This is a genomic window from Streptomyces noursei (genome assembly GCF_016917755.1).
Classification (GTDB): Bacteria; Actinomycetota; Actinomycetes; order Streptomycetales; family Streptomycetaceae; genus Streptomyces; species Streptomyces yunnanensis.
The window spans coordinates 3,931,515-3,989,185 of the sequence record NZ_CP070326.1 but is presented as its reverse complement, the minus strand read 5'-3'; the positions used below and the strand labels follow the sequence as shown (position 1 = coordinate 3,989,185).

Annotated in this window: 44 protein-coding genes and 2 pseudogenes (2 of these 46 cut by a window edge); 20 read left to right on the top strand and 26 right to left on the bottom strand. The window is 72.4% G+C overall.

The annotated features are described in order from the left end of the window. Positions 1-17 carry the beginning of a hypothetical protein gene (locus JNO44_RS17505; RefSeq protein WP_205365156.1) on the bottom strand. 259 nt of this gene lie to the left of the window's left edge, so 17 of the gene's 276 nt are visible here — the first part of the coding sequence; the start codon lies at positions 15-17; the stop codon falls past the left edge of the window. Between the two features lie 249 nt (positions 18-266). On the opposite strand from JNO44_RS17505, the gene JNO44_RS17500 reads away from it, so the two are divergent. Both JNO44_RS17500 and JNO44_RS17495 read left to right on the top strand, forming a co-directional pair. Beyond that, positions 267-1,511 carry a helix-turn-helix domain-containing protein gene (locus JNO44_RS17500; RefSeq protein WP_235093398.1) on the top strand — a complete coding sequence of 415 codons (1,245 nt, stop codon included), beginning with the start codon at positions 267-269 and terminating at the stop codon, positions 1,509-1,511. An 11-nt stretch (positions 1,512-1,522) separates the two neighbouring features. Then, positions 1,523-1,996: a hypothetical protein gene (locus tag JNO44_RS17495; RefSeq protein WP_205365154.1), complete on the top strand. Its 474-nt coding sequence runs from the start codon at positions 1,523-1,525 to the stop codon at positions 1,994-1,996. A gap of 96 nt (positions 1,997-2,092) precedes the next feature. Here the strand turns inward: JNO44_RS17495 and JNO44_RS17490 are convergent, their stop codons facing one another. The 4 genes from JNO44_RS17490 to JNO44_RS17475 are packed head-to-tail and all read right to left on the bottom strand — an operon-like array spanning position 2,093 to position 7,878. Then, positions 2,093-3,247, bottom strand: a complete 1,155-nt coding sequence (locus JNO44_RS17490) for an acyl-CoA dehydrogenase family protein (protein ID WP_073442353.1) — start codon at positions 3,245-3,247, stop codon at positions 2,093-2,095. 7 nt (positions 3,248-3,254) lie between these two features. Continuing rightward, on the bottom strand, positions 3,255-4,211 hold the full coding sequence (locus JNO44_RS17485; protein WP_205365152.1) for a hydroxymethylglutaryl-CoA lyase: 957 nt from the start codon (positions 4,209-4,211) through the stop codon (positions 3,255-3,257). Continuing rightward, positions 4,208-6,238, bottom strand: coding sequence for an ATP-binding protein (locus tag JNO44_RS17480; RefSeq protein ID WP_205365150.1), 2,031 nt, complete (start codon positions 6,236-6,238; stop codon positions 4,208-4,210). Before JNO44_RS17480 ends, JNO44_RS17485 begins: the two co-directional genes overlap by 4 nt. A gap of 8 nt (positions 6,239-6,246) precedes the next feature. Then, positions 6,247-7,878 carry a carboxyl transferase domain-containing protein gene (locus tag JNO44_RS17475; protein WP_205369980.1) on the bottom strand — a complete coding sequence of 544 codons (1,632 nt, stop codon included), beginning with the start codon at positions 7,876-7,878 and terminating at the stop codon, positions 6,247-6,249. Between the two features lie 144 nt (positions 7,879-8,022). Here JNO44_RS17475 and JNO44_RS17470 point away from each other — a divergent pair, with 144 nt between their 5' ends. From JNO44_RS17470 to JNO44_RS17460, 3 genes are all read left to right on the top strand, one after another. Beyond that, positions 8,023-8,679: an SACE_7040 family transcriptional regulator gene (locus JNO44_RS17470; RefSeq protein ID WP_205365148.1), complete on the top strand. Its 657-nt coding sequence runs from the start codon at positions 8,023-8,025 to the stop codon at positions 8,677-8,679. A 144-nt stretch (positions 8,680-8,823) separates the two neighbouring features. Continuing rightward, the gene (locus JNO44_RS17465) at positions 8,824-9,981 is read left to right on the top strand and encodes an acyl-CoA dehydrogenase family protein (RefSeq protein ID WP_073442350.1); all 1,158 of its coding nucleotides are present in this window, start codon (positions 8,824-8,826) and stop codon (positions 9,979-9,981) included. A 21-nt stretch (positions 9,982-10,002) separates the two neighbouring features. Next, positions 10,003-10,896: an acyl-CoA thioesterase gene (locus JNO44_RS17460; protein ID WP_205365147.1), complete on the top strand. Its 894-nt coding sequence runs from the start codon at positions 10,003-10,005 to the stop codon at positions 10,894-10,896. Between the two features lie 340 nt (positions 10,897-11,236). Here JNO44_RS17460 and JNO44_RS17455 read toward each other — a convergent pair whose 3' ends face one another. Further along, complete coding sequence (locus JNO44_RS17455; protein WP_235093394.1) at positions 11,237-11,410, bottom strand: hypothetical protein; 174 nt, start codon at positions 11,408-11,410, stop codon at positions 11,237-11,239. Between the two features lie 29 nt (positions 11,411-11,439). After that, positions 11,440-11,763, bottom strand: a complete 324-nt coding sequence (locus tag JNO44_RS17450) for a hypothetical protein (RefSeq protein WP_205365145.1) — start codon at positions 11,761-11,763, stop codon at positions 11,440-11,442. Positions 11,764-11,938: 175 nt separating this feature from the next. Here JNO44_RS17450 and JNO44_RS17445 point away from each other — a divergent pair, with 175 nt between their 5' ends. Both JNO44_RS17445 and JNO44_RS17440 read left to right on the top strand, forming a co-directional pair. After that, on the top strand, positions 11,939-13,222 hold the full coding sequence (locus JNO44_RS17445; protein WP_205365144.1) for an NsdA family TPR-like regulatory protein: 1,284 nt from the start codon (positions 11,939-11,941) through the stop codon (positions 13,220-13,222). Beyond that, the gene (locus tag JNO44_RS17440) at positions 13,219-13,752 is read left to right on the top strand and encodes a GNAT family N-acetyltransferase (protein ID WP_205365143.1); all 534 of its coding nucleotides are present in this window, start codon (positions 13,219-13,221) and stop codon (positions 13,750-13,752) included. The genes JNO44_RS17445 and JNO44_RS17440 overlap by 4 nt, the downstream gene beginning before the upstream one ends. Before the next feature lie 54 nt (positions 13,753-13,806). Here the strand turns inward: JNO44_RS17440 and JNO44_RS17435 are convergent, their stop codons facing one another. After that, entirely contained in the window at positions 13,807-14,598 is a 792-nt protein-coding gene (locus tag JNO44_RS17435) for a phosphatase (RefSeq protein ID WP_205365142.1), read from the bottom strand. A 182-nt stretch (positions 14,599-14,780) separates the two neighbouring features. On the opposite strand from JNO44_RS17435, the gene speB reads away from it, so the two are divergent. Then, entirely contained in the window at positions 14,781-15,752 is a 972-nt protein-coding gene (gene speB / locus JNO44_RS17430; protein ID WP_039636241.1) for an agmatinase, read from the top strand. A 72-nt stretch (positions 15,753-15,824) separates the two neighbouring features. On the opposite strand, the gene JNO44_RS17425 is transcribed toward speB, so the two are convergent. The 8 genes and pseudogenes from JNO44_RS17425 to JNO44_RS17395 all read right to left on the bottom strand — a co-directional run bounded on the left by JNO44_RS17425 (position 15,825) and on the right by JNO44_RS17395 (position 28,380). Continuing rightward, entirely contained in the window at positions 15,825-18,071 is a 2,247-nt protein-coding gene (locus JNO44_RS17425) for an SUKH-4 family immunity protein (RefSeq protein WP_205365141.1), read from the bottom strand. Beyond that, a complete protein-coding gene (locus JNO44_RS45170) occupies positions 18,068-18,517 on the bottom strand; it encodes a hypothetical protein (protein WP_420882654.1) in 450 nt (149 codons plus the stop codon). The genes JNO44_RS17425 and JNO44_RS45170 overlap by 4 nt, the downstream gene beginning before the upstream one ends. Positions 18,518-19,997: 1,480 nt before the next feature. After that, a pseudogene (locus JNO44_RS45475) lies at positions 19,998-23,396 on the bottom strand (toxin glutamine deamidase domain-containing protein); the annotation flags it as partial. 168 nt (positions 23,397-23,564) lie between these two features. Then, positions 23,565-23,948 carry a WXG100 family type VII secretion target gene (locus JNO44_RS17415; RefSeq protein ID WP_205365137.1) on the bottom strand — a complete coding sequence of 128 codons (384 nt, stop codon included), beginning with the start codon at positions 23,946-23,948 and terminating at the stop codon, positions 23,565-23,567. A gap of 203 nt (positions 23,949-24,151) precedes the next feature. Next, positions 24,152-24,604: a hypothetical protein gene (locus JNO44_RS43500; protein ID WP_240167573.1), complete on the bottom strand. Its 453-nt coding sequence runs from the start codon at positions 24,602-24,604 to the stop codon at positions 24,152-24,154. A gap of 203 nt (positions 24,605-24,807) precedes the next feature. Beyond that, complete coding sequence (locus tag JNO44_RS17405; RefSeq protein ID WP_205365135.1) at positions 24,808-25,446, bottom strand: TetR/AcrR family transcriptional regulator; 639 nt, start codon at positions 25,444-25,446, stop codon at positions 24,808-24,810. Beyond that, positions 25,443-27,647, bottom strand: coding sequence for a YhgE/Pip domain-containing protein (locus tag JNO44_RS17400; protein ID WP_205365134.1), 2,205 nt, complete (start codon positions 27,645-27,647; stop codon positions 25,443-25,445). The genes JNO44_RS17405 and JNO44_RS17400 overlap by 4 nt, the downstream gene beginning before the upstream one ends. Then, entirely contained in the window at positions 27,619-28,380 is a 762-nt protein-coding gene (locus JNO44_RS17395; protein ID WP_205365133.1) for an ATP-binding cassette domain-containing protein, read from the bottom strand. Before JNO44_RS17395 ends, JNO44_RS17400 begins: the two co-directional genes overlap by 29 nt. A gap of 236 nt (positions 28,381-28,616) precedes the next feature. On the opposite strand from JNO44_RS17395, the gene JNO44_RS17390 reads away from it, so the two are divergent. Both JNO44_RS17390 and JNO44_RS17385 read left to right on the top strand, forming a co-directional pair. Next, positions 28,617-31,463 carry a discoidin domain-containing protein gene (locus JNO44_RS17390; RefSeq protein ID WP_205365132.1) on the top strand — a complete coding sequence of 949 codons (2,847 nt, stop codon included), beginning with the start codon at positions 28,617-28,619 and terminating at the stop codon, positions 31,461-31,463. 84 nt (positions 31,464-31,547) lie between these two features. Continuing rightward, positions 31,548-35,711 (top strand): ABC transporter ATP-binding protein, encoded by a 4,164-nt coding sequence (locus JNO44_RS17385; RefSeq protein WP_205365131.1) that lies wholly within the window; start codon positions 31,548-31,550, stop codon positions 35,709-35,711. A gap of 91 nt (positions 35,712-35,802) precedes the next feature. Here JNO44_RS17385 and JNO44_RS17380 read toward each other — a convergent pair whose 3' ends face one another. The 5 genes and pseudogenes from JNO44_RS17380 to JNO44_RS17360 all read right to left on the bottom strand — a co-directional run bounded on the left by JNO44_RS17380 (position 35,803) and on the right by JNO44_RS17360 (position 40,090). Continuing rightward, positions 35,803-36,360 carry a CGNR zinc finger domain-containing protein gene (locus tag JNO44_RS17380; RefSeq protein ID WP_205365130.1) on the bottom strand — a complete coding sequence of 186 codons (558 nt, stop codon included), beginning with the start codon at positions 36,358-36,360 and terminating at the stop codon, positions 35,803-35,805. 79 nt (positions 36,361-36,439) lie between these two features. Beyond that, positions 36,440-36,634: pseudogene (locus JNO44_RS17375) on the bottom strand (ABC transporter ATP-binding protein); the annotation flags it as partial. Positions 36,635-36,721: 87 nt separating this feature from the next. Next, positions 36,722-38,356, bottom strand: coding sequence for a ribosomal protection-like ABC-F family protein (abc-f, locus tag JNO44_RS17370; RefSeq protein ID WP_205365129.1), 1,635 nt, complete (start codon positions 38,354-38,356; stop codon positions 36,722-36,724). A 365-nt stretch (positions 38,357-38,721) separates the two neighbouring features. Next, entirely contained in the window at positions 38,722-38,913 is a 192-nt protein-coding gene (locus JNO44_RS17365) for a hypothetical protein (protein ID WP_205365128.1), read from the bottom strand. Positions 38,914-39,025: 112 nt separating this feature from the next. Continuing rightward, a complete protein-coding gene (locus JNO44_RS17360; protein ID WP_205365126.1) occupies positions 39,026-40,090 on the bottom strand; it encodes an alpha/beta fold hydrolase in 1,065 nt (354 codons plus the stop codon). 294 nt (positions 40,091-40,384) lie between these two features. Here JNO44_RS17360 and JNO44_RS17355 point away from each other — a divergent pair, with 294 nt between their 5' ends. The 3 genes from JNO44_RS17355 to JNO44_RS17345 all read left to right on the top strand — a co-directional run bounded on the left by JNO44_RS17355 (position 40,385) and on the right by JNO44_RS17345 (position 43,036). Beyond that, positions 40,385-40,915, top strand: a complete 531-nt coding sequence (locus JNO44_RS17355; protein ID WP_275695753.1) for a cupin domain-containing protein — start codon at positions 40,385-40,387, stop codon at positions 40,913-40,915. 39 nt (positions 40,916-40,954) lie between these two features. Continuing rightward, on the top strand, positions 40,955-41,521 hold the full coding sequence (locus tag JNO44_RS17350; protein ID WP_205365124.1) for a TetR/AcrR family transcriptional regulator: 567 nt from the start codon (positions 40,955-40,957) through the stop codon (positions 41,519-41,521). 96 nt (positions 41,522-41,617) lie between these two features. Then, complete coding sequence (locus JNO44_RS17345; protein ID WP_205365122.1) at positions 41,618-43,036, top strand: S28 family serine protease; 1,419 nt, start codon at positions 41,618-41,620, stop codon at positions 43,034-43,036. Positions 43,037-43,152: 116 nt separating this feature from the next. Here the strand turns inward: JNO44_RS17345 and JNO44_RS17340 are convergent, their stop codons facing one another. After that, positions 43,153-44,973 carry a glycoside hydrolase family 3 protein gene (locus JNO44_RS17340; protein ID WP_205365120.1) on the bottom strand — a complete coding sequence of 607 codons (1,821 nt, stop codon included), beginning with the start codon at positions 44,971-44,973 and terminating at the stop codon, positions 43,153-43,155. 189 nt (positions 44,974-45,162) lie between these two features. Further along, positions 45,163-46,023 (bottom strand): sugar phosphate isomerase/epimerase family protein, encoded by an 861-nt coding sequence (locus JNO44_RS17335; protein WP_205369974.1) that lies wholly within the window; start codon positions 46,021-46,023, stop codon positions 45,163-45,165. A 284-nt stretch (positions 46,024-46,307) separates the two neighbouring features. On the opposite strand from JNO44_RS17335, the gene JNO44_RS17330 reads away from it, so the two are divergent. The 5 genes from JNO44_RS17330 (at position 46,308) to JNO44_RS17310 (ending at position 53,223) form a co-directional block, all read left to right on the top strand. After that, positions 46,308-47,456: a Gfo/Idh/MocA family protein gene (locus tag JNO44_RS17330; RefSeq protein ID WP_205365118.1), complete on the top strand. Its 1,149-nt coding sequence runs from the start codon at positions 46,308-46,310 to the stop codon at positions 47,454-47,456. Next, the gene (locus JNO44_RS17325; protein WP_205365116.1) at positions 47,453-48,589 is read left to right on the top strand and encodes a dihydrodipicolinate synthase family protein; all 1,137 of its coding nucleotides are present in this window, start codon (positions 47,453-47,455) and stop codon (positions 48,587-48,589) included. The genes JNO44_RS17330 and JNO44_RS17325 overlap by 4 nt, the downstream gene beginning before the upstream one ends. Next, positions 48,586-49,461, top strand: coding sequence for a sugar phosphate isomerase/epimerase family protein (locus JNO44_RS17320; RefSeq protein WP_205365114.1), 876 nt, complete (start codon positions 48,586-48,588; stop codon positions 49,459-49,461). The genes JNO44_RS17325 and JNO44_RS17320 overlap by 4 nt, the downstream gene beginning before the upstream one ends. Positions 49,462-49,531: 70 nt before the next feature. Further along, on the top strand, positions 49,532-51,757 hold the full coding sequence (gene recD2 / locus JNO44_RS17315) for an SF1B family DNA helicase RecD2 (RefSeq protein ID WP_205365112.1): 2,226 nt from the start codon (positions 49,532-49,534) through the stop codon (positions 51,755-51,757). Positions 51,758-51,933: 176 nt separating this feature from the next. After that, positions 51,934-53,223, top strand: coding sequence for a citrate synthase (locus JNO44_RS17310; protein ID WP_205365109.1), 1,290 nt, complete (start codon positions 51,934-51,936; stop codon positions 53,221-53,223). 703 nt (positions 53,224-53,926) lie between these two features. Here JNO44_RS17310 and JNO44_RS17305 read toward each other — a convergent pair. Then, a complete protein-coding gene (locus tag JNO44_RS17305; protein WP_073442331.1) occupies positions 53,927-54,214 on the bottom strand; it encodes a heavy-metal-associated domain-containing protein in 288 nt (95 codons plus the stop codon). A 254-nt stretch (positions 54,215-54,468) separates the two neighbouring features. Between JNO44_RS17305 and JNO44_RS17300 the strand changes: the two genes are divergently transcribed. Together JNO44_RS17300 and JNO44_RS17295 are read left to right on the top strand one after the other, a co-directional pair. Further along, on the top strand, positions 54,469-55,149 hold the full coding sequence (locus JNO44_RS17300) for a DedA family protein (RefSeq protein ID WP_205365107.1): 681 nt from the start codon (positions 54,469-54,471) through the stop codon (positions 55,147-55,149). Between the two features lie 30 nt (positions 55,150-55,179). After that, complete coding sequence (locus tag JNO44_RS17295) at positions 55,180-55,749, top strand: GNAT family N-acetyltransferase (protein ID WP_205365105.1); 570 nt, start codon at positions 55,180-55,182, stop codon at positions 55,747-55,749. Between the two features lie 107 nt (positions 55,750-55,856). Here the strand turns inward: JNO44_RS17295 and JNO44_RS17290 are convergent, their stop codons facing one another. Next, complete coding sequence (locus tag JNO44_RS17290) at positions 55,857-56,654, bottom strand: sulfite exporter TauE/SafE family protein (RefSeq protein WP_205369973.1); 798 nt, start codon at positions 56,652-56,654, stop codon at positions 55,857-55,859. 68 nt (positions 56,655-56,722) lie between these two features. After that, positions 56,723-57,671: the 3' portion of a Gfo/Idh/MocA family protein gene (locus JNO44_RS17285; RefSeq protein WP_205365103.1), read on the bottom strand. The gene runs 86 nt beyond the window's last position; the window shows 949 of its 1,035 coding nt (coding positions 87-1,035); its start codon lies beyond the right edge, outside the window; it ends in the stop codon at positions 56,723-56,725.

Sequence of the window (57,671 nt, the reverse complement as noted above, 5' to 3'; positions counted from 1 at the left end):
TTGCTGTGGGTGGTCATCGCGGCCTCGGTTTGCTCGCGGTGGGCTGGGAGTGGGTGCCGGCCGACCACTCGCATTCCCTTTGCAGAGGAGGAGGGCGGAGCACCGAGTCCAGAACACGGCTGGTTGCCGGCCGTGTTGCTGCACTGCATGCAGTCAACGGCCGTCGACTGCTCTGGGACCATCGCGCATGCGGCATCCACATACGGTTACCCGCTCAGCGGGTACGGGTAGGGGCCCGGTGTCGTGCGGTCCTTTAGCGTGAGGGTATGCCGGTGAACTGGCAGATGGCGGCGGTCCGGGAGGCGTCCCGGATCGGGGACTACGGCCGGGTTATCGAGCTGGCCCGGCAGAGCCAACGCATGTCACAGTCCCAGTTAGGGGGAGCCCTCGGGCTGTCGCAGTCCGCCGTCTCCCGGTTGGAGAAGCGTGGTACGGGCTCCTACAGCACGGACATCCTGGCAGCGGCCTCGGCACACCTGGGGATCCCGCCCATGTTGGTGGGGCTCGCGGACAGCCGCCCGGGACAGCTGAACGGTGACGACGTGAACCGACGAAAGTTCCTCGGCTCGGTCGCGGCCACTGCGGCGACCCCAGTACTGGCAGCACTGCCCGACTCAGTAGACGTGAACGGAAGTCAGGCCGCCGCACTTCGGCTGTCCACCACTGCCTACCGCAGTCTCGACGGTTCCACCCCCTCCCGAGACCTCGCCGCCCCCGTCCACTCGCACATGCGGCTTATCCAGAGCATCACCCGGAACGCCTCCGGCGACGCCGACCGCAATCGCCTCGCGGCCGTGGGCAGCGAGGCCGCTAGCCTCGCCGGATGGTTGGCCTGGGACATGGGCGACAGCGGCTCGGCTCGCACCTGGTACGGCGCAGCGATCAAGGCCGCGCGGTCCTCCGGTGACCCGCTCCTTACGGCCTACCAGGTCGGAAGCCTCGCCCAGTTCGAAGCGCACTCCGGCAACGCCGTCCAGGCCCTCAACCTCACCCGCAGGGCACGGGGAGCACTCCGTGACTGCCGACCGTTGGTTGCCGACGCCTGGCTGGCATCCGTCGAAGCGCTCGCTCATGCCGCGGCCGGCGACTGGCGCGAGGCGGACAAGGCCCTTGTAGCAAGCCGCGCCGCGACCGAAACTCTTCCAGAGGAGCCCCCGCCGTGGCCGTGGGTGTTCACATTCAATCCAGCCAAGGTCGCCGCCTGCCGAGTCACCTGCGGAGCCCGGCTCGGCATGTCCGAATGGGCACTCGCCGCGGACGTCATGGCCCTGGCTACCGGACACGCGAAGCAACGCGCACTCCTGGTCCTCGACATCGCCGCCGGACACCTGGCCGCTGGCCGCGTGGAAGCAGCTTTCGCCCTGGCCGGACGGGCGTTGGACACTGGTCTTCAGTACCGTTCCGGCCGGATCGTGGAACGGGCGCGCGCGATGCGCCGCTCGTTGACCACCGCGACACCCCCCAAGGTCGTACGGGAATTCGACGAGCGCCTCCACGGCGTTCACCTGTAGGGAGATCAGCAATGCGCGTAGGGATCACCGGTCACCGCGGACTCGGTCCGGACGTTGAACAGCGAGTGCGGTCCATGCTGGACACGGCCGTGAACGCGTATGACGCGGCGGAGCTCGTCGGGATCTCCTGCATCGCAGACGGCCCCGACGCCTGGTTCGCCGAGGCCGTGCTCCAGCACGGCGGCAGCCTTGAGGTGATCGTCCCAGCCGGTGAATACCGCGCCGGCCTCCCGGTATGGCACCACGCCACCTACGATGCGCTGCTCGGCCGAGCCGCCGACGTCCACGAAACCGGGCTCACAACCTCCGATTCCGACGCGCACATGGCAGGCTCCGAAATCCTCGTTGGCATCTCAGACGAAATGCTGGCTGTCTGGGACGGGAAGCCGGCCCGCGGGCACGGCGGTACCGCCGATGTGGTCGCCTACGCCGAGCGGACCGGTACGCCGGTACGGGTCCTGTGGCCGGAAGGCGCCACCCGCTGACCCCCATTTGGCACGTACGTTCAAGCGGCACGTGTACGTTCGCGCTTCCCCGGAGGGTTCGCCCACCAGGTGGGCGAACCCCGGATGGTTTTCGCTCTAGAACCCCAACTCCCGTGCGATCAGCATGCGTTGGACCTCACTGGTGCCCTCGCCGATCTCCAGGATCTTGGCGTCCCGCCACATCCGGGCGACCGGGTACTCGTTCATGAAGCCGTAGCCGCCATGGATCTGGGTGGCCTCGCGGGCGTTGTCCACCGCGATCTCGGAGGAGTAGAGCTTGGCGAGCGCCGCCTCCTTCTTGAACGGTTCGCCGTGCACCAGCCGGGAGGCGGCGTCGCGCCAGGCCAGCCGGGAGGTGTGGGCGCGCATCTCCATGTCGGCCAGCTTGAACTGGATGGCCTGGTTGGCGCCGATCGGGCGGCCGAAGGCGTGCCGCTCCTTGGCGTACCGCACCGACTCGTCCACGCAGCCCTGGGCCAGACCGGTGGCCAGTGCGGCGATGGCGACCCGGCCCTCGTCGAGGGTCCGCAGGAACTGTGCGTAGCCCCGGCCCTCCTCGCCGAGGAGGTTGCCGACCGGGACCCGGACGTCGGAGAAGGACAGCTCACGGGTGTCCGAGGCGTTCCAGCCGACCTTGGAGTACGGGGCGGCGACCGTGAAGCCGGGGGTGCCGGACGGCACGACGATCGCGGAGATCAGCGGGGAGCCGTCGTCCTTGCGGCCGGTGACCGCGGTGACCGTCACCAGGCCGGTGATGTCGGTGCCGGAGTTGGTGATGAAGCACTTGCTGCCGTTGATCACCCAGTCGTCGCCCTCGCGCACCGCGGTGGTGCGGGTGGCGCCGGCGTCCGAACCGCCGTCCGGCTCGGTGAGGCCGAAGGCGCCGAGCATCTCGCCGCTGCACAGCTTCGGCAGCCACTCCCGCTTCTGCTCCTCGGTGCCGAAGCGGTAGACGGGCATGGCGCCCAGCGAGACCCCGGCCTCCAGGGTGATGGCCACCGAGGAGTCGACCCGGGCCAGTTCCTCCAGGGCGATGCCGAGCGCCAGGTAGTCGCCGCCCATCCCGCCGTACTCCTCGGGGAACGGCAGGCCGAACAGGCCCATCTGGCCCATCTGGCGGACTATGTCGTAGGGGAAGGCGTGCTGCTCGTAGTACGCGCCGATCTCCGGGGCGACGACGTCGTGTGCGAACGCCTCGACCGTGCGCCGGAGTTCTTCCAACTCTTCGGGCAGGCGGTGGTCCAGGGACATGGGTCACTCACTCCTTGCGGGAGAGGGCGCGGACGGTGCGTGAAGGGCTGGGGCGGCCCAGGAACCCGGCCAGCCACTCGCTGGCCTCGGTCAGCCGCCCCAGGTCGATGCCGGTCTCGATGCCGAGGCCGTGCAGCATCCACACGAGGTCTTCGGTGGCGAGGTTGCCGGTGGCGCTCTTGGCGTATGGGCAGCCGCCCAGGCCGCCCGCCGAGGCGTCGACGGTGGTGACGCCGTGCTGGAGCGCGGCGAAGGTATTGGCCAGAGCCTGTCCGTAAGTGTCGTGGAAATGTACGCCCAGCCGGGTGGTGGGCACCCCGGCCTCGTTGAGCGCGGCGAGCAGGTGCTGGACGTGGCCGGGGGTGCCCGCGCCGATGGTGTCGCCCAGGCTCAACTCGTCGCAGCCCAGGTCGAGGAGGGCCCGGCAGACCCGGACGACCTGGGCGATCGGCACCGGGCCCTCCCACGGGTCGCCGAAGCACATCGAGAGGTAGCCGCGGACGTGCATGTTCTCGTCCCGGGCCCGCCGGACGACCGGCGCGAACATGGCCAGCGACTCGTCGACGGTGCGGTTGAGGTTGGCCTTGGCGAACGACTCGGTGACGCTGCCGAACACCGCGATCCGGCGGGCGCCCAGCGCCAGGGCGCGCTCCAGCCCCCGTTCGTTGGGCACCAGCACCGGCAGCCGCCGCGGGTCCAGGTCGCCCAGCATCGGGAACAGCTGCTCGGCGTCGGCGAGTTGGGGCACCCACTTGGGGTGCACGAAGCTGGTGGCCTCGACGACCGGCAGGCCGGCGGCGGCCAGCCGGTGGATGAACTCCGCCTTGACCTCGGTGGGGACCACCGCCTGCTCGTTCTGGAGGCCGTCGCGCGGACCGACCTCGTGGATCCGCACGCGGGTGGGCAGGCCCTCCGCGGCCACTTCCATGGGAAGTCCGGTCGCCGGTGCGCCGTCGGTGGTCATGCCGTCGCCTCCTCGTCCGTGCCGGGGGTGTCGGGGTCGTCGGGGGCGTCGCCGTCGGCGGTCTCGTGGGGGGCCACGACGGCCAGCACCTGGTCCATGGAGACCGTGCTGCCGGGGGTGACGTCGAGTGCGGTGACCGTCCCGGCGTGCGGCGCGGAGATCACGTGCTCCATCTTCATCGCCTCCACCACCAGCAGGCCCTGCCCGGCGGTGACCTCGTCGCCGACGGCCACCTTGACGACGGTGACGGTGCCGGGCATCGGGGCGGCGAGGGTGTCCACGCCGTGCCCGCGGGCGGCCTCGCGCAGCGCCTCGGCCACCGGGTCGTGGTCGCCGACATGCCAGGCGTCGCCGTCCCGGCCCAGCCAGTCGCCGCCGCGGTGGAAGGTGTGCCGGATGCCCTCGACGGTGATCCGCACCTCGTCCGCGGTGACCTCGAAGTGTTCCGGGGCCACACCGGGCCGGACGTCGTAGGCCACCGGGTCCTGTCCGGGGACGCGCAGCCAGTGCCGCACCGGGGCGGGCGCGCCGCCGAGCCGGAAGCCGGTCGGTGCGGCGAACGGGTCGCGCCAGCCGCCGTCGTCGGCCGGCTCCAGGGCCGCCTGCCGGACCGCGGCGGCCGCCGCGTACACCTCGTCGGGGACCGCGTCGGCCACCAGGTCGGCCGCCACCCGCTCGACGAGTCCGGTGTCCAACTCGCCGGAGACCACGTCCGGGTGGGCCAGCAGGCGGCGCAGGAAGCCGGCGTTGGTGGGCACGCCGAGGGTGACGGTGGCGGCCAGCGCGGCCCGCAGCTTGCGCAGGGCGCTCGCCCGGTCCGGGCCGTGCGCGATGACCTTGGCGAGCATCGGGTCGTAGCGGCTGCCGACCTCGGCGCCCTCGGTGAGGCCGGAGTCGGTGCGTGTCCCGTCGCCGCTCGGCTCGCGCAGGGTCAGCACCGTGCCGCCGGTCGGCAGGAAGTCGCGGGAGGGGTCCTCGGCGCAGATCCGGGCCTCTATGGCGTGCCCGGTGAAGGAGAGGTGCTCCTGGGCGTAGGGGAGGCGTGCCCCGGCGGCGATCCGCAGCTGCCATTCGACGAGGTCGAGCCCAGTGATCATTTCGGTGACCGGGTGCTCCACCTGGAGGCGGGTGTTCATCTCCATGAAGCAGTAGCCGGACGGGTCCTTGCCGGGGACGATGAACTCGACGGTGCCGGCGCCGCGGTAGCCGCAGGAGCGGGCCGCCTGGACGGCCGCCTCGCCCATCGCGGCCCGGGTGGCCTCGTCCAGCAGGACCGAGGGCGCCTCCTCGATGATCTTCTGGTGGCGGCGCTGGAGGGAGCATTCGCGCTCGCCGAGGTGGAGGACGTTGCCGTGGCCGTCGGCCAGCACCTGGATCTCGATGTGCCGGGGCCGGTCGATCCACCGCTCCACCAGCAGGGTGTCGTCCCCGAAGGACGAGCGGGCCTCGCGGCGGGCGGCGGCGATCTCGTCGGCCAGTCGGTCGGCCTCCCGGACCAGGCGCATGCCCTTGCCGCCGCCGCCGGCCGACGGCTTGAGGAGGACCGGCATGCCGATCTCCCGTGCCGCGGCGGCGAGTTCCGCGTCGCTCAGGCCGCTGCCGGAGGAGCCGGGGACGACCGGGACGCCGGCCGCGCGGACCGTCTCCTTGGCCCGGATCTTGTCGCCCATCAGGTCGATGGCGTCCGCGGGCGGGCCGATGAAGACCAGTCCGGCGTCGGTGCAGGCACGGGCGAAGGCGGCGTTCTCGGCGAGGAAGCCGTAGCCGGGGTGGACGGCCTGGGCGCCGGTGCGGGCGGCGGCGTCCAGCAGGCGCGCGGCGGACAGATAGCTCTCGGCGGCGGGGGCGGGGCCGATCCGGACCGCGGTGTCCGCCTCGCGGACGTGCCGGGCGTCGGCGTCCGCGTCGCTGTACACCGCGACCGAGCGGATGCCGAGCGCGCGCAGCGTCCTGATGACGCGGACCGCGATCTCCCCGCGGTTGGCGACCAGGACGGTGTCGAACAGGCCGGTGTCGAAGCTGGTCATAGGTCCTCTCACATCCGGAAGACGCCGAAGGCCGGCGCTGCGTCGTCCCGTTGGGGCAGGGGGGCGTTGGCGCAGGCGGTCAGCGCCAGGCCGAGCACCTGGCGGGTCTCCAGCGGGTCGATGACGCCGTCGTCCCACAGCCGGGCGGTCGCGTAGTAGGCGTTGCCCTGGTTCTCGTACTGGGCGCGGATCGGGTCCTTGAAGGCGGTCTCGTCCGCCGCGCTCCACTCCTCGCCGCGCGCCTCCAACTGGTCGCGCTTGACGGTGGCGAGGACGGACGCGGCCTGCTCGCCGCCCATCACCGAGATCTTGGCGTTGGGCCACATCCACAGGAAGCGGGGGGAGTAGGCGCGGCCGCACATCGAGTAGTTGCCCGCTCCGTAGGAGCCGCCGATGACGACGGTCAGCTTGGGGACGCGGGCGCAGGCGACCGCGGTGACCATCTTCGCGCCGTGCTTGGCGATGCCGCCCGCCTCGTAGTCCCGGCCGACCATGAAGCCGGAGATGTTCTGGAGGAACAGCAGCGGGATGCCGCGCTGGTCGCACAGCTCGATGAAGTGGGCGCCCTTCTGGGCGGATTCGGAGAACAGGATGCCGTTGTTGGCGACGATCCCCACCGGGTGGCCGTGCACGTGGGCGAAGCCGGTGACCAGGGTGGTGCCGTACTCGGCCTTGAACTCGGCGAAGCGGGAGCCGTCGACGATCCGGGCGATCACCTCGCGGACGTCGTAGGGCGTGCGGGAGTCCACCGGCACCGCGCCGTAGAGCCCGGCGGGGTCGGCCTTGGGCTCCTCGACGGGCCGGACGGACCAGGGCAGCGGCGGGCGGTCGCCGAGGGTGGCGACGATGGTGCGGACGATCCGCAGGGCGTGCGCGTCGTCCTCCGCGAGGTGGTCGGTGACGCCGGAGGTGCGGGAGTGCACCTCGCCGCCGCCCAGTTCCTCGGCGCTGACCTCCTCGCCGGTGGCGGCCTTCACCAGCGGGGGGCCGCCGAGGAAGATCGTGCCCTGGTTCCGCACGATCACCGCCTCGTCGCTCATCGCCGGGACGTAGGCGCCGCCGGCCGTGCAGGACCCGAGGACCGCGGCGATCTGCGGGATGCGGGCGGCGGACATCCGGGCCTGGTTGTAGAAGATCCGCCCGAAGTGCTCGCGGTCGGGGAAGACCTCGTCCTGCATCGGCAGGAACGCGCCGCCGGAGTCGACGAGGTACAGGCACGGGAGGCGGTTCTCCAGCGCCACCTCCTGGGCGCGCAGGTGCTTCTTGACCGTCATCGGGTAGTACGTGCCGCCCTTGACGGTGGCGTCGTTGGCGACGATCAGGGTCTCCCGGCCGCTGACCCGGCCGATGCCGGCGATCACCCCGGCGGCCGGCGCGGCCCCGTCGTACATCCCGTCCGCCGCCAGCGGCGCCAGCTCCAGGAACGGGGAGCCGGGGTCCAGCAGTGCGTCCACCCGGTCGCGGGGCAGCAGCTTGCCGCGGGCGGTGTGCCGGGCCCGGGCCTTCTCGCCGCCGCCCAGCCGGGCCGCGGCCAGCTTCTCGCGCAGTTGCCCGGACAGCTCGCGGTGCGCGGCCTCGTTGGCCCGCCAGGCGTCGGACGCCGGGTCGTCGGTGCCGGTCAGCACCGGTGCCTGCTCGATGGCCTCCATCGCTATGGGCCCCCTCGCTCGGTCGGCTGCCCGCCGGGTGCCGCGGGGTGTGTCCGGGGCCAGGCGGGTTAATGGGCGTTAACCTCTTTCCCCTCAGGTTAACGACCACTAACCCGGCTGTCTACAATCGACGGCATGAGCAATGCGCACGCCCCCGCCCCGACCAGCCGCCGCGAGCAGATCCTCAAGGAGGCCGCCCGGCTCTTCGCGGAGCGCGGCTTCCACGGCGTCGGCGTGGACGAGATAGGGGCGGCCGTGGGCATCTCCGGCCCCGGGCTCTACCGGCACTTCGCCGGCAAGGACGCGATGCTCGCCGAACTCCTCGTCGGGATCAGCGAGCGGCTGCTGGCCGGCGGCCGGATGCGGATCGAGGAGGGCGGCCAGACCCCCTCGGCGGTGCTCGACGCACTGATCGACGGGCACATCGACTTCGCGCTCGACGACCGGCCCCTGATCACCCTGCACGACCGCGAGCTGGACCGCCTGCGGGAGGCCGACCGCAAGCGGGTGCGGCAGCTCCAGCGGCAGTACGTCGAGCTGTGGGTGGAGGTCGTCCGGCAGGTCCACCCCGAGTCGGCGGAGTCCGAGGTGCGGGCCGCCGTGCACGCGGTCTTCGGGCTGCTGAACTCCACCCCGCACCTGGGCCGCCCGGGCTCCCTCCCGGGCCGCGCGGAGATGGCGCGGCTGCTGCACCGGCTGGCGCTGGGGGCGTTCGGGGCGGTCGACGCCGACGGGGCGGCGGTCGCGCCGGTGGTCGCGGAGGGCGTCGCGGCGTCCCGCCGGGCGGGCTGAGCGGCAAGCCCTGCCGGGCCCGTCGGCCACCGCTTCCGCGGTCGGCCGCGGGCCCGTCCCACCTCTGGACAGCCTTGGTGACCGGCGGGTAGCTTTCGCTGAGCAAACGCTTAGCCAAGCAGGGTGGCGAAGGAGGCCGAGGGCATGCGCCGGACGGTGTTCAACGAGGATCACGAGGCGTTCCGGGAGACCATACGCGCCTTCATCGAGGCCGAGGTCGTACCGGTCTACGACGACTGGTGCGCCGCCGGCCAGGCGCCCCGCGACTTCTACTACAAGCTCGCCGAGCTGGGCGTCTTCGGCATCCGCGTGCCCGAGGAGTTCGGCGGCGCCGGCATCGACTCGCACAAGTTCGAGGCCGTGATGTACGAGGAGACCGCCCGCGCCGGCGTCAGCTTCGGCGGCTCCGGCGTCCATGTGCTGCTCGGCCTGCCGTACCTCCAGATGCTCGCCACCGAGGAGCAGCAAAAGCGCTATCTGCCCAAGTTCGTCTCCGGCGAGGAGATGTGGGCCCTGGCGATGACCGAGCCGGGCACCGGCTCCGACGTCGCCGGCATGAAGACCACCGCCAAGCTCTCCGCCGACGGCACCCACTACGTCCTCAACGGCGCCAAGACCTTCATCACCGGCGGCGTGCACGCCGACCGCGTCATCGTCTGCGCCCGCACCTCCGCTCCGCGCGAGGACGACCGCCGCTTCGGTATCTCCCTCTTCGCCGTCGACACGAAGTCCGAGGGCTACTCGATCGGCCGCAAGCTCGACAAGCTCGGCCTGAAGGTCTCCGACACCGCCGAGCTGGCCTTCGTCGATGTCAAGGTGCCCGTCGAGGACCTGCTCGGCGAGGAGAACAAGGGCTTCTCCTACCTCGGCCAGAACCTGCCCTCCGAGCGCTGGGGCATCGCCTTCGGCGCGTACGCGCAGGCCAAGGCCGCCGTCCGGTTCGCGCAGCAGTACGTGCAGGAGCGCACCGTCTTCGGCAAGACCGTCGCCTCCTTCCAGAACACCAAGTTCGAACTGGCCGCCTGCCAGGCCGAGGTGGACGCCGCCGAGGCCGTCGCCGACCGCGCCCTGGAGGCCCTGGACGCCGGCGAGCTGACCGCGGCCGAGGCCGCCTCCGCCAAGCTCTTCTGCACCGAGGTCGCCCACCGCGTCATCGACCGCTGCCTCCAACTCCACGGCGGCTACGGCTTCATGAACGAGTACCCGATCGCCCGCCTCTACGCCGACAACCGCGTCAACCGCATCTACGGCGGCACCAGCGAGGTCATGAAGTCCATCATCGCCAAGTCCATGGGCCTGTAAGGGCGTAAGGGCCGCACGCACGTGAACGACGCACTGCAGTCGCTGCTCGATCTGCTCGCCCTGGAGCGGATCGAGCAGGACATCTTCCGCGGCCTGAGCCGCGCCTCGGTCGTGCCCCGGGTCTTCGGCGGCCAGGTCGCCGCGCAGGCACTGGTCGCGGCCGGCCGCACGGTCCCCGCCGACCGGCCGCCGCACTCGCTGCACGCCTACTTCCTGCGCCCCGGCGACCCCGGCGCACCCATCGTCTACACCGTCGACCGGATCCGCGACGGGCGGTCCTTCACCACCCGGCGGGTGGTCGCCGTCCAGCACGGCAAGCCGATCTTCCACCTCACCGCGTCCTTCCACGCGCAGGAGGAGGCGGCGCTGGAGCACCAGGAGCCGATGCCGGCCGCGCCGGATCCGCTGGAGCTGCCCACCGCCGCCGAGATGCTGCCCCGGCACGCCGAGCGGTACCTCTCGCCGGAGGTCGCCGAGCGGCTGCTGGAGGCCCGGGCCGCGATCGACCTGCGGTACGTCGACGAGCCGCCCTACGTCACCGTCGGGCAGCCGCGCGAGCCCCGCTCCCAGGTCTGGTTCCGCACCCACGGCAAGCTGGACGACGACGGCGAGATCCCCCGTCCGCTGCTCGACGTCTGCCTGGTCACCTACGTCTCCGACATGACGCTGCTGGACTCGATCCTGCTGGCGCACGGCCGCGGCGGCTGGGCGGTGGGCGACGTGGTCGGCGCGAGCCTGGACCACGCGATGTGGTTCCACCGCCCGCTGCGCGCCGACGAGTGGCTGCTCTACGACCAGGAGTCGCCAACCGCCCAGGCCGGGCGGGGCCTGGGCCAGGGCCGCATCTTCACCGCCGACGGGCAGCTGGTGGTGTCGGTGATCCAGGAGGGGGTCGTCCGGGTGCCGTGGGGGTAGGGAACGGTCTACGGCTCCGGGGTGCCATTGCCCATGAGGCATGACACCCCCGCCACCCACCCCCGCGTTGGCCCGTGCAGGGCGGCTGATCACGCGGGCTGGGAGTCTTGAGCTGACTTCGCCAATGAAGTTTGGCGAACCGCCTTCAGTGACGGTGACCAGGTGTCAGGCTCAGGGAGTGGCCAGCGTTCTCGATCTCCCTCATATCACCAATATCGGTGCCCCGCTCCTCGGCTTAGTGGCAGCGGTCGCGACCTTTCGCTTGTCGACTGCCTCTTACAAGCGCGACGTCAGCGAGAACCGCGAGCCGGGTGGGGTGGGGCCAACGGCATTCCCTTCCTCATGAAGAGTCGTTGGCCGCGATCCGTTCGGCACGAGTCCGCATCACCGTTAAAGACGCCGGATCCTGCACCCGCCATTCCTTGATTCCCGGCTTTCGCAGGTACGGAATGCCTTCGCGGATATCGGTCACGATGGCCATCCGCCCCGGGGCGTATTCGACCTCATCGCCCACTTCCGGCAGTCTCTTTAGCTTTCCCGAAGTCATAGCGTGGCTTCCGTGCTCACGGGGACGCCAAGCGCGGCGGCGCACAAGCGGCAGGAATGCCGCCCGTCAGGACCGCTGATCTTCTCCCGTACCAGGCTGTAGACGCAGTGGCAGCAGGGGCACGCATTGCCGGTGATCTCGTCGACCGTCCACATCTTCAGGGAGGGGACGGCGTCCCATCCGATGGGGCTGCCCTGTTGAAGGCGGAGTGCGTTGGCCGCCGGCGGCAGGGTGCTGGTGTCGGTCCGTAAGGCGTGTGCCGAACGAGGGGGCGGAGCGGCGTTGGCGAGGGCGTGGCGAGCGGTTGAGTCAGTCGACATCGTGCTTCAGTCCTCCAGGCGTTGCTGACGCGGTCACGGTCGGCTTATGGCCAGCTAACGCCGTGCCGGGGCGATGTGATTAGGGAGATTGGGCGACTTCTTCGGCGCAGCCCGTAGGGCGATTTGACTGGCGCTTTGGCTGACGAGTTGGTGATCGCGGGACTACCGTGCGTACATGGACGCCCTGCGGAACACAGTGCTTGAGGCTTGGATGAAGGAGCACGGTCACAGCTCCAACTCGCTGGCCGATGCCGTGAATTCGGCAGTCGGTGACCTCACCGGGAGGCTTGGTGGGCTGGACGGCTCATCGATCCGTGACTGGAAGGCGGGCCGGGTGCGGTGGCCCAAGTCGGCGACCCGGGTCGCGCTAGAGAAGGTCACCGGCCTGCCCGCCACCGCTTTAGGGTTCGTGCCGCGGGGCCGCGCCCCGTCGTCCGCGCCCGATGCACCCTTGGAGGACGCCGTGGAACGTCGTCGTTTCCTCGCAGCTGGGACGGCCTTAGCCGCCGCCTCAGCCACACCCGCGTTCGCCTCCAACCACCGCATCGGAGCAAGCGACGTCGTCCGGCTCCAACAGCGCTTTACCGAGATCATCGTGAGCGACCACCGCCACGGCGGCCGGCTCGGCATCGAGCAAAAAGCTGCGGCGCTCGCCGACGAGGCCCTGGCCTTGCAGAACTCCGGGAGCGCGAGCCAGCGGGTCCGTGCCTTCATCTACGGATGTGCGGCGGCATTCCGGTCCTCGGCGATGTGGGCCGCCATCGACGGTCAGCGTTACGAAGACGCGATCGCTCACATGCGGGAAGCGCAAGCCCTTGCCGAATTGGCAGCCGACCCGGCCATCAAGTTCAGAATTTGGTCACACGCCGGGACGCTGTACCGGCACATGAGGCGCCCAGCCGAAGCCCTGGCTGCAAATGATGTTGCCCGAAGCCTCTCGCTCACACGTCGTGATCCATTGTTCGCTTCCCTCGGTCTGGCCAGGCAGGCTGCCATTCAAGGGGTTGCGGGAAATGTCACAGCTACCCGGCGCGGCTTCGACCAAGCTCAGGGTGCGATGGACTGCGCCGATCTCAGGGCCGATCGTCCCGTATGGATGACCTCGTTCTACGACCAAGCCGAGCTGGATTCCCTTGCGCTCACCGGGTACCTGGCACTGGGCGAATACGAGATGGCCGAAGCGCATGCGCACCGGTGTTTGGCAGCTCTCCGACCCCACATGCAACGGTCGAAGGCCATCGCCACCACTCGCCTGGCATGCGCCCAACTTGGCCAAGGTGACCTCGAACCGGCTGTCTCCACCGCCATGTCGATCTCCGCCGATAGCGCTGCCCACCACCCGCGGGTCGCCCAGATGCTCCGCGGCTTCAACACCAAGATTCACTCCCTGGCGCCGGGCAGTTCAGCCGTCCGCAAGTGGAGCCAGTACACGCACGCCACCCGGAAGGAATCGGTATGACGTCTACCACCGAGCTCCGTACGTTCCACTCGCTCGAACCAGCCCGGCAACATCTCATGGATGTGTATGCCGATGTCCGTGCCGACCTCCTGCACCTTCCGAACTACGCAGTCTCTTCCTTCGGCGAGCGCCTTGGCCGCCACTCCGAGGAATCCGGTTGGGCGGCTGTCCTCGCCTACGATCAGGGCGATCCCGTTGGCTATGCATACGCCAACACCGTTGACTCCGAAGACCGTTGGTGGAAGCGCGTCACGCCCGCCCCGTCGGCTGAATATACCGACCGGCCTGCCGTGGCTCTGAAGGAAATCGGTGTGCGCATCCCCTGGCGCGGCACTGGTACCGCCCGGCGCATCCACGATGCTCTTCTCTCCGACCGTGACGAGCCGTACGTCACCCTCATGGTCAACCCCGCCGCCGGAGACGGAAGGGTGCACCGCCTCTATGAAACCTGGGGATACGAAGACATCGGCCGGAGCCAGCCCTCAGCGGCCTCGCCGGTCCTGACGGTGATGATCAGGACGGTGCGCTGAGCGGGGCATCGCTGGGGGAGCCGCCCCGCCCGGGGGGCGTCAGCCAGCGAGCCCTCAGTCAAGCCCGGCCGCCGCCAGCAGATAGCCGGTGAGCGGGTCGTAGTGGCGCGGGCTCAGTACGTGGTCGTCCAGCGGGACGGTGACCTGGACGGTGCCCTCGGACTCGGCGAGGAAGAGCGCCGGGTCGTTGCAGTCGGCGAAGCCGATCGTGGGGATGCCGCGCTGGCCCGCGCAACCGGCCCAGCCGTGGTCGGCCATCACCAGGTCCGGCAGCGGGCGGCCGGCGCGCTCCAGGCCGTCGAGGACGGCGGCCATCGGCGCCGGGGAGTGGGTGTGCCACAGCGTCGCCCCGCGCTCCAGCATCGCCACGTCGCCGAACTGGAAGACCATGCCGTCGTCGGCCTGCAGACCGTCCGGGACGACCATGATCTCGCAGTCGTGCTCGCGCAGGGCCTGGGCGGTGGCGCGGTGCACGTCCAGCAGGCCGCCCGGGTGGCCGGTGGCGAACAGCACCCGCTGGCGGTCGGCAGCGGCCTTGCGCAGCACCGCGGCGGCGCGGTCCAGGGCGTCCACGGTCAGCTCGGGGTCGATGGTGTCCTGGCCCTGTCGGTGGTCCGGGTCGTCGTTGACGCCGCAGCGCTCCGCCATCACGGCCAGCACGTCCTGCTCGTCCGTCCAGCGGTCGCCCAGCTCCAGGCCGAACCAGTAGTGGCGGTCGCCGTTCGCGAGCCTGCGGTAGTGGAGGAGGTTGTTCTCGCGGGGGGTGGCGACGTTCCCCGCGATCCGGGTCCGGACCAGATGGTCGACGAGTTCGGCACGCGAGGGGGCTGCAGCGGCTATCGGCATAGCGACATTGTGCCCGTACGGATCTCCGGGGGCGGGGCGTTCCGAGGTGCGGACACCGGCCGGGCGCACCGGTGCGCCGTGCGACGGACGCCGTGGGCGTTGGACGGAATGTCGAACGCGGAGGCTCCGGGGGCCGCAAATGTCCATGTCCCGGTGGTCGGCCGGCCCCTACTCTCGGCGCCATGACCACCGCATCGCACGAGCCCGTGGGCCCCGTCGACTCCTCCCGCATCCCGCGCTACGCCGGGCCCGCGACCTTCGCCCGGCTGCCCCGCCTCGACGAGGTCGGCGGCCGGACCGATGTCGCCGTCGTCGGCGTCCCCTTCGACACCGGTGTCTCCTACCGCCCCGGCGCCCGCTTCGGCGGCAACGCGATCCGCGAGGCGTCGCGGCTGCTGCGGCCCTACAACCCGGCGCAGGACGCCTCGCCGTTCGCGCTGGCGCAGGTCGCCGACGCGGGGGACATCGCGGCCAACCCGTTCAACATCAACGAGGCCGTGGAGACCATCGAGGCCGCCGCGGACGACATCCTCGGCACCGGCGCCCGCATGATGACCCTCGGCGGCGACCACACCATCGCGCTGCCGCTGCTCCGCTCGGTCGCCAAGAAGCACGGCCCGGTGGCGCTGCTGCACTTCGACGCGCACCTGGACACCTGGGACACCTACTTCGGCGCCGAGTACACCCACGGGACCCCGTTCCGCCGGGCCGTCGAGGAGGGCATCCTCGACACCTCCGCCCTCTCCCACGTCGGCACCCGCGGTCCGCTCTACGGCAAGAAGGACCTCACCGACGACGAGAAGATGGGCTTCGGCATCGTCACCTCGGCGGACATCTACCGGCGCGGTGCCGACGAGGTCGCCGACCAGCTGCGCCAGCGCATCGGCGACCGGCCGCTGTACATCTCCATCGACATCGACTGCCTCGACCCGGCCCACGCCCCGGGCACCGGCACCCCGGAGGCGGGCGGCATGACCTCCCGAGAGCTGCTGGAGATCCTGCGCGGGCTGGCGTCCTGCAACCTGGTGTCCGCGGACGTGGTGGAGGTGGCCCCCGCCTACGACCACGCCGAGATCACGGCCGTGGCGGCCTCGCACACCGCCTACGAGCTGACCACGATCATGTCCCGACAGATCGCGGACGCGCGCGGCTGATCGACCGCGGACGGTACCCAACCGCCGGCGGGGCCTCTTCGGTCCCGCCGGCGGTTCCGTCTCCCGGGGCGCTCACTCCTCGTGGAGCGGGTACTGCCAGGCGCCCGCGTCGGAGCACTCCCCGTCGACGGCGAACAGGGCGTCGTCGATGTGCTGGCGCATCAGATGGGCCTCGTCGCGGTTCTGGATCTCCGTCAGGATGCGGCGTCCGGTGACGAACAGCCCCGCCATCGTCAGGAAGTTCTCCAGGTCGGTGGCGACCCGCACGCCGTTCTCCGCGGTGGGGTCGTCGTGCTCGACAGGGCAGCGCAGGACGTGCCCGGTCGGGCCGTCGAGGACGACGAAGCCGCCCATCCACCTGCCGAGACGGTGGAACGGGCCTTGTTCGTCGGGTTGTTCGGGGAGGTCCTCCGGCCACGGGACCTCCTGGAGGTGGTCCTCGTGCGACGGCTGGAGGGCGAGGCCCTGGTCGTCGAACTCGGGGAGGCCGGTGCCGGTCAGGACGCGGCGGGCGGTGGCGTCGGTGAGGTCCTCGGGGAGGTCCTCGGCGGCCGTGGTGACGTACGCCCCGGTGCCGTAGATGTCGGCGAGGTCCCGCGGCGCGGGGGCCGGGGCGTCGGCCGGTGCGGCCGGGCCGGCGGCGGTGAGGTTGCCGAGGAGCAGCTGGACGTCCGGCTGCTGGAGGGCGTCGATGCCCACTCCCGGCCGCGGCTGGACGGCGAGGAGCCCGCCCGCGCCGGACAGCACGAGCGGCGCCGGGGCATCGGGGGAGAGCGCGAACCCGGTGTCCAGATACGTGTGGAGAAGCTCTTCGAGCGCGCCCTGCCAGGCGTCCGCGGTGTCGGCCGCGGCGCGCAGTTCGCCGATCGAGGCCGGCCCGGGGGCGGTCCGGCTGCCGGCGGCCCAGGCGAGGGCGGACCGGGCCTCGGCGGGGAAGTCGCCGTCCGCGGCCCAGGGCCCGGCGAGGAGCGCACCGGACGCCAGCTCCCATACGTGGATGGCTTCCCCGACGGAGAGGACGGCCGGACGGCCCTGCCAGCGCACGGAGAACTGGGTGTCGAGCGCGCCGGGGCGCAGGTACGTGTGGTGGAAGCCGCCCGGGGGACGCCAGTGGGTCCACAGGGTCCGCCATGGGAGCCGGACGCCCGAGCGCGCGATGCCGTCCGCCAGCGCGGTGTCGTTGCGGGCGGTGGCCATCAGGTGCAGCCAGGCCGCCCACGCGGGCTGAGGCGGTCGGGACAGGCCGTACATGCGGAGGTGGACGGCGTCGGCGGCGGCGTTGCCGCCGGGGAGCGAGCCGTCGTGGGCGCAGTGCGCGGCGTCGACGAGGACATCCGGCGGGACCTGGGCCACGACCGTCCCGTCGCCGACCAACTCCTCGAAGAGGCCCGCCTGCACGGCGTGCACGGCGATGCCGTCGGCGGCGTAGCGCCCGACGGGCCCGGAGGCGGCCCAGCCGTCGGGGTGGTGGAAGTCGGCCGCCCGCTCCCGCAGCCAGGCGACCAGGTGGCGGCCGACGGCGGCCGGCAGCTCGGGTCCGTGCGCCCGGCGGATCGCCTCGGCGGTGCTCTCGTCGCGGAAACCGACGTGGCCGTCGGCACAGCGGAGGTGGTCGGGGAACCGCTCGGCCAGGGCGAGGAGTTCCGCCTCGGTCCCGAGGGGAGCGGCCGCTCCGGTGCCCGCGTCCGGCGCGGTGAGGCCGGCGGCGGTGGCCGCGGTGATCAGCTCCCGCCACACGGCCGGCGGGACCCGGCGCGGCTCGGAGAAGGCGAGCGCCTGGACGGGCAGGGGGAGCGCGGTCGGTGACGCCGGCGGTTCCTGTGCCCCGGCCGGGGCGGCGAGGCGCAGCGTGATCCGCCCCTTGCGCACCTTGTGCTCCGGGGGCACGGCGAGGACCACACCGATGCCGGTGGTCAGCCGCAGCTGCTCGGCCAGGCGCTGCACCACCAGACCGGGCTGGGCGGAACGGCGGGTGGGGCCGGCGGAGAGGGCGTGGTCGATCAGCACCAGGTGGTCCCGGCCCAGCCTCCTGATCTCCTGCCCCCAGGCGAAGGAGTAGTGGCACTTCTCCAACACGCCCAGTTCGGCGAGCAGTTCACGAAGCAGGCCCTCCGCCGACTTGCCGGTCGCGTCGAGCAGCACGCTGCCGGGAACCCGCCGGTGCACCTCCCGCACCACCGCCCCGGCGGCGGCCCGGTCCCGGTCCACGACGAGGTCGACCCGGCTCGCGTCACCGCGGTGGTTCTCCCACCAGTCCAGGACGCGGGCGGTGGCCTGGTCGACGGTGTGCGGGGGCTGGTCGGCGGTCGGTTCTGTCACGGGGTGCTCTCTTGCGGGGGAACGATGTGCGTCATTGACTTTGCCCAGATCTGGCCCACGACTCGCAGGTGGGCGTCCATCTCGGCCGTCATGCTCTGCTCGGCCGGCGACTCCACCTTCTTCACCGCGTTATTGATCTTCTGGCTGATCGACTTGAGCTTTTCACGGCGTTCGTCCTGGTCCTGGATCTGGTTCGCCTTCTCGATCTGGGAAGCGTACTTCTGACGCTGTTTCTCGCGCTCCGCCGCGCGCGATTCCAGGCCCTCCGGGTCGGTGCGGTACGTCGTGCTGTAGTACACCGGCTTTCCGTGCATCGACGTATGGGAATCGAGCAGCCTCGAACAATGCGCGTGCCCCTGTCCCCGGCCGCACGGCTCTCGTTCCGTGTAGAGGCTCGCGACGTGGTACTTCTCGCCCTCGGGCTGCAACGAATTCTGCCGCTCCACCCAGTCCAGCAGGTGTTTCTCCGAGTGCCGGGGGGGTCACGCCGCTGCGGTCGGCGGGCACCGAGGAATCGACGATATAGGTGGTGTTGCCCTTGTGATCGGTGACTTCGACCACCGCGTAGTTCTTTCCGGAGAAATCGGGCTTGTGCCGGCCGAGGGAATCGACGATGCCGTGCACCTCGGCCACCGTCGGCTTTTTGGCCTTACCGGTGAGCCGCTCGTGCAGGGTCGCCAAGTCGCTCGGCGCGTCCCCCTCGTTGCGGTACTTGATCGGGAAATTGGGCTTGGCGCTCTCGCGTGACTCCGCGCTCACCGGCCGGTCGGAGGACTTGGCCGGGTCCGGGGTGCCGTCCGCGCGGTCGCCCGCGTTGGCGTACGGCTGGGAGTCGTGGTGGGGGTTGTGGCCGACGCCCTGGCTCTCGTGGTAGTCGCTGCTCACGCGGGCGAGCGTGGCGACGACCGCCATGCGCTCGCCGTCGTTCATCCGCCGGAAGTCCTCGCCGAGGTGGTGCTCCAGCTCCTGGTGCGTGAACGCGGTCGGCGGGGGCTGCTCACCGTCCTTGAGCGCGGCCCGCTCCGCCGCCAGACGCTGGTGCGACTCCTCCAGGAGGTGGGACAGCCGCCCGTCCTCCGCCCAGTCGCGCATCCGGTCGTGGACGTGGTCCAGCTCGATGCGGTGGACGGGCGCGTGCTCGCGCAGCGCCTGCTGCTCGGAATCCGGTTCGAGGTCCAGGTGCTTGTGGTGCGGGTCCTCCGCGTCCGGCAGTGGACGCCGGTCGTGGTCGGCGTCGTGGCCGGCGTCCGCCATGTGCACGTCGTGATCGCCGTGCGGTGCGTCGTGCTGGTCGTGCGGGTGGTGCGGCTCGTCCAGGTCCATCGGCTCCGGCGCGTGCGGGTGGCCCGACGGGTCCGGCGGCGGGAGCATGCCGGGGTTGCGCGGCGGGGGAGCGGTGTGCGGATGCTCCGGGCCGGCGTGGGCCGGCGCCGGGTGCTCGGGGCCGTGGCCCTGGGGGTGGTGGTCCGCCGCGTGGTGATCCGGGGTGTGCTGCTCCGCCGTGTGGTCCGCCGTGTGGTCCGGGGAGTGCTCGGGCGTCGTCCCGGGAGCGTCGTGGTGCGGGTGCTCGGCGTTCGGGGCGTGCCCGTCGCCGGGGGTGTGGTGGGTCTCCGGCGCGCCCGCGGGGTGGTGCCCGCCGCCGTACTGCTGGCCGTACTGGGGCTGTTGGTGGGGCAGTTGGGGGTGCTGCTGTTGATGCGGCTGCTGCTGATACGGGTGCTGGGGCTGGCTCTGGTGCGGCTGCTGCTGTGGGTGCGGTTGCTGGGGCTGGTTCTGGTGTTGTTGCTGGGGGTGGCCCTGGCCCTGGCCCTGGTTGTGCTGGGTGGCGGTGGGGTCGAAGGGCTTGCGGTCGCCGTCGAGGGTGAGGTGCCAGACGCCGGCGGCATGGGTGTGGATGGGCTGGTGGCTGATCTGGCCCGTCTGGCTGTCGACCCAGACGACCTTGCCGTTGTGGTTGACCGCGTTGAAGACGTGGGCGCCGCCGCCCGAGCCGTCCGGGTTCTTCGGCCATGTCACCAGGACGGCCGAGGCCGCGCCGTGGCCCGCCTGCTGAAGCTCGTGGGCGATGTTGTGGTAGCTGTCGTGGGCGTTCTGGCCCGAGTTGCGGAAGTTGGTGCCCGCCCAGTTCTGGATGTTGTGGGTGCCGTCCCGTTCACCGCTGGCGCGGTCCAGGTTTCCGTGTGCGTCGGTGTCGTACGTACGGGGCGCGGAGACCTGTGGGTTGCCGTACCAGGACTCCATGAAGGAGCGGGTGCAGTCGGCACAGTTGTTGGAGCGGCCGGGCACGGTCGGGCCGCCGTCGTTCTGGTACTTGGCCCACGGCTGGAACGGGTCGGCGTGGACCTGCGGGGTGCCGTCCGGGTTCCGCGGGAAGTGGTGTTCCAGCGCCTGCTGGTCGTGCGGGAACGGTGAATACAGGCCGCCCGGGTGGTGGTTGAGGCTGGCCCGGACGTCGTGGATGCTCGGCTGCTGGTGAGGTGCGGCCTGGTCCTGGTGGTGCTGTTGCGGGTGCTGGGGCTGCTGGTGGTGGTCCTGCGGCTGCTGCTGGTTGTGGTGGTGCTGCGGTTGGTTCTGGTGGGGGTGTTGCTGCGGGGCCTGGTGCTGCGGTGGCTGTTGGTGCTGTGGCTGGTGTTGTTGCTGGGGGTGCGGCTGCTGTTGGGGGTGCGGCTGCTGGTGAGGTGCGGCCTGCTGCTGCTGGTGGTGCTGTTGTGGGTGCTGGGGGTTGGGGTTCTGCGGGTGCCCGGGGTTCTGCTGGTGCTCGGGAGAGTGGGGGGCCGGGCGGTGGGTGTCCGGGCGCGGGGCGTCCGCGTGGGTGCTCTCCGGGCGCGGCCGGTTGCCTTCCGGGCGGGGCGGGTTGCCCTCCGGGCGGGGGGCGTGCGGACGGTCCGTGCCCGCGTGGGGCGGGTTGCCCTCCGGGCGTGGGTGGGCGGCGTCGGGGTGCGGTTGGTTGGCGTCCGGGCGTGGGTGGGTGGGGTCCGTCGGCCGCTGGTTCGGGCCGTGGCCGGCCTCCGGCCGCTGGTCCTGCGGGCGGTGGGTGTCGGTGGGCCGCGGGTTGTCCGGGCGGTTGACGCTCGGGTGCCGGGCGTCCGGATGGTCGGTGTTGGGGCGGGGGCCGTCCAGGCGCGGGTTGTACGGCGGGCGTTCCGGGGCGCGGTGTTGGGTGGCGTCGTGGACGGCCTGGGTGCCGTCCGGGCGGCGGTTGGGGCCGGGCGCGGTGGCGTTGGGCCGGGGCCCGTCCAGGCGCGGGTTGTAGGCCGGGCGGTCCGGGGTGCGCTGCTGGGTGACGTCGCGGATCGCCTGGGACCCGTCCGGGCGGCGGTTGCTCGGCGCGCCGCCGCCACCGTCGACGGTCGGGCGGGAGGGTGCGGCGCTGGGGGCGCCCGAACCGGCCGCGGGTGTGCCGCCGCCGTGGGAGGGCATGGCGGCGGGCATGCCCGCCGCCGGGCCGGCGCCCTGCGGTGGGCCCTGGGTTGCGCCCTGGGATCCCTGTGGTGAAGTCACACCGGAGTGAGGGGAGTTGGGGGAGGCGGTGCTGTTGGTTCCGGAGTCCGCGGCGTTGTGCTGGGTGGGCGGTGGCGCGGTCATGGTGTCGGCGGACTGGGTGCGCATGGTCGGGTCGTGGGCGTCGCCGACGCGCGGTATGGAGGGGCGGCCGCTCATGCCCGAGCCGCCCGACGGGCCGGAGGAACCGGAGGAACCAGAAGAACCGGATGAGTCACCGTGGCCGCTGCTGCTGCCGTTGCTGTTGCCGGAGTCGCCGTCGTGTGACGGGGACGGCGCGGGGGAGTGGGACGGCTGCGGGCCGCCGGAGCCCTGGTCGCCGTGTGGAGTCCCGCCGTGGCTCGGGGAGTTGGACGGGGCGGGTGCGGGGTGCTCGGGTGCCGGCTGGGCGCCGGCCGCGTCCGGGGTGTGGTCGGCCGTCGGCTGGGTGCTCACCCCGTCGGGCCGATCGGAGTTCGCGGTATGGCCGGAGTCGGGGGTGGCGCCCGAATCGGGGGAGTGGGACGCCCCGTTCGCGTCGTGGCCGCCCTGGTAACCCTCGTCGAAGGGGGAGCGGTGCGCCGGATCCGGGAGGGGCTGGGCGGTCGGCCTGGGGTGGTCGCCTCCGAGGCCGGAGTCGGAACGGGAGCCGGACCCGGAGCCGGACCCGGAACCGGAGCGGGAATCCGTGGGCGCGTTGGCATGGTCAGGGGTGGTGGAGGGGTTTTCGCCGGGGCGCGGGGTGTGGGACGCGCCACCGGAATCCGAACCGGCACCCGACCTCGAACCAGAACCAGAACCCGAACCAGAACCAGAACCAGAACCCGAACCAGAACCAGAACCCGAACCAGAACCAGAACCCGAACCCGAACCCGAACTCGAACCGGAGCCGTTCTCGCCGCCGTGTTCACCCGGCCTGGAGCCCGAGTCGGAACCGCCGTCCGAGCTGCTGCCGGAGCCGTCACCCGCGTCGGAGTGACGTCCGGAGCCGGAGCCGCCGTGCTCACCGGAGCCCGATTCCGAACCGCTTCCGGACCCGCCGTGCTCCCCGCTCCCGTGTTCCCCGCCGCTCCCGTGCTCGCCGCTGCCGCCGTGCTCGCCACCGTGGCCGGCCGCGTGGTCCAGCCCGCCGCGGGCGTGGTGGCCGGCCTTGCCGCCCAGCGCGTCGCGGAAGTTGGTGCCGAAGTTCTCGCCGGTGTTCTTGAGGGAGTTGGTGGCCGTCTCGGCACCGGTCTTGAGGCTGCGGTTGACGTCGAAGCCGTTCTGGGCGCCGAACGACATGTTGACGCCCTGGGCGATGGCGTCGGAGATCATCGCCTGCAGCGCGTCCATGGCCGGCTGCTTGACGGTGTTCATGATCGCTTCGATCAGGGCGTCCCGCGCCTCCTTGAGGATGCGGCGGACGATGAGGCGGGTGGCCTGGGTCGCGCCCGCGGCCCCGATTTCGGACAGGCCGAGCGTGAAAGGCGCGGCTGCCTGGGCCGCGATGATCTCTGCCGCGAGGATCGCCAATTGGGTGATCACCGCGACTTTCATCCCGATGATCACCCCCGATCCGGCGTCCATGGCGAAGGCGATCAGTTCGGCGGCCTCGCGGGCGTCGTTGAGGTAGCCGTTGCCGCCGTCGGAGAACTTCTCCCAGGTCTTGCCGAAGCCGTCGATGCCGTCGCCGGTGTTCGCCGACAGGACATTGCCGGCCGCGGTGACGCCCTCGGACTGGAGCTGTTCCACCGCGTTCGCGAACGCCCGCCACTGGTCGGCGGACTCGATCATCTTGTCCTCGTCGCCCGTCGGCCAGTCATACCCGAGCATCTGGAGGACCCACTCCAGCCAGTCCGGCAGCATGAGCGACATTGGGAATCCCCCGTAGGACGACTAGGCGACTAGGCGGCGAGGCAACAAGGCAACAAGGCTGCGAGCGGCAGGCGGCAGGCAGGGCGCTGGACGTGGGGTGTGGGACGTGGACGCGCGGGCCGGGCGGACGGCGGCCGAGCCGCGGGCCGGGGGCGCGGACTAGATGTTGGGTCCCTTGAGGTTGCTGATCATCTGGCTCTCGGCCTCGGCGTTGGCCACGTGCTGCTGCATCAAGGAGTTGGTGAAGTCCTCGTTGCCGTCGTGGTTGTCGGCCATGGTGTTGAGCGCGCCGCCGATCTCCTGGAGCTTGGCGGCGAGATGCCCCATCGACTCGTACATGCCGTCGCGCAGGCCCTCGTAGACGACGCCGAACTTGGAGCCGATGTCGTCGTCGCCCCAGGGCGGGGTGCCGGTCCCCTCCAGGCCGGTCAGGCCGTTCTTGAGCCTGTCGACCGCGGACTGGTAGCGCTCGCCGATGGTGGTGAAGCTGCTGCCACCCGACTTCAGTGACGGGATGTCCGCCTGCAATCCCTCGCCGGCCATGGCCTCTTCCCCCCGGTCAACCCTCGTCACATGATGTGCGACCTCACGCAAATTCTAGTCGCGTGGGTCGGTTCTTCATCAAGATGCGTACTGTCACAGGGTTGTCATGGCGAGGACCGTGGCCGGTCTCCGGTCCCCGATCCCCGGCCCCCGGCCCCGTCGCCCGGCGAGGGACGAGGGGCGACGGACGAGATCCCGGTGCGTCAGGCCGTTCCGGGGCGGTACCACTGCCGGTAGACCGCGATGGCGGACTCCGGGGGGAAGTTGGGGACCGTGGTCACGTCGCCGTTGCTCTTGGTGATCACGATGTTGGTGCCGCCCGGGCTGACCGGCGGTGCGGCGGGGTCCTCGGGAGCGGGCCAGCCGGCGTGGACGAGGTACCCCTCGTCGAACTCGTGGACCAGGAGCGAGACCGGGCCGCCCGGGGAGCCGACCGGCGGGAAGTAGGCGCGGCCGATCTCCAGGGCGTGGTCGGCGGAGGTCGGGACCACCTTGGGCGGGGCGTCGGCGCCGGGCTGCCGGCCGGGGACGGTGCTCGGCGGGTACGGCGGCGGCAACGGCGGTTGGCCGCCCGCGGCACCCTGCGGGGTGCCCGCGGTGCCGCCCGGGTCGGCGCTCGCGTTCCCGTTCGGGGTGCCGGCTGCGGAGTCCGTCATGGAGGTCCCTTCCGTGTCGCGTCGCCGGGCCGTACCCGCCGTTCTGGCGTGTCGTCATAGCCGCGGCACGGCCAGGCCGAGGCCGCGCGTTCCGGTCGACTTCACCGACGTCGGGGAAGCGTAGTCGGTTCACCTGTGGAGGGGGCAGGGGGACCCGGGGGGGGGAGCGGGCCCCGGGCGCCTGGCGGACCGACCCCGTCAGGTCACGTCGCGACCCGTCCCTGCACCAGCTGGGACAGTGCGGCGTGCACCTCCTCGACGGACCGCTGCGGCTGGAACGACTGCCAGTCCAGCGCGGCGACCAGCACCATCCCCAGCAGCGCCGAGGCGGTGAGCGGGATGTCGAGTTCGTCGCTGAGCTCCCTGGTGCGCACGGCGTCGTGCAGCACCGACTCGACGACCGCCAGGGCGCGGCCCCGTACGGAGGTGAGGGTGGCGCGCCAGGTGCGGTTGGTGCGCCAGAGCTCGGCGACGTAGAGCTGGGTGAGGGCGGGGGAGCCGGCGATGAAGTCCAGGCCGGCGCGGATCATCGCGTCGAGCGCGTCGACCCGGGTGCCGCCGCGGGCGACGGTGTCGTCGGCGGCGGTGCGCAGGGAGTCGGCGAGCAGGTCGACGCCGTCCCGCAGGAGCTCCTCGTAGAGGACGTTCTTGCTGCTGAAGTTGTAGTAGACGGTGCCCTTGGCGACGCCGGCGCGGTCCGCGATCTCCTCGACCGTGGTGGCGGAGAAGCCCTGTTCGGCGATGAGCGTGACGGCGGCGTCGAAGAGCCGGCGGCGGGTGGAGGTACGGCGGGGGGCGGCGCCGGAGATGGCGCCGCCCCCCTTGCCGGAGCGGGTGCTCACAGGCTGAGCTCCGGATGCAGGTCCTTCATCCGCACGACCTGGCGGCTGCGGGCCGCGAGGGCGGTGAGGGCCAGCGCGCCCAGCGTGAACGCGGCGAGCACCACGCTGCCCTGCCAGACGACGTCCAGGTCGCCGCCGGTGATCAGCCGGCGCAGTCCGTCGACGACGTAACTCATCGGCAGGTAGGGGTGGATGGCGCCGAAGAAGCCCGGGCTGGTCTGCACCGGGTAGGTGCCGCCCGCCGAGGTCAGCTGGAGCATCAGGATGACCAGCGTCAGGACCCGGCCCGCCGGGCCGAAGAAGGCGCTCAGCAGCTGGATGACCGCGGTGAAGCAGGCGGTCGCCAGCATCAGGAAGCCGATGGTGGCACCCGCGCGCTCCATCTCCAGGCCGAGGGCCCAGTGCAGCACGGCCATCAGGGCCAGCACCTGGACGACGCCGATGGCGAAGGCCGGCAGCCAGGAGCCGAGCGCGATCCGCCAGCCGGGCGCACCCGCGGCCAGCGCCCGCTTGCCGAGCGGCTGGAGCAGCATGAACGCGACCATCGCGCCGACCCAGAGGGAGAGCGGGATGAAGTACGGGGCGAGTCCGGTGCCGTAGTTGGGCGCCTTGTGCATCGACTTGGCGGCCAGGGCGACCGGGTCGGCCATCACTCCGGTGCGGGCGTCGCGGTCCTTCTTGTCGTAGTCGGGGATCTTGGCGACGCCGTTGTGCAGCCCGGTGGCCAGCTGGTTGGCGCCGTCCTTGAGCTTGTACAGACCGCCGCTGAGCTTCTCGGCACCGTCGTGGGCGGTACCGAGGCCGTTGTGGAGCTGGCCCATGCCCTCGGCGAGGTCGCCCGCCCCCTTGTGGAGCTGGCCGGCGCCGTTGGCGAGGTCGCCCGCGCCGTTGGTGAGGTCACCGATGCCGTTGGCGAACTGGCCGGCGCCCTGGGCGACCTTGTGGGCACCTGCGTTGAGCGTGTTGATCTGGCCGATGGCGGTGTCCGCCCGGTCGGCGATGCCCGGTGCCTGCTGGGCGACCAACACGGCGCCCTGGTGCAGCTCGCGCAGCTTGGCCTGCCACTGGCTGAAGTCCGTGTGCGCGATGGCATCGTTGACCTTCTCTGCCAGGTCGGCGGCGGCCGCGGTACCCGCCGCGATGCCCTTCAGTTTGGCGCAGTCGGTGTCCGTGGAGACCAGCCCGCCGCAGCGCTCCTGGTAGAGGGAAGCGGCGTTGTCGGCGTTCTTGCGGGCCTCTGCGGCCGCCTTGGCGGAGTTGCCGGGCAGCTTGCCGAGGTCGTCGTCGAGGTTCTGGCTGAGGTCGGCGACGACCTGAGCCTTCTCGCCGATCTCCTTGCCGTGCTCCCGCAGGAAGGGAAGGTCCTTCTTGGCGATGCCCTGCACCTTGTCGGCAAGCTGCTGGGTACCGTCCGCGATCTGGCCGGCGCCCTGGCTGAGCTCCTTGGCCTTGGCGGCGGCCCGCGCTGCTCCGTTGCTCAGATCCCCCGCGCCCTTGCCCAGCTTGCCGAGCCCGTTGCTGAGGTCCCCCGCCCCCTTGTCGAGCTTGCCGGCCCCGTCGTTCAACTTGCCGAGCCCGTCGGCCAGTTCGCCGGTCTTCTCGCGGGCGGTGCCCAGGCCGTCGTCGACCTTGCCGGCGCCGTCGGCCGCCTTGGCGGTCTCGTCGTGCAGGTCGGAGAAGGACACGAAGATCTTGTCGAGGAAGGCCCGGGTGGACTTCGACGAGGTCTTGGCGCGGATCTCGGAGAAGACGGTCTTGGAGATCGAGCCGACGATGTAGTTGTTGGCGTCGTTGGTGCGGACCTGGAGGGCACCGGTCTGCGGGTCGTCACCGCCGCTGGAGGCGATCTTCTGGCTGAAGTCCTTGGGGACGGTCAGCGAGAGGTAGTAGTCGCCCTTCTCCAGACCCTTGGCGGCGTCGGCGGCGCCGACCTCCTCCCAGTCGAAGGTCTTGCTGTCCTTGACGTTCCTGGCGAGGTCGGCGCCGGCGGTGAGCTTCTTGCCGTCGGCGGTGGCGCCCTGGTCCTCGTTGACCAGCGCGACCGGGATCTTGTCCAGCCGGCTGTACGGGTCCCAGAAGGAGCAGAGGTAGAGCGCTCCGTACAGCAGCGGGATCAGCATCAGGGCGACGAGGCCCAGCCGGGGGAGCTTCCCCCGGCCGAAGCGCCTGAGCTCAAGCGCGGCCAGTTTCGGCGAACGCATGCGCCGCTTCCTCCTCGTGGGTTTCGGGCTGGGGGGTGTGGGGGGTGGTGGCGGGCGCGGCGGTGGAGACGATCAGCGCGTCCGCCGGGGCGTCGGAGGCGACCGCGGCCACGGTGGTGCCGGTCAGTGCCACGTCCCGCAGCATCTGCCAGGCCGCGGCCCGCTCGTCGGCCGACAGCTTGAGGTCGAGGTCGTCGACGGCCAGCAGGTGCGGCTGGTGCATCACCGCGAGCGCCACCGACAGTCGCAGCGCCTCCAGCCGCTCCAGGTCGCGGACGCAGGTCCGCAGTCCCTTGGGCAGGGTGTCCGGGTCGAGTCCGGCGGCCGCCAGCGCGGCGTCGACCCGGGCCCGGGTGGCCTCCTTGCGGCGGCGGCCCCACAGCGGGGTGCCGCGGTGGCCCAACAGGGCCTGTTCCTGGAGGTGCTCGGCGACGGTGAGGGCCGGTTCGAGGTCGGCGATGCCGGGCACGTGCGCGATCGCGGTACGGCCGCGGATCGATCCCATCCGCTTGGGCAGCGGGAGGCCGGCGACCGTGGCGTGGCCCTCGGTGATCCGCATCCGTCCGGTGAGCGCGAGCAGCAGGCAGGTGCGGCCGGAGCCCGACGGGCCCTCCACCGCGATCAGCGACCCCGGTTCCGCGGCGATGTCGACGCCTCTGAAGGCCCACCCACGTGGGCCCTTCACTCCGATTCCCCGGGCGTTGACGGCCGCCCCCTGGCGGGTGGTCTCCACAAGCCCTCCTTTTGATCTGACTGGTCAGTCTAAAAGTGTGCCGCACGCGGGCCGTATTGACCAATCGGGGGCCCGCGGAGGGCCGGAAGTCGATGGTCGCGGCCGGAAATCGATGGATCGTGCATTTAACGGTGACGCGGGGATCTTCGGCCCGTAGCGTGCGCAGACGTTGGACAGAGCCGAGGCTGGGTCCGTGCCTGGGAGCGCGGTACCGGCCGTGCGGGGACGGAGCAGCCATGGACCACACGGAGCGGACGCCGCAGCGGGCCGCGCGGCACGACGGCGCGGAACGCCACGACCCACCCACCGCCCCTCCCGACGGCTCCGGCGGCGCCCGCCGCCCGCGCGGACCGCTCGCCGCACTGCTCGCCGGCACGCTGATAGCGGCCCTGGCCCCGGCCACCGCGACCGCCGCGGACGCCCGGCCCGCCCCGGACGCCGCCCGGCAGCCCTCCTGCACCGCCGACGGCTGGGCCCCCACCGCCACCGCCATCGACCCCCAGGACAGCCACCACGCCTACGTCGGCAACGGCTACCTCGGCCAACGGGTCCCGCCCAACGGCATGGGCTACGCCGCCCCCGGCGGCACCACCGGCTGGCCCCTGAAGACCCCCGAGTACGACGGCTCCTTCGTCTCCGGCCTCTACGCCAAGGGCCCGGCCGACCTCCAGGGCCGCCAGGCGATAGCCGCCCTCCCCACCTGGACCACCCTCGACGTCACCGCCGGCGGCCCGCACGCCGAGACGTTCTCCTCGGCCACCGCCCCGGGCCGGATCAGCCACTACCGGCAGACCCTCTCGCTGCGCTGCGGCTTCGTCCGCACCTCGCTGACCTGGACCGCCGCCGACGGCCGGGCCACCGACCTGGTCTACGACGTGCTCGCCGACCGGGCCGACGCGCACACCGCCGCGGTCCGCCTGCGGATGACGCCCCACTGGAGCGGCGAGAGCACCGTCACCGACACCCTCGACGGCCGCGGCGCCCGCCGGCTGCGCCCCGACGGCCCGGCCCCCGGCGCCCGCGCCGAGCGACCCGGCACGGTCTCCGTCGGCTTCCGCACCGACGGCACCGGGACCGCGGGCGCCGTCGCCTCCACCCTGCGCGCCGGGCCCGGCGTACCGGACGCCCGGCCGCGCGCCGGGGCCACCGGCTCCGCCGCCACCGCCGCCGAGTCCCTCAGCGCCCACCAGCGGCTGACCTTCCCGGTCCGCCGCGGCCACTCCTACGAGCTGACCAAGTACGTCGGCGTGGACACCGCGCTCACCTCCCGCGGCCCCCGCGCCGCCGCCGAGACCGCCTCCCGCCGGGCCGCCGAGCGCGGCTGGTCCGCGCTGTCCGCCCGGCACCGCGCCGCCTGGCAGCAGCTGTGGCGCAGCGACATCGAGGTGGCCGGGCAGCCCGAGCTCCAGTCCTGGGTCCGCTCCGCGGAGTACGGACTGCTGGCCGCGACCCGCCCCGGCAGCACCAACAGCATCGGCCCCACCGGCCTGACCAGCGACAACTACGCCGGCGAGATCTTCTGGGACGCCGAGACCTGGATGTACCCGGGGCTGCTGGCCACCCACCCCGACCTCGCCCGGTCGATCGTCGACTACCGCTACCGCACCCGGGACGCCGCCCGCGCCAACGCCCGCCGCCTCGGCTACCAGGGGCTCTTCTACTCCTGGACCAGCGGCGGCAGCGGCGACCTGTGGACCGAGTGCCACAGCTGGGACCCGCCGCACTGCAAGACCCAGAACCACCTCATGGGCGACATCTCGCTGGCCGCCTGGCAGTACTACCTCGCCACCAAGGACACCGCCTGGCTGAAGTCCCGCGGCTGGCCCGTCCTTGCGGGCATCGCCGACTTCTGGGCCTCCCGCGCCACCCGCAACGCCGACGGCAGCTACTCGATCAAGAACGTGGCCGGCCCGGACGAGTACAGCAACGGCGTCGACGACGCGGTCTTCACCAACGCCGGCGCCGCCACCGCCCTGCGCGACGCCGCCCGCGCCGCCACCCTCCTGGGCGAACCGGTCCCCGCCGCCTGGCGGACCGTCGCCGACAAGCTGCGGATCCCCTACGACGGCAACCGCAAGATCTTCGAGCAGTACGCCGGGTACAAGGGGACGACCATCAAGCAGGCCGACACGGTGCTGCTGATGTACCCCCTGCAGTGGCCGATGACCCGGCAGCAGGCCGCCGCCACCCTCGACTACTACGCGGCCCGCACCGACCCCGACGGCCCGGCGATGACCGACTCGGTGCACGCCATCGACGCCGCCGCCCTGGGCGAACCCGGCTGCGCCACGTACACCTACCTCCAGCGCGCCATCAGGCCGTTCGTCCGCGGGCCGTTCGCCGAGTTCTCCGAGGCCCGCGGCGCGAAGGCCGGCGCCGGCGACCCGCACGCCGGCCGCCCCGCCCAGGACTTCCTCACCGGCAAGGGCGGCTTCCTCCAGGTCTTCACGCACGGCCTGACCGGCCTGCGGATGACCGAGGACCGGGTCCGCCTGGACCCGATGCTGCCGCCGCAGCTGTCCGCCGGCGTCACCCTGCGCGGCCTGCACTGGCAGGGCCGCACCTTCGACGTCGCGCTCGGCGCCCACCAGACCACGGTCCGGCTCACCGCCGGCCCCGCCCTGCCGCTCGCCACCCCCGAGGGCGACAAGCTGGTCAGCCGCGGCGTCCCGGCCGTCCTCAAGACCCGCCGCCCCGACCTCGCCGCGACCACCGACGTCGCCCGGTGCGCCACCGCCACCGCCACTTCCGAGGAGCCCGGCCTGTACGCCGGCGCCGCGGTGGACGGCAACGCCACCACCGCCTGGGTCCCCGACGCCGCCGACGGCACCCTCACCGTCGACCTCGGCCGCACCGTCACCGTCGGCCGGATCACCCCGCACTGGACCGCCACCCGCCCGACGTCCTACGCCGTCCAGGTCTCCCGGGACGGCCGGCACTGGACCGGCACCGGCGGCGCGGGCCGCGGCCCCGCCCGCTACGTCCGCGTCGTGGTCCACGGCGACACCCGGCCGGCCCCCGGCGGCAAGCCCGCCCCCCGTCCGGGCCTCAGCGAGCTGGAGGTCACCAGGGCGACGCCCTGACCCCGTCCCGCACCGGGGGCGGCCGGATGCGTCCCGCCGATTTGTTACGGCGGGATGAAATCGGCCGCCCCCGGTGTTGGTTCCATGCGGCAGACGACGCATGGGAGGCATCGGGTGGCGGGGACGGACACGGCACGACAGGGTTGGGCCCGGCGACTGACCCGGGACTGTTTGCGGTACCGCAAGGACGTGGTGCTGGCACTCGGCGCCTCGCTCGCCGGGATGGCCGTCCTGGCCCTCGTCCCGCTGATTCCCAAGCTGATCATCGACGACGTGATCGTCCGGCACGAGCGGGCCCTCGCCCCCTGGGCCACCCTCCTGATCGTCGCCGCCGTCGTGGTCTACGCCCTCACCTACCTCCGGCGCTTCTACGGCGGCCGGCTCGCCCTGGACGTCCAGCACGACCTGCGCACCCGCATGTTCGACGCGATAGCCCGGCTCGACGGGCGACGGCAGGACGAGCTGAGCACCGGCCAGGTCGTCGGCCGCGCCACCAGCGACCTCCAGCTCATCCAGAGCCTGCTGTTCATGCTCCCGATGATGATCGGGAGCGTCCTCCTCTTCGTCATCTCGCTGGCCGTGATGGCGGTCCTCTCCCCGCTGCTGACGGTCATCGTGCTGGCCGTCGCCCCGGCCCTGTGGTTCATCGCCCGGCGCAGCCGCACCCGTCTCTTCCCCGCCACCTGGTACGCCCAGGGGCAGGCCGCCGAGGTCGCCTCCGTCGTGGACGGCGCGGTCTCCGGCGTCCGGGTCGTCAAGGGCTTCGGGCAGGAGGAGCAGGAGACCGGCAAGCTCCGCGAGGTCGGCCGCCGGCTGTTCGCCGCCCGGCTGCGCACGGTCCGCCTGAACTCCCGCTACACCCCCGCCCTCCAGGCCGTCCCGTCCCTCGGCCAGGTCGCGATGCTGGCGCTCGGCGGCTGGATGGCCACCCAGGGCCACATCACCCTCGGCACCTTCGTCGCCTTCTCCACCTACCTCGCGCAGCTGGTCGGCCCGGTCCGGATGCTGGCCATGATGCTCACCGTCGGCCAGCAGGCCCGCGCCGGCGTCGAGCGGGTCTACGAGCTCATCGACACCGAGCCGACCATAGAGGAGCACCCGGACGCGCACGCCCTCCCCGCCGACGCCCCGGCGACCGTCGTCTTCGACCGGGTCACCTTCGGCTACGGCCCGCACCACACCCCGGCCGGCGACGATGCGGCCGGCGAGGCCGCCCCGGGCGAGGAGCCCGCCCGCCAGCCGGTCCGCCCCGTGCTCGACGCGTTCTCGCTGCGCATCGACGCCGGCGAGACGGTCGCCCTGATCGGCACCTCCGGCAGCGGCAAGTCCACCGTCTCGCTGCTGCTGCCCCGCTTCTACGACGTCACCGCCGGCCGCGTCCTGGTCGGCGGCCACGACGTCCGCGACCTCACCCTGGAATCGCTGCGCGCCGCCATCGGCCTGGTCCCCGAGAGCAGCTTCCTGTTCTCCGACTCCATACGGGACAACATCGCCTACGGCCACCCCGAGGCCACCGACGAGCAGATCCGCGCCGCCGCCCGCGCCGCCCAGGCCGACCGCTTCATATCCGAGCTGCCCCAGGGCTACGACACCAAGGTCGGCGAACAGGGCCTGACCCTCTCCGGCGGCCAGCGCCAGCGCGTCGCCCTGGCCCGTGCCATCCTCACCGACCCCCGGCTGCTGGTCCTGGACGACGCCACCTCCGCCGTCGACGTCCGAGTCGAGCACGAGATCCACGAGGCGCTGCGCGGCGTCATGGCCGGCCGCACCACGCTCCTGATCGCGCACCGCGCCTCCACCCTGGCGCTCGCCGACCGGGTCGCCGTCCTCGACGGCGGCCGGCTGGTGGACCTCGGCACCCAGGAGGAGCTGGCCGAGCGCTGCGCCCTCTACCGCCGGCTGCTGACCGACCCGGAGGAGCTGGGCGGCGTCCCGCACGACCCGGCGGGCGAACTCGCCGGATGGGATCTCCCCCGCGCAGGGGAGTCCCCCCGCTCGAACCGAGCGGAGAGTGGAGAAGGAGCCGAGAGCGCGGGGCACTTCGGCGGCGAGTACGCCGCGTCCGGGACCACCGGCCTGCTGACGCCGGGCCCGGCCGGCGACCGGCCGCACCCCGGCGCCGCCGTCCCGCACCGCCGCGAAGCCCTGGTCGACGTCGACCAGGACGAGCCCGTCGACCCCGCCCTCGCCACCGCCGCCACCGGCGGCATCACCCCCGAGCTGTGGGTCCGCCGCGAGCAGGAGGCCGAGCAGGGCGCGGCCAGTACCGCCGCCCGCACCGCCACCGCCGCCGGCCCCGGCATCGCCGCCGCGGTGGCCGGCAGCCCGGCCACCCCCGAACTCCTCGCCCAGGTCGCCGCGCTGCCGCCGGCCACCGACACCCCGGACGTCGACGAGGCCGCCGCCCTCCGCGCCGAGCGCTCCTACGGCCTGCGCCGGCTGCTGCACGGCTTCGGCCGGCCGCTCGCCCTGGCCCTGCTGCTGGTCGCCGTGGACGCGGTCGCCTCGCTGCTGCTGCCGGTCCTCATCCGGCAGGGCATCGACGACGGCGTCCGGCGCGGAGTCCTGGCCGGCGTCTGGACCGCCGCCGGGCTCGCGCTGGCCGTGGTCGTCGCCCAGTGGGGCGCCCAGATCGGCGCCAACCGCATGACCGGCCGCACCGGCGAACGGGTCCTGTACGCCCTCCGCCTGAAGATCTTCGCCCAGCTCCAGCGCCTCGGCCTGGACTACTACGAGCGCGAGCTGACCGGCAAGATCATGACCCGGATGACCACCGACGTGGACGCGCTGTCCACGTTCCTCCAGACCGGCCTGGTCACCGCCGTCGTCTCGGTGCTCACCTTCTTCGGCATCCTGCTCGCCCTGCTCGCCCTCGATGTCCAGCTGGCCCTGGTCGTCTTCGCCACCCTCCCCCCGCTGGTGCTCGCCACGTACGTCTTCCGCAAGCGCAGCGTCCGGGCGTACGAGCTGGCCCGCGAGCGGATCAGCACCGTCAACGGCGACCTCCAGGAGAGCGTCGCCGGACTGCGGATCGTCCAGGCGTTCCGCCGCGAGGGGCACGGCGCCGAGCGGTACGCCGCGCACAGCGACGCCTACCGACAGGCCCGGGTGCGCGGCCAGTTCCTGATATCCGTCTACTTCCCGTTCGTCCAGCTGCTGTCGTCGGTGGCGTCCGCCCTGGTCCTGATCGTCGGCGCCGACCGGATCGGCGGGCACACCCTCACCGTCGGCGCGCTGGTCGCCTACCTCCTCTACATCGACCTGTTCTTCGCCCCCGTCCAGCAGCTCTCCCAGGTCTTCGACGGCTACCAGCAGGCAACCGTCTCGCTCGGCCGGATCCGCGAACTCCTCGCCCAGCCCACGTCCACCCCGGCCGCCGAGCAGCCCCGCCCGGTCACCGCGCTGCGCGGCGACCTCGCCTTCGACGACGTGCACTTCCACTACGGCGACCACGACGAGCAGGCCCTGGCCGCCATCGACCTCACCATCCCCGCCGGGCAGACCGTCGCCTTCGTCGGCGAGACCGGCGCCGGCAAGTCCACCCTCGTCAAGCTCGTCGCCCGCTTCTACGACCCGACCTCCGGCGCGGTCCGGATCGACGGCACCGACCTGCGCGAGCTGGACCTGACCGGCTACCGCCGCCGGCTCGGCGTCGTCCCTCAGGAGTCCTACCTCTTCCCCGGCACGGTCCGCGACGCCATCGCCTACGGCCGCCCGGACGCCACCGACGCCGAGGTGGAGGCCGCCGCCCGGGCCGTCGGCGCGCACGCCATGATCGCCACCCTCGACGGCGGCTACCTCCACGAGGTCGCCGAGCGCGGCCGCAACCTCTCCGCCGGCCAGCGCCAGCTGCTCGCCCTGGCCCGGGCCGAACTCACCGACCCCGACGTGCTGTTGCTCGACGAGGCCACCGCTGCCCTGGACCTGGCCACCGAGGCCGTCGTCAACCAGGCCACCGACCGCCTCGCCGGCCGCCGCGCGGCCCACCCGTCAGCTCACGCGCGCACCGCCCGTCGCTCCACGGCGGGCTCCGGCGCCCGCACCACCTTGATCGTCGCCCACCGCCTCAGCACGGCCGCCCGCGCCGACCGGGTGGTGGTGCTCGACCGCGGCCGGATCATCGAGGACGGCACACACGCCCAACTCCTCGCCCGCGACGGCCGCTACGCCGAGCTGTGGCGGACCTTCACCGGCGAGGCGGGGGCACCCCCGCCGAAGGCAGGGGGAGAGCCGGTCACCGTGTCCTAGCCAGGGCCTGTCGTGTCCGTGACCGCCGACACCGCCGACACCGCCGACACCGCCGACACCGCCGACACCGCCGACACCGCCGACACCGCCGTCACCCCGTGGTGGCGGCGGTCTTCCTGCGGGCGCGGTACGCGGCGGCCTTGATCTTGTTGCCGCAGGACTCCATGCCGCACCACTGGCGCCGGCTGCCGCGCGAGCGGTCGAGGTAGACGCGGGTGCACTCGGGGTTGCCGCACTCCTTGAGCAGCGGGACGTCCGGGCCGCTCAGCAGTTCCACCGCGTGCCGGGCGACGGCGGACAGCGCCTCGCGCTGCGTCGCCGCCGTCCAGCGGCCGGAGTGGGTCAACCGGGGCGCCGCGGGGGCCCGGTGGGCCGCGTCGTTGACCACGGCCAGCGCCTCGTCGTCGAAGTCCGTGCCGCGGCGCCGGGCCGTGATCAGCCGGTAGACGGCCTCCCGTACGGTCGTGGCCCGTTCCACGTCGGCCCGCCGGGCGGGCGAGACGGAGTCGACGAGGCCGGACTCCAGGTACCACGCGTCCAGGCGGTCCGGCGTCGCGAACATCTCGAACCGCGCCGTGCGGCGGGCCCGGAGCGTGGCCGCGAAGTCCAGCGCCGGGTTGCCGCACACAAAGACATGATCCAGGTTCACGTCACCATCTTGACGGGTGACCCGGGTGCTCGCAAGGAGCGCCGTCGGGGCCGCCGGGCCCGCCCTCCGCGGTGCTCAACCGGATCTCGCGGCCCGCTTCGGGCGCGTTGGCACCGGCGGGGATCCGCAGCGGCGGCGTCTTGCCGTCGCCGTTCTCGCCGATCAGCCCGATGCGGTGGCCGGGCGAGGCGGTGAGGCCGACGCCGTCGAGGACCCTGTGGGTGCCGAGGGTGCCGAGAGTGCCGAGGGTGCGGACGAGGTCGTGGGCGAGCAGGGCAGGGGGTGCATGGTGATCCGTCCGGCGTGGTCGTCTCCGGGCCCACCGGGTGCGAAACCTCGGGCGTGGCGGCACGGCGGCGGCTCAGGCGTGCGGTGCCCCGGTCTCCGTCAGCTCGCCGTCGGCGACCCGCAGCCACCGGTCGACGCCGATCCGTTCGAGGAACGGCTCGTCGTGGCTGACCACCACGAACGCGCCGCGGTAGCACGCCAGGGCGCTCTCCAGCTGGCCGGCGCTGACCAGGTCGAGGTTGTTCGTCGGCTCGTCCAACAGCAGCAGCTGCGGGGCGGGTTCGGCGCACAGGACGCAGGCAAGCGTGGCGCGCAGGCGCTCGCCGCCGGAGAGCACGCGCACCGGCAGATGTGCCCGGGGGCCGCGGAACAGGAAGCGCGCGAGCAGGTTCATCCGCTCCGCCTCCGGCCGGTGCGGGGCGGACGCCGCGAAGTTCTCAGCCACGGTGCGGTCCGGGTCGAGCAGGTCCAGCCGCTGCGACAGGACCGCGATCCGCCCGTCGGCGCGCTTGATGCTCCCGCCGTCCGGGGCGAGGCCGCCGGAGAGCAGCCGCAACAGGGTCGTCTTGCCCGCGCCGTTGGGGCCGGTGAGCGCGATCCGCTCGGGCCCGCGGATCGTGAGGTCCACGCCGTCCGCCGCGAACAGTTCCCGCCCGCCGCGTCGGATCTGCATCCGCTCGCCCAGCACGACGGTGCGTCCGGCGGGGACGTCGGTGTCGGGCAGCTCCAGGACGAGCCGCTGCTCGTCCCGCAGGGCGCGCCCCGCCTCGTCGAGCCGGGCCTGCGCCTCGTGGACGCGGGTGGCGTGCATCTGGCCCGCCCGGCCGGCGGACTCCTGGGCGCCGCGCTTCATGTTCCCGGCGAAGATGCGCGGCAGGCCGGCGTTCTTGAGGTTGCGGGCGGCGTTGCTCGCGCGGCGGTCGGCCCGCTCGCGGGCCTGCTGCAGCTCGCGCTTCTCCCGCTTCAGCTCCTGCTCGGCGTTGCGCACGTTCTTCTCCGCGACCTCCTGCTCGGCCCGTACGGCCTGCTCGTACTGGGTGAAGTCGCCGCCGTACAGCCGCAGTTCGCCGCGGTCGAGTTCGGCGATGCGCTCCATGCGGTCCAGCAGGGCCCGGTCGTGGCTGACGAGCAGCAGCGTGCCGTTCCACTCCGAGAGCACGTCGTAGAGCTTGTGGCGGGCCGCCAGGTCGAGGTTGTTGGTCGGTTCGTCCAGCAGCAGCACGTCGGGGCGCTTGAGCAGTTGCGCCGCCAGGCCGAGGCTGACGACCTGGCCGCCGCTGAGCGTGCCCAGGGTCCGGTCGAGGGCGAGGTGGGCGAGGCCGAGCCGGTCGAGCTGGGCGCGGGTGCGCTCCTCGATGTCCCAGTCGTCGCCGATGGTGGTGAAGTGCTCCTCGCGCACGTCGCCGGACTCGACGGCGTCGATGGCGCGGATCACCGCGTCGACGCCCAGGACCTCGGCCACCGTCGGTTCGCCGGTCAGGGGGAGGGTCTGCGGGAGGTAGCCGATCGTGCCGTGCACGCTCAACGACCCTGCCGTGGGGCGCAGTTCACCGGCGATCAGCTTCAGCAGGGTGCTCTTGCCGGAGCCGTTGGGTGCCACCAGGCCCGTACGGCCGGCGCCGACGGTGAAGGACAGGCCCGCGAAGACCGGGGTGTCGTCGGGCCAGGAGAAGGCCAGCTGGGAGCAGATGACGGAAGCGTCGGACATGGGGATGACCTCATGAGGGAAAGCGGGCAGGGCGCTCCAAGGGGGCAACCGCGACAGGGAAGCAACCGCGATACGGAAACCACCGCGATACGGAAACCATCGGGCGAAGGGCACTGCGCCGGAGACAGGGGAAAAGGGGACGGCGAGATGACCACGACGGCCGCACTGCCAACGGTGCGCCTGCCGGTGGTCGATCAGATCCGGGTCTCACCCGGAGATGTCGTCGTCACCCACCATGTCTGGACTCCTCTACGAAGGATCACTGCCGCGGCCACCGTACCAGGCACCGCGAGGCCGCCCGAAAGGCTTTTCCGTCGCCGCCGCCGCGAGGGCCCGCGGCCCCGTGCGGCGGCGGAGGGCGCGCTTCAGAGCACCATGTCCCACGCCAGGCAGGAGAGGATCTCCCCGGCCCCTGGGGTGCCGACGTCGCGCTCCGGGCCCCTCGGCGAGGCCGCCTTGGTCCCGATCATGTCCTCGCGGGCGATCCGCTCGGGCAGTGCGCCGAACCGTGCGCGGCGCACCGCCGAGCCGTCGTCCTGCGTGCTGCGGTCCTGCATCGTCGTCCTCCCGCTCCTTCGGTTGTCTGCGGCGCGGCCCGACTCGCCCGCCGCGCCGGGCGATTCCGTGCGGAAGCGTGTCCGCACGGTGTCCTTCTGTCCGTCGCCCCCGTCAGAGGCGGTCGGCGTCGAGGACGGCCCGGGCGAACGCCGCGGGTGCCTCCTGGGGCAGGTTGTGGCCGATGCCCTTCAGGGTCCGGTGCTCGTACGGGCCCGTGAACCGGTCCCGGTACGCGGATCCGCCGCCCGGCACGGTGAACGGGTCGAGCTCGGCGTCCAGCGTCACCGTCGGCACGGTGATGGCCGGGCGGGCGGCGAGCCGCTCCTCGTGCGGCTCGTAGCGCCGTTCGCCCTCGGCGAGGCCCAGCCGCCAGCGGTAGTTGTGGATCACGACGGCGGCGTAGTCCGGGTTCTCGAAGGCGGCGGCGGTGTGCTCGAAGGTGGTGTCGTCGAAGTCCCATGTCGGGGACACGGTGTCCCAGACCAGCCGCGTCAGGTCGTGCCGCTTGGCCTTGTCCTCCATGGCGAGCCGGCCGCGTTCCGTGGCGAAGTAGTACTGGTACCACCAGGCGTGTTCGGTCGCCGGCGCCAGCGGTCGGAGGTTCGCCTCCAGGTTGACGACGAGGTAACCGCCCACCGACACCAGGGCTTTGCAGCGCTCGGGCCACAGCGCCGCGATGATGTCGGCGGTCCGGGCTCCCCAGTCGAATCCGGCGAGCACCGCCTTCTCCAGCCCCAGCGCGTCCATCAGGGCGACGGTGTCGAGGGCGAGGGCCGCCTGCTGTCCGTTCCTGAAGGTCCGGGGGGAGACGAACCGCGTCGAGCCGTGGCCGCGCAGATAGGGAACGATCACCCGGTGGCCCTCGGCCGCCAGTAGCGGCGCCACCTCGACGAAGCTGTGGATGTCGTACGGCCAGCCGTGCAGGCAGATGACCGGCGGCCCGTGCGCCGGCCCCACCTCGGCGTAGCCGATCTCCAGCAGGCCGGCCCTGATCCTCTTGAGCGGGGGGAACGCGCCGCGCCCGCGGGGACCGGCGGTGGTCCCGGCGGCCGTGCCGGCCGGCTGCTCCGGCACGGCCGCGGCATGCGCCGACCCCGACGTCCCCGCCAGGGTCGCGACGACCGCACCGCCGGCCCCCAGGCCGAGCGCCTTGCCGAACGTACGCCTGTTGATCATGTGAAGCCCTCCGTGCGTCTCGAAGTGCCGGCCCGCGGTCTGCGCCTCGCGGGAGATTCCACGCGCACCGGGGTTCCGTTGACCGCCATGGGCGTGCCCGACGACTGTGGCACAGCATCCGTCACCGGTCAAACAGGTGACGCACGCCAACTCGAAGCATGCCAGGGGAGTTTGATCGCCGCTTCTGCCCGGAAAAGATGCGGCTCCCTCTTGCGCTCGCCCGTGTGGGGACGGCACTCTATCGAGGCAGAAAGAACGTTCGTTCTTCCTGGAAGTCCGTCAGAACGGAGCCCGATGATGATCGACCGCCGCGCCCTGATCCGTAACGCCGGCGCAGCCGCCGGTGCCCTCGGTGTGACCGCCCTCGTCCCGTCGGTCGCCGCCGCCGCGGCCCCCGGCGCCGGCCCCGGGGACACCCACCCGCACTGCCCCGGGGACCACACCCACCCCACGGGACCCGTGGACCCCACCGATCCGACCTCCGGGGTCACCCGGACCGTGCTCCAGCGCCACCCCTCTCCCGTCGAGGGCTGGGAAACCGTCCAGACCCTGGTGCAGATCCCCACGGGCAAGGAGTCCGGCCGGCACAGCCACCCCGGGGTGGAGGTCGGCTACCTCGTCCGCGGTGACGTGCTGATGGTGTTCGACGACGGCCAGGTCCTGCGGCTGCGTACCGGCGACCCGTTCTTCATCCCCTCCGGCGCCATCCACAACGCCCGCAACGTCGGCCGGGAAACCACGATGATGCTGTCCACCTACGTCGTCGACGAGACGAAGCCTCTGGTCACCACCTACGGGAACGGACCCGCGAAGTCCCGCCCCTGACCGCCCGAGACCCACCGCCCCTTCCCTACCCTGGTGCCCATGACCACGGGAGCCACCGAGAGAACCCACCCCAGAGAACGCCTGCTGGACACCGCGGGGCGGCTGTTCTACGCGCAGGGCATCCAGGCCGTGGGGGTGGAGCAGCTGGTCACGGAGGCGGGGGTCACCCGGGCGACCTTCTATCGCCACTTCTCCAGCAAGGACGGGCTGGTCGTCGCCTATCTGGAGGCCCGTGGGGCACGGGTGGAGGAGGCCGTGGCGGCCATCCTCGCCGCCCATCGGGGCCGTGCCGCCCTGCTCGCCCTGATGGACATGATCGGCGACAACCTCTGCCAGCCGGGGTTCCGCGGCTGCGGCTTCCTCAACGCCGCCGCGGAGTTCCCCGATCCCGCGCACCCGGCGCGCGTCCACATCGCCGAGCACCGCGGCTGGTTCCACGGCGTGCTGCGCACCGTGGTCCGCGACGCCGGCCACCCCGACCCCGAGCGCGTGGCCCGGACCCTGGTCCTCCTGCGGGACGGGGCGATGGTGGGCGGTGCTCTCGACGACCCCCGCGCCATCAGGGCGACACTGCGCGAGGCCGCGGAGAACCTTCTGGCGTCATGACCGCAGATGATCCGCCGCGCCCCAATGGGGGCTGGTGGCGGCCCCGCCGCGCAGATAGGTTCGGCCCGACCTTTTGACACCCCAAGGGGAGGGCCCATGCGCAAGGGCAAGAGAAGACTGCTGACGCTCGCCGTACTGTTATGTGCGACGAGCGTCAGCGCACCGGCGGGGGCGGCCACCGCCGCCGGACCGGGCGGCCCGGACATCAAGGACCGGATCCTCGCGATCCCCGGGATGCGCCTGATCGAGGAGAAGCCGGTCGACGGCTACCGCTACTTCGTCCTCGACTACGCCCAGCCGGTCGACCACCGGCACCCGGAGAAGGGCACCTTCCAGCAGCGGCTGACCCTGCTGCACAAGTCGGTGGACCGCCCCACGGTGTTCTTCACCTCCGGCTACAACGTCAGCACCACGCCGTCCCGCAGCGAGCCCACAAAGATCATCGACGGTAACCAGGTCTCCCTGGAGTACCGTTACTTCACCCCGTCCCGCCCGGTGCCCACCGACTGGAAGAAGCTGGACATCCAGCAGGCCGCCACCGACCAGCACCGCATCTTCCAGGCGCTGCACACGCTCTACCCCAAGAACTGGATCGCCACCGGCGGCAGCAAGGGCGGTATGACGGCCACCTACTACCGCCGCTTCTTCCCGCACGACATGAACGGCACCGTCGCCTACGTCGCCCCCAACAACACCGACCGCGACGACACCGCCGCCTACGACCGCTTCTTCGCCACCGTCGGCACCCCCAAGTGCCGCGCCGCCGTCGGGAAGGTCGAGCGCGAGGCGCTGCTGCGCCGCGACGAGATGGTCAACCGCTACGAGAAGTGGGCCGGCGAGAACAAGCGCACCTTCACCCTCGTCGGCAACGCCGACCGGGCCTACGAAGTCCTCGTCACCGACCTGGTCTTCGGCTTCTGGCAGTACCAGCCCGCCGAGACCGCCTGCGCCGAGGTGCCCGCGCCCAACGTCACCACCGACGCCCTGTGGACCTGGATCGACAAGGTCGGCGGCTTTGACTCCTACACCGACCAGGGCATGGAGAAGTTCCAGCCGTACTACTACCAGGCGGGCACCCAGCTCGGTGAGCCCAAGTACCACTACGCCAACCTGCGCGGCCTATTGCGCTACCCGGGCATCAACAACTCCCGCAGCTTCGTGCCCCGCGAGATCCCGATGCGGTTCGACCGGCGCGCCATGCCGGACGTCGACCGCTGGGTCCGGCACCACGCCACGCAGATGATGTTCGTCAACGGGCAGTTCGACCCGTGGAGCGCCAAGCACTTCGAACTCGGCCGCGGCGCCCGGGACTCGTACCTCTTCACCGTCCCCGGCGGCAACCACAGCGCCAACATCGCCAAGCTCAAGGACGCCGACCGCACCAAGGCCACCGCCGAACTCCTCGGCTGGGCCGGCCTGCCGGTGCCCGCGGGCGGCCGGGCCGTCGCCCAGGCCCCGGACAACAACGCCCTCGACCGACCCGAGCTCTCCCCGCACATGACCCTGCGGCCGTAGGCCCGTACCGCGTCGCAGCCGGGGCATCCCGTGTGCGACGTGCCGCGCCGGGGCGTGCGCCCTCCGTCCGAGCGGAGGGCGCACGCCCGCCGGGCCCCGATGCCCCGGCGACCCGCTCAGTACCGCAGCCCGTGCCCGATCTGGTACAGCGCGGTCTGCGGCGCGTCCGCGCGCATTATCGGCACCGGCAGCCGGCCCACCGGAGCCCGCCGCCCGGCGATCACCCGGGCCGCGGCCCGCAGCTCCACATCCGTCCACGAGTAGCTCGCCAGTGCCGCCGGCACCTCGTCCAACAGGGCGATGTCGTACGGATTGCGGACCGCCAGTTGCACCACCGGCTTCCCCGTGGCCAACAGCTCGGCGACCAACGTCCGTTGCGCCGACGACACGGTGACGTTGTACGTGGCCACCACCACCGCGTCCCGCCCGGCCAGCGCCTGCCGCGCCCGGGCGATCACCGCCCGGGACGGCGCCATTCCGGTGGACAGCGCGGTGGCCTCGAAGCCCAGCCGGGTCAGCTCCTCGGCCAGCACCCCGGTGGGCGGGCCGCCGGTGCCGGACGGCGCGTCCGGGTCCACCCCCACCACCAGCAGCCGGCCGGTCCGCCGCCGGGACAGCGGCAGCAGCCCGTCGTCGTTGCGCAACAACGTCGTGGTGCGGTCCGCGATCCGGTCCGCGGCGGCGCGGTGGGCCCGCACCCCCACCACCCGGTCCACCTGCTGCCGGGAGGTGTACGGGTCGGCGAACAGCCCCCGGCGCTCCTTGAGCAGCAGGATCCGCAGCAGCTTGGCGTCGATCTCCCGCTCGCTCAGCTCCCCGTCCCGCAGCGCCCGGACGACCGCGCCGTGCGCGACGGACAGGTCCGGCGGGTTCAGCAGCTGGTCCACCCCGGCCTGCAGCGCCAGCACCGGCACCCGGCGGTCCCCGTATTTCACCCGGACGCCCTCCATGCCCAGCGAATCGGTCACCACCACCCCGTCGTAACCGAGGCGCTCCCGCAGGATCCCGGTGACGATCGGACGGGACAGGGTCGCCGGGTCGCCACTGGGGTCGAGGGCCGGCACCACGATGTGCGCCGTCATCACCGAGTCGATCCCGGCGGCGATCGCCGCCTTGAAGGGCGGCGCGTCCAGCCGCTCCCACTCCTGGGCGGAGTGGTGGATGTACGGCAGCCCGACGTGGCTGTCGGTGTCGGTGTCGCCGTGCCCGGGGAAGTGCTTGGCGCAGGCCGCCACCCCTGCGCCCTGGTAGCCGTGCACCTGGGCCGTGACCATACGGGCCACGGCCTGTGGGTCGGCCCCGAAGGACCGTACGCCGATGACCGGGTTGGCGGGGTTCACATTGACGTCGGCGTCCGGCGCGTAGTCCTGCCGGACGCCCATCGCGAGCAGTTCCTGCCCGGAGATCCGCCCGGCCGTGCGGGCGTCCTCGACGGAGCCGCCGGCGCCCAGCGCCATCGCCCCGGGCAGCAGCGTCGCGGGTGTCCCGATCCGCGCCACTATCCCGTGCTCCTGGTCCGTGGAGATCAGCACCGGGACGGGGACCCGCAGGTCGGCGGCGGCCTCCTGGATGCCGTTGGACAGCTCGGCGACCTGGTACGGGTCGCGGGTGTTGTGCGCCCAGCCGAAGTAGATGATCCCGCCGACGTGGTACGTGGCGATCAGCTCGGCGGCGTTGGAGACGCCGAGCTCCTTGCGGTTGGCTTCGGCGTCGGCCGGGTCGGGGTCGGTCGCGGAGTGCCCGTAGACCCGCATCACGAAGAGCTGCCCGGCCTTCTCCTCCGGTGTCATCCGGGAGATGAGCCGGCGCAGCCGATCCAGGGTGGCGCGCGAGGGCGGTGGGGTGGGGGAGGGGGCGGCGTGCGCGGCGCCGGTGCCCAGGGTGGCGGCCGCGGCCGCCGCGGCGGCGGTGGTCAGGACGGTACGTCTGGAGTGCATCTGCGCTCCTTCCGGGGGGGCTTCCTCGAACATGTGAAGGAAACTTCCAAGGAGACACGGATAGCCGGAAAACAACTGCCGGTCAACGACGGCGCAGCACGGCGCCGCCCAGCGATTGCGGGCCGGGCCGCGGTGTGGTGCGGGCCCCCGCGGCGGCCCCGGACGTCCGCCGGAGAGGTGCCCGGCCGGTCAGCCGCCGCCGGCGGCCCCGCCCCGGCTGCCGTGCCCGTCCCGCCCGTCGGCCCCGTCGGCCCCGTCGAGCAGCCGCGCCAGATACGCCCGGCCCGCCGCCAGCAGTCCCGGGAGCTCCGCCGCCCGCGGATACCACCGCTTCTCGTACTCCCAGCACAGCCACCCGCCGGCCCCCGGCCCGAGCGCCGCCACCACCTCCGGCAGCGGCAGCACCCCCGCCCCCAGCCGAAGCGGCGTCAGATCCGCCGCCGACGCCACGTCCTTGACCTGCACATATCCCAGATGTCGGCCCAGCGCGGCCCGGGTCACCGCGGGCGCCTCCCCACCGAGCCAGCTGTGCAGCACGTCCCACACCGCCCCCACGTGCGGATCGTCCACCGCCTCCAGGATCCGGGCCGCCGCCACACCGGTGCGGTGCGAGTCATGGGTCTCCAGCAGCACCCGCACCCCGCGCTCCGCGGCCAGCGGCGCCACCGCGGCCAGCCGCCGGACCGCGTCCGCCTCCGCCCGCTCCGCCGGACGGCCGCCGCCACCGGGGAAGACCCGGACGTACCGGGCCCCCACATCGGCGGCCAGCAGCACCAGTTCGGCCAGCTCGTGCGCCAGCTCCGCCTCCGCCGCGGCGTCGGAACACTCCGCCGCGACCTTCGCGTACCCGGCGACGGTCAGGACCTCCACACCCGCGTCGGCGAACTGCCCGCGCACCGCCGCCCGTTCCCGTACGCCCAGCAGCGGATGCACCGGCTCCTCGGGGTGCGCCCGCAGCTCCACCCCCTGATAGCCGCACGCCACGGCCAGCCGCACCACGTCGCCCACCGGCATCCCCGGCACCCCGAGGGTGGCGAACGCCGGCCGCATCCCCATCGGGGCGTCGACGACGTACTCCGGCTCCGCCACCGCCATCACACCCTCCCGAACGCCTCAACGACCGCCGAGCGGCACCCTTGTTGGCGACCTGCCACGCAGGCTAGCGTCCCCTCTCGGGGAAAGCGCTCACTGTCCACAGGCACCCCTCCGCACACCCCTCCCCCGCACCACCCGGCACGCCCCCCGCGGCGTTCCGCAGCCGCCCCACCTGCCCCACCTGCCCCACCCGCCACCCCGCACCCATCCCACCCGCCGAGCGCGAGAGAGGTCGGGCCGTGACCCGCAGGACCGTACGCATCGCCATGAACGGCGTGACCGGGCGCATGGGCCACCACCAGCATCTGGTCCGCTCCCTCCTGGCCCTGCGCGACCAGGGCGGACTCCCGCTGGACGACGGCACGGTGATCTGGCCGGAACCGGTGCTCGTCGGTCGTTCCGCGCCGCGGGTCCGGGCGCTGGCCGACCGGCACGGCCTCACCTGGAGCACCGACCTGGACGCCGTCCTCGCCGACGGCGGCATCGAGATCTACTTCGACGCCCAGGTCACCGCCGCCCGCGAGCCGGCGGTGAGGAAAGCGATTGCCGCCGGGAAGCACCTCTACGTGGAGAAGCCCACCGCCACCGGCCTGACCGGGGCCCTGGCCCTCGCCCGGCTCGCCCAGGAGGCCGGCGTCAAACACGGCGTCGTCCAGGACAAGCTCTTCCTGCCCGGGCTGCGCAAACTCCGCCGCCTCCTGGACGGCGGCTTCTTCGGCCGGGTCCTGTCCGTGCGGGGCGAGTTCGGCTACTGGGTCTTCGAGGGCGACTGGCAGCCGGCCCAGCGCCCCTCCTGGAACTACCGCGCCGAGGACGGCGGCGGCATCGCGTCCGACATGTTCCCGCACTGGGAGTACGTGCTGCACGAGCTGTTCGGGCCGGTCCGCGCCGTCCAGGCCCGGGTGACCACCCACCTCCCGCGCCGCCGGGACGAGTCCGGTGCCCCCTACGAGGCCACCGCCGACGACGCGGCCTACGCCCTCTTCGAACTCGACGGCGGCGTCCTCGCCCAGATCAACTCCTCCTGGGCGGTCCGGGTGCACCGCGACGAACTGCTGGAGTTCCAGGTCGACGGCACCGAGGGCTCCGCCGTCGCCGGGCTGCGCCGCTGCCGCGTCCAGCACCGCGCCACCACCCCCAAACCCGTCTGGAACCCCGACCTGCCGTCCACCGAGCCGTTCCGCGACCAGTGGCAGGAGGTGCCCGACAACGCCGAGTTCGACAACGCCTTCAAGGCGCAGTGGGAGCTCTTCCTCCGGCACGTGGTCGCCGACGGTCCCTGGCACTGGGACCTCTGGGCGGGCGCCCGCGGCGTCCAACTCGCCGAACTGGGCCTGCGCTCCTCGGCGGAGGGCCGCCGGCTGCCCGTACCGGAGCTGACCCGGTGACCGTCCCGGACCCCCCGAACCCGCCGGCCCTCTCCGGGAGGACCCCGCAGCCGCGCTCCCGCAGGGTCTTCGCCGCCGCCCATGTGGTCGCCGACCCGCGTGCCGACACCACCCCGGACGGCCCGGCCGCCCTCGACTGGGAGGCCACCCTCGCCTTCCGCCACCACCTCTGGGCGCACGGGCTGGGCGTGGCCGAGGCGATGGACACCGCGCAGCGCGGCATGGGCCTGGACTGGCCGTGCGCCGCCGAACTGATCCGCCGCACGGCCGCCGAGGCCCGCACGGTCGGCGGTCGCCTGGCCTGCGGCACCGGTACCGATCAACTCCCGCAGACCGGAGCCACGTTGGCCGACGTCCGGGCCGCCTACGAGGAACAGCTCGCTCTGGTCGAGGACGCCGGGGCCCAGCCCGTCCTGCTGGCCTCCCGTCAGCTCGCCGCGCTCGGCGCCGCCCCGGACACCTACCGCGACCTCTACGGGCACCTGTTGCGCCAGACCACCCGCCCGGTGATCCTGCACTGGCTCGGCCCGATGTTCGACCCGGCGCTGGCCGGCTACTGGGGCGGCCCGGACCTCGACGCCGCCACCGAGACGCTCCTCGGCATCATCGCCGACAACCCCGCTGCGGTGGACGGCGTCAAGGTCTCCCTCCTGGACGCCTCCCGGGAAGTCCGGCTGCGCCGCCGGCTCCCTCGGGGAGTGCGCTGCTACACGGGCGACGACTTCCACTACCCGGAACTGATCGCCGGCGACGCCCACGGCTTCAGCGACGCCCTGCTGGGCGTCTTCGACCCGCTCGCCGCGCTGGCCGCCGCGGCGGTCCGCCGCCTGGACGCCGACGACCCGGCCGGCTTCCGCGCCGTCCTGGACCCGACCGTCCCCCTGGCCCGTCACCTCTTCCAGCGCCCCACCCGCTACTACAAGACCGGCGTGGTGCTGCTCGCCTGGTTGGCCGGGCACCAGTCCCACTTCACCATGGTCGGCGGCCTGCAGGCGGCCCGCTCCCTGCCCCACCTGCGCCGCGCCCACGAACTCGCCGCCGCCCTCGGCCTGTTCCCCGACCCGGACCTGGCCGCCGCGCGGATGCGCGCCCTGCTGGCCGTCCACGGCGCCGAGGAGGCGAGCACCCCGTGACGAGCAGCGAGGCGTCCCTCCTCGCCCGCCTGAGCCTCAACCAGGAGACCATCCGCCAGTGGTCACTGCCCGAACTGGCCGACGGCTGCGCCCGGGCGGGCCTGCGGGGCGTCGGCCTGTGGCGGGCACCGGTGCGCGCCTACGGGCCGGGGGCCGCCGCCCGCCTCGTACGGGACGCCGGGCTGGCCGTCACCAGCCTCTGCCGGGGCGGCTTCTTCACCGCCGAGGACCCGGCGGAGCGCAGGGCGGCCCTGGCGGACAACCGGGCCGCCGTGGAGGAGGCCGCGACTCTCGGGACCGGCACCCTGGTCCTGGTCTCGGGCGGGCTGCCGCCCGGCAGCCGGGACCTCCCCGGCGCCCGGGAGCGGGTCGCCGACGCGCTCGCCGAACTGGCCCCGTACGCCGCCGAGCGGGGCGTCCGGCTGGCCCTGGAACCGCTGCACCCGATGTACGCGGCGGACCGGTGCGTGGTCTCCACCCTCGCCCAGGCCCTTGATCTGGCCGAGCGGTTCCCCGCCGACCAGGTGGGCGTGGTGGTGGACACCTACCACCTGTGGTGGGACGACACCATCGACGCCCAGCTCGTCCGGGCCGGCGGCTCGGCCCCCACCACGGGCGCCGAGGCCGTGCCCGGCAGGATCGCCGCCTTCCAGCTCGCCGACTGGATCACACCGCTCCCGGAGGGCGTCCTGCTGGGGCGGGGGCAGTTGGGCGACGGCGCGGTGGACCTGCGCCGGTTCCGTGCGGGCGTCGACGCGGCCGGCTACCGGGGCCCGATCGAGGTGGAGATCTTCAACCCGTCCCTGTGGTCCCGCGACGGCGCCGAGGTCCTCACGGAGGTCATCGCCCGCTTCACCGCCCACGTCGCCTGACCCGTGCCGCGCGCCGTGCGGCCCCTGCCGCGCCCGCCGCGCTGTCACCCCTCGGCGGTACCGTCGGGGCATGGTCAACGCAGCCGTGGTGGAAGGGGTCCTTGAGCGGATCACCTATGCCAACGAGGACAACGGTTACACGGTCGCGCGGGTCGACACGGGCCGTGGCTCCGGGGAGCTGCTGACCGTCGTCGGCGCGCTGTTGGGGGCGCAGCCGGGGGAGTCGCTCCGGATGGAGGGCCGCTGGGGCTCCCACCCCCAGTACGGCAAGCAGTTCACGGTCGACAACTACACCACCGTGCTGCCCGCCACCGTCCAGGGCATCCGCCGCTATCTGGGCTCGGGCCTCATCAAGGGCATCGGCCCCCGGATCGCCGACCGCATCACCGAGCACTTCGGCATCGACACCCTCGACGTGATCGAGAGCGACCCCGGCCGGCTGATCGAGGTGCCCGGGTTGGGCCCCAAGCGCACCAAGCTGATCGGTGCCGCCTGGGAGGAGCAGAAGGCCATCAAGGAGGTCATGGTCTTCCTCCAGGGCGTCGGCGTGTCCACCTCCATCGCCGTGCGGATCTACAAGAAGTACGGCGACGCGTCGATCTCCGTGGTGAAGAACCAGCCCTACCGCCTGGCCGCCGACGTCTGGGGCATCGGCTTCCTGACCGCCGACCGCATCGCCCAGTCGGTGGGCATCCCGCACGACAGCCCGGACCGGGTCAAGTCCGGCCTCCAGTACGCCCTGTCGCAGTCCACGGACCAGGGCCACTGCTTCCTTCCCGAGGAGCAACTGATCGCGGACGCGGTGAAGTTGCTCCAGGTGGACACCGGCCTGGTCATCGACTGCCTGGCCGAACTGGCCGCGGACCCGGAGGGCGTGGTGCGGGAGAAGGTCCCCGGCCCGGAGGACGGCGCTCCGGTCACCGCGGTCTATCTGGTGCCGTTCCATCGCGCCGAGCTCTCCCTGGCCGGGCGGCTGACCCGGTTGCTGCGCACCGACGAGGACCGGATGCCCGCCTTCCAGGACGTGGACTGGGACAAGGCGCTCGCGTGGCTGGCGCGGCGCACGGGGGCGCAGCTGGCCCCCGAGCAACAGGCCGCCGTCCGGCTGGCGCTGACCAGCAAGGTCGCGGTGCTCACGGGCGGCCCGGGCTGCGGCAAGTCGTTCACCGTCCGCTCGGTGGTCGAGCTGGCCCGCGCCAAGCAGGCCACGGTGGTGCTGGCGGCGCCCACGGGCCGGGCGGCCAAGCGGCTGGCGGAGCTGACCGGGGCGGACGCCTCCACCGTCCACCGCCTGCTGGAGCTCAAACCGGGCGGGGACGCCGCCTACGACGCGGACCGCCCGCTGGACGCCGATCTGGTGGTGGTCGACGAGGCGTCGATGCTCGACCTGCTGTTGGCGAACAAGCTCGTCAAGGCGGTGCCGCCGGGCGCCCATCTGCTGCTGGTGGGGGACGTGGACCAGCTGCCGTCGGTGGGCGCCGGCGAGGTGCTGCGCGATCTGCTGGCCGAGTCGGGGCCCGGTCGGGGCGGCCGGGTGCCGGCCGTCCGGCTGACCAAGATCTTCCGCCAGGCCCAGCAGTCCGGCGTGGTCACCAACGCACACCGCATCAACTCCGGCGTCCCCCCGCTGACCAGCGGTCTTGCGGATTTCTTCCTGTTCCCCGAGGAGGACGCGGAGGAGGCCGCCCGACTGACGGTGGACGTGGTCGCGCGCCGCATCCCGGCGAAGTTCGACCTCGACCCGCGCCGGGACGTCCAGGTGCTGGCCCCGATGCACCGCGGCCCGGCCGGCGCGGGGGCGCTCAACGGCCTGCTCCAGCAGGCGGTGACCCCGGCCCGCCCGGATCTGCCGGAGCGCCGCTTCGGCGGCCGGGTCTTCCGCGTCGGCGACAAGGTCACCCAGATCCGGAACAACTACGAGAAGGGCCTCAACGGCGTCTTCAACGGCACGGTGGGGGTGGTCACCGCCCTGGACACCGTCGAGCAGCGGCTGACGGTCCTCACGGACGAGGACGAGGAGGTGCCGTACGACTTCGACGAACTGGACGAACTCGCCCACGCCTACGCGGTGACGATCCATCGCTCCCAGGGGAGCGAGTATCCGGCGGTGGTGATTCCGATCACCACCAGCGCCTGGATGATGCTCCAGCGCAACCTGCTCTATACGGCCGTGACCCGGGCGAAACGCCTGGTGGTGCTGGTCGGCTCCCGCAGGGCCCTCGGGCAGGCCGTACGCACGGTATCCGCCGGTCGGAGGCATACCGCGTTGGATCACCGGCTCGCCGGAGCGATCTGAGGTCGCCCCTCTTTCCCAATCGGGGCGAAGGGGAGCAGGATGGACTCCAACGCGGCACTGAGTGCCGCGATGAGGCCCTATGGCCGACCCCGAGTGCACATCCAACGTCCAAATGGGGGAAGGTATAGGCAGTCAGGGCACCTCGAAGAAGAGGCACAACGTCGGTGAGGGATGACGTGAGCGACAACTCTGTAGTACTGCGTTACGGGGACGGCGAATACAGCTACCCGGTCGTCGACAGCACGGTCGGCGACAAGGGCTTCGACATCTCGAAGCTGCGCGCCCAGACCGGTCTGGTGACCCTGGATTCCGGTTACGGCAACACCGCGGCATATAAATCCGCGGTCACTTATCTCGACGGCGAAAAGGGCATCCTTCGTTACCGCGGTTATCCGATCGAGCAGCTCGCGGAGCGCAGCACGTTCGTCGAGACCGCGTACCTCCTCATCAACGGTGAGCTGCCCACCGTCGACGAGCTGGCGACCTTCAAGCAGGACATCACCTACCACACCCTGCTCCACGAGGACGTCAAGCGCTTCTACGACGGCTTCCCCCGGGACGCCCACCCGATGGCCATGCTGTCGTCCGTGGTCAGCGCGCTGTCGACGTTCTACCAGGACAGCCACAACCCGTTCGACGAGCGGCAGCGGCACATCTCCACGATCCGCCTGCTGGCCAAGCTCCCGACCATTGCGGCCTACGCCTACAAGAAGATGGTCGGCCACCCGGTCGTCTACCCGAGCAACGACCTCGGGTACGTGGAGAACTTCCTGCGGATGACCTTCTCGGTCCCCGCCGCCGAGTACGAGCTGGACCCGGTCGTGGTCAGCGCGCTCGACAAGCTGCTGATCCTGCACGCGGACCACGAGCAGAACTGTTCGACCTCCACCGTGCGTCTGGTCGGCTCCTCGCAGGCGAACCTCTTCGCCTCGATCTCGGCCGGCATCAACGCCCTCTGGGGCCCCCTGCACGGCGGTGCCAACCAGTCGGTGCTGGAGATGCTTGAGGGCATCCGGGACGCCGGCGGCGACGTCGACACCTTCATCCGCAAGGTGAAGAACAAGGAAGACGGCGTGAAGCTCATGGGCTTCGGGCACCGCGTCTACAAGAACTTCGACCCCCGGGCGAAGATCATCAAGGCGGCGGCGCACGACGTCCTCTCGGCGCTCGGCAAGAGCGACGAGCTCCTCGACATCGCCCTCAAGCTCGAAGAGCACGCGCTGGCCGACGACTACTTCGTCGAGCGCAAGCTCTACCCGAACGTCGACTTCTACACCGGCCTGATCTACCGGGCGATGGGCTTCCCGACCGAGATGTTCACCGTGCTCTTCGCGCTCGGCCGGCTGCCCGGCTGGATCGCCCAGTGGCACGAGATGATCACCGAGCCCGGTTCCCGCATCGGCCGTCCGCGGCAGGTCTACACCGGCGTCGTCGAGCGCGACTTCGTGCCCGTCCAGGAGCGCTGACCCCGGCCACCACGCAGCGGCCGGATCAGCGCCGACCGCTGCCCACTGGTGATCGATAATCGCGTAAACGCATCGCCGGGTCCTGTGCGACCTGCGCCGCGGCGCGTGCGGGCAGACGAAAGCGCCCCGCCTCCGGATCCCCCCACGGGTCCAGAGTGCGGGGCGCTTCCCATGTCCCGGTGCGGATTCCCCCCACGGGATCCGGCCGGGCGTTCCGGGTTGCACCGCGCTCTGCCGGGACGCGCACATTCGGGAGGGCCGCTCAAAGCTCCCCGGGCGCGTCGCCCCGGCCAACGCGGAGCCGGGCGCGGTCCCCCAAGACCTTGCACGGCTGTCGCAGTGCAAGCCCCGCCGGGGTGCTCGCACTGCCCGGTTAGACTCGCGACCCCCCTCAATGGTTACGTTCCGAAGAGTGTGATCTGAGTCTCATGCCATATGGGGGCGAATGCGGTCAAGGGCTTCCTTTTGTAGATCGACGCCCTGAGGTATGGGTGTTGTGCCAGTTGTAAAAGCGATGTGAAGTTTCGTGGCCGCACCCCGAAGTTGTGACCGTTCGCCGCTGATCATCCGGTCTGCGGCGATTACCGTCGGTGTCCGCAGCGGGGCGGCTGCACCCCTCGAAACGCGCGAGGCGCAGGTCGTCCCGCCGGAGCGGGCGCGTCCTGCGCCTCGTGAAGGTATCGCGAAAGCCGTCGGGCCGGAATCAGGCCCGACCCACCAGCTCGTAGCCCGCCTCGTCCACCGCCGCGCGTACCGCGGCCTCGTCCAGCGGGGCCTGCGAGGTGACGGTCACCAGGCCGGTCGCCGCGACCGCCTGCACCGAGCTCACCCCGGCGATCTCGCCGATCTCGGACGACACCGCGCCCTCGCAGTGCCCGCAGGTCATGCCGGTGACCTTGTAGGTGGCGGTCACCGTGCCGACCTGGACGGCGGTGCCGCCGCCGGTGTTGCAGGAGCCTTCAGGGGTGCAGCAGGAGCTGTTCTCGGCCATGGGATTCTCCTTGTGGTGCCGAATGTGCCGACATGCGCGGGTATGGGCGATGCGGCCGTTGCGCTCAGTGTGGTGCCCAAGTGGCCCGTGGGAGCGCGATGGCGGCCGGTGTCGTCCTTCCGACCTTCTTCACTCTATACCCCCTAGGGGTATGGATCCAGTCCCGGGTGTCCCGAACCGCACGCGTTGCCGCCCACTCCGTCACGCGTCAGCCTGGATACGGACTCGGGGAGCGGATCCGAGGAGGCGGCCGGATGGACGGCATACTCGCCCTCTACGGCCTGCTGGCGCTCACCACCCTGCCGCCACTGGTCCCCAACTCCGGCCTGCTGGTCTCCGCCGGCGTCCTCGCCTCCGACGGGCGCGCCTCCCTCCCGCTCGTCCTGGCGATCGTCGCCGCCAGCGCCTTCCTCGGCGACGTGCTGATGTACCTCGCCGCACGGCGGTTCGGCGGCCCCGTCCGTGCCTGGATGCTGCGCCGCCCGCACCGCCGGGCGGCACTCGAATGGACCTCCCGGCGGATCCGGCGTTACGGGGCGCCCTTCGTGGTGGCCGTACGGTTCCTGCCCAGTGGGCGGATCGCCGGGGCGCTGGCCTCCGGAGTGCTGCGCTACCCGCTGCGCAAATACCTGATCGGCGCCGGCCTCGCCGAGTCGCTGTGGACGGCCTACTCGATCGGCCTCGGCTACCTCGGCAGCGCCGCCGCCGGGAATCGCCTCTGCGCCGCCGGCATCGGCCTCTCGGTCTCCGCCCTCGTCGCCGCCGCCGGTGCCGCGGTCCAATGGATCGCCCACCGCCGCGCGTTGCACACCAGAGCCGGCCGCCGGGCCTCCGGCGAACCGCCGTCCCCCGACCGCGGAATCGGCCGCGAGGTCGGCTCTGAGGTCGGTCGGGAAGAGGGCGATGACCAGGCGTCATCCACCGCGTCGGTGTGACTGTCAGTGGTCGCCCGTAGCGTTGGGGTCATGACGACGGAACGGAAGACCCAAGCACCGCACGCCGCACGGCAGGCCGCACCGCAGGTGCGGATCGAGCCCTGGACGGACGCCGGCCTCGACCTGCTGCGCCGGGCCAACGCCCCCGAGATGACCCGGCACTTGGGCGGCCCCGAGACCGAGGAGCAGGTCGCCCGGCGCCATCGCCGCTACCTCGCCGGCGAAGGGCCGGGCCGGATGTACCGCGTCCTGCTCCTTCCGGAGGGCGAGGCCGTGGGCACGGTCGGCTTCTGGGAGATGCAGTGGCAGGGCGAGGCGGTCTACGAGGCGGGTTGGGGCGTGCTCCCCGGGTTCCAGGGCCGTGGCATCGCCGTGGCCGCGGTCCGGCAGGTCCTCGCGGAGGCCGCCGCCGAAGGCCGGCACCGCACCGTCCACGCCTTCCCCTCCGTGGCCAACGCCGCGTCGAACGCGGTGTGCCGCAAGGCCGGCTTCACCCTCAGAGGGGAGTGCGACGTCGAGTACCCCAAGGGCCATGTCATACGGGCCAACGAGTGGCGGGCGGCGCTGCCGGAGGGGGCGGGCGGAACCACGGCGCGCTGACGCCACCGCACCGAGCCGCCGCCGCGTCGCCCGGTCCTCATCGCCCTGCCCGCCTCGCTCGTCCACGCTGCTCGTCCACATCGCCCCGTCCCTATGACGCGTCCTCTTCAGCGCAGCAGGTCGGCGCTGGCCAGGGCCGTGAAGACGAGCACCAGCCGCTCGAAGGCGCCCTGGTCGATGCGGTGCACCAGCGCTCGCCCGACACCCGCACCGACGACCACGGCGAGCGCCAGCAACCCGTCCAGCGCGAGCCCGCCCGCCGTGATCAACCCCAGTCCCACGCTGAACGGCACCTTGACGAGATTGACGATCAGGAAGAACCACGCACCGGTGCCCAGGAACCCGAGCACCCCGAAACCGGACGAGAGGAGGTACAGCGACATCGCCGGCCCCCCGGCGTTGGCGACCATGGTGGCGAACCCGGCGACCAGCCCGAAGAACACCGTCCGCAAACGATGTTGACGGACCGTCGGAGTGTCCTCGGCGACGCCCGGCCGCCCCCGGTCCTGCCGGTCCTTGCCCTGCTCCGGCCCCTGCTCGCGCGCCCGAGCCCGGGAGCGGACCCGGGCCCGGGCCCGCCGCCACCCGTGGTGCACGGCGACCGTCAACAGCAGCACGCCGATGGTGCGCCGCATGACCACATCGCTGGTCCGCGCGACGAACACCACCCCGAGCACCAACCCGGCCGCCACCGACGGCAGCAGCCGGAGCAGCACGGCCCGGTCGGCGTGCCCGCGATAGGCACGGACGGCCAGCACATCGCCCACGAGCAGCAGCGGAAGGAGGGCACCGGTGGACTCCCTGGCCGGGAGCACGGCCGCGAAGAGGGCCACGCTCAGCGTCGCCACGCCACCGACGGCGGTCTTGGAGACCCCCACCAGCAGCGCGGCGAGCACCAGTGCCATGAACGGCAGCACGCCCAACTCCGCCCCGGCGCCGGCCGCCAGCCGCTGCGTTATGACGCCGGCGCCGGTCACGCCGCGGGCGCCGCCCCGCCGCCCTCCCCGGCCCGGACGTCCGCGACGGCCACCGGTCGGCCGGTCCGCCGCGAGCGGTCGCACGCCTCCGCGACGTACAGCGCCTCCAGCGCCTCGGCCGGGGTGCAGGGGCTGGGCGCACGGCCCGCGGCCACCTCGACGAAGACCGCGAGCTCGGTCACGTACGCGCCGTGGAACCGCTCCATGAACGTGGCGTACGGGGCGTCCGCCCGCTGCCAGGACAGCCTGGTCTCCGCGGACGGCAGCGGCGCCCGGTCGTCCAGGCCGACGAACCGGGCGCCCTTGGAGCCGCAGACCTCCAGCCGGACGTCATGGCCCGCGCCGTTGTAGCGGGTCGCGGTGACCGTGGCCAGGGTGTCGTCGTCGAAGCGCAGCAGCGCGGCGCAGGTGTCGACGTCGTCGCCCTCGGCGAAGAAGTCCGCGCCGCGGTTGGCGCCCTGGGCGTAGACCGAGACCACCTCGCGGCCGGTCAGCCAGCGCATGATGTCGAAGTCGTGGATGCTGCAGTCCCGGAACAGCCCGCCGGAGGTGGGGATGAAGGCCGCCGGCGGCGGCGACTGGTCGCTGGTGCAGGCGCGCAGGGTGTGCAGCCAGCCCAGCTCGCCGGAGCGCAACGCCTCACGGGCGGCGCGGTACCCGGCGTCGAACCGCCGCTGGAAGCCGATCTGCACGGGCACGGTGCCGGCTTCGGCGCGTTCCACGACGGCGCGGGTGCCCGGCACGTCCAACGCCACCGGCTTCTCGCAGAAGACCGGCACACCGGCATCCAGGGCCTGGTGGATCAGTGTGGCGTGCGCGCTGGTCGCGGCGGTGATCACCACCGCGTCCACGTCCGCGGCGTACATCGCCTCGATGCTGTCGGCGGCCCGTACGCCCAGGCTGTCGGCGAGTGCGGCGGCCCGCGCGGGGTCCGCGTCGGCGACC

Bases quoted from the DNA above. Each gene is read 5' to 3' on its own strand.
- JNO44_RS17415 (WP_205365137.1), bottom strand. From the start codon at position 23,948: ATGGCCGGCGAGGGATTGCAGGCGGACATCCCGTCACTGAAGTCGGGT.
- JNO44_RS17345 (WP_205365122.1), top strand. From the start codon at position 41,618: ATGCGCAAGGGCAAGAGAAGACTGCTGACGCTCGCCGTACTGTTATGT.
- JNO44_RS17495 (WP_205365154.1), top strand. From the start codon at position 1,523: ATGCGCGTAGGGATCACCGGTCACCGCGGACTCGGTCCGGACGTTGAA.
- JNO44_RS17450 (WP_205365145.1), bottom strand. From the start codon at position 11,763: ATGTCGACTGACTCAACCGCTCGCCACGCCCTCGCCAACGCCGCTCCG.
- JNO44_RS17340 (WP_205365120.1), bottom strand. From the start codon at position 44,973: ATGCACTCCAGACGTACCGTCCTGACCACCGCCGCCGCGGCGGCCGCG.
- JNO44_RS17300 (WP_205365107.1), top strand. From the start codon at position 54,469: ATGGACGGCATACTCGCCCTCTACGGCCTGCTGGCGCTCACCACCCTG.
- JNO44_RS17335 (WP_205369974.1), bottom strand. From the start codon at position 46,023: ATGCGGCCGGCGTTCGCCACCCTCGGGGTGCCGGGGATGCCGGTGGGC.
- JNO44_RS17390 (WP_205365132.1), top strand. From the start codon at position 28,617: ATGGACCACACGGAGCGGACGCCGCAGCGGGCCGCGCGGCACGACGGC.
- JNO44_RS17445 (WP_205365144.1), top strand. From the start codon at position 11,939: ATGGACGCCCTGCGGAACACAGTGCTTGAGGCTTGGATGAAGGAGCAC.
- JNO44_RS17295 (WP_205365105.1), top strand. From the start codon at position 55,180: ATGACGACGGAACGGAAGACCCAAGCACCGCACGCCGCACGGCAGGCC.
- JNO44_RS17385 (WP_205365131.1), top strand. From the start codon at position 31,548: ATGCGGCAGACGACGCATGGGAGGCATCGGGTGGCGGGGACGGACACG.
- JNO44_RS17480 (WP_205365150.1), bottom strand. From the start codon at position 6,238: ATGACCAGCTTCGACACCGGCCTGTTCGACACCGTCCTGGTCGCCAAC.
- JNO44_RS17360 (WP_205365126.1), bottom strand. From the start codon at position 40,090: ATGATCAACAGGCGTACGTTCGGCAAGGCGCTCGGCCTGGGGGCCGGC.
- JNO44_RS17305 (WP_073442331.1), bottom strand. From the start codon at position 54,214: ATGGCCGAGAACAGCTCCTGCTGCACCCCTGAAGGCTCCTGCAACACC.
- JNO44_RS17470 (WP_205365148.1), top strand. From the start codon at position 8,023: ATGAGCAATGCGCACGCCCCCGCCCCGACCAGCCGCCGCGAGCAGATC.
- JNO44_RS17290 (WP_205369973.1), bottom strand. From the start codon at position 56,654: ATGGCACTGGTGCTCGCCGCGCTGCTGGTGGGGGTCTCCAAGACCGCC.
- JNO44_RS17400 (WP_205365134.1), bottom strand. From the start codon at position 27,647: ATGCGTTCGCCGAAACTGGCCGCGCTTGAGCTCAGGCGCTTCGGCCGG.
- JNO44_RS17355 (WP_275695753.1), top strand. From the start codon at position 40,385: ATGATGATCGACCGCCGCGCCCTGATCCGTAACGCCGGCGCAGCCGCC.
- JNO44_RS43500 (WP_240167573.1), bottom strand. From the start codon at position 24,604: ATGACGGACTCCGCAGCCGGCACCCCGAACGGGAACGCGAGCGCCGAC.
- recD2 (WP_205365112.1), top strand. From the start codon at position 49,532: ATGGTCAACGCAGCCGTGGTGGAAGGGGTCCTTGAGCGGATCACCTAT.
- JNO44_RS17485 (WP_205365152.1), bottom strand. From the start codon at position 4,211: ATGACCACCGACGGCGCACCGGCGACCGGACTTCCCATGGAAGTGGCC.
- JNO44_RS17435 (WP_205365142.1), bottom strand. From the start codon at position 14,598: ATGCCGATAGCCGCTGCAGCCCCCTCGCGTGCCGAACTCGTCGACCAT.
- JNO44_RS17490 (WP_073442353.1), bottom strand. From the start codon at position 3,247: ATGTCCCTGGACCACCGCCTGCCCGAAGAGTTGGAAGAACTCCGGCGC.
- JNO44_RS17350 (WP_205365124.1), top strand. From the start codon at position 40,955: ATGACCACGGGAGCCACCGAGAGAACCCACCCCAGAGAACGCCTGCTG.
- JNO44_RS17465 (WP_073442350.1), top strand. From the start codon at position 8,824: ATGCGCCGGACGGTGTTCAACGAGGATCACGAGGCGTTCCGGGAGACC.
- JNO44_RS17500 (WP_235093398.1), top strand. From the start codon at position 267: ATGCCGGTGAACTGGCAGATGGCGGCGGTCCGGGAGGCGTCCCGGATC.
- abc-f (WP_205365129.1), bottom strand. From the start codon at position 38,356: ATGTCCGACGCTTCCGTCATCTGCTCCCAGCTGGCCTTCTCCTGGCCC.
- speB (WP_039636241.1), top strand. From the start codon at position 14,781: ATGACCACCGCATCGCACGAGCCCGTGGGCCCCGTCGACTCCTCCCGC.
- JNO44_RS17365 (WP_205365128.1), bottom strand. From the start codon at position 38,913: ATGCAGGACCGCAGCACGCAGGACGACGGCTCGGCGGTGCGCCGCGCA.
- JNO44_RS17440 (WP_205365143.1), top strand. From the start codon at position 13,219: ATGACGTCTACCACCGAGCTCCGTACGTTCCACTCGCTCGAACCAGCC.